Origin of the sequence: Acidiphilium iwatense, assembly GCF_021556475.1 — a bacterium.
Classification (GTDB): domain Bacteria; phylum Pseudomonadota; class Alphaproteobacteria; order Acetobacterales; family Acetobacteraceae; genus Acidiphilium; species Acidiphilium iwatense.
This window is the reverse complement of sequence record NZ_JAKGBZ010000023.1, coordinates 1-53,002: the sequence shown is the minus strand read 5'-3', so window position 1 is coordinate 53,002 and position 53,002 is coordinate 1. Positions and strand designations below refer to the sequence as shown.

Genomic DNA, 53,002 nt, shown 5'->3' with positions numbered 1-53,002 from the left:
CGACAGGCGTTCGACCATCGCCCGCCGGGTCGGGTCGGCGAGCGCCTGAAACGCGACATCAAGCGGCGATAATTGGTTAAGCATATGCTTTAGTATCATGGCCCAAATAGATAAGCAATAGCTTAAGTGATATCGCCCGTCCCCGCCGGCGTGCCGATTGAGAGCTCCTTGCCCGCGCCGCTTGCCTCCGCCGCCATTGCCGGGCAAGAGGCGGCGGAATCGGAGCATCGTCATGCGCGCTGGCATCATCCTGTTTCCCGGCATCAACCGCGAACGCGACATCGCAATCGCGCTTGAGCAAAGCCTCGGCCACAAACCGCGCCTGATCTGGCATCGCGAGACCGAGCTTGCCGGCATCGACCTCGCGGTGATTCCCGGCGGCTTTTCCTATGGCGATTATTTGCGGGCAGGCGCGATGGCCGCGCAATCGCCGGTGATGCGCGCGGTCGCCGACCACGCCGCGCGCGGCGGCTACGTGCTCGGCGTGTGCAACGGATTCCAGATTCTCACCGAAACCGGCCTGCTGCCCGGCGCGCTGCTGCGCAATGCCGGGCTGCGCTTCCTGTCGATGGATTGCCACCTGCGCGTCGAACGCAGCGACACGGTGTTCACCGGCCACTATCAGCGCGGCCAGGTTTTCCGCGCGCCGATGGCCCATGGCGACGGCAACTACTTCGCCGACGCCGCCACGCTGGACCGGCTAGAGGGCGAAAACCTGGTCGCCTTGCGCTACGCCGAGCCGGACGGCGCGATCACCGCCCGCGCCAATCTCAATGGCTCGGCGCGCAACATCGCCGGCATTCTCAGCCCCAATCTGCGCGTGCTCGGACTGATGCCGCACCCGGAAAACCTGGTGGACAAGCTGATGGGCGGCGCCGACGGCAAGCCTTTGTTCGACAGCCTCGCGGATATCGGGAAGGCCGCCTGACATGGATCAAGCCATCGACGCCACCCTTGCACGCAGCTTCGGCCTGTCCCACGAAGAATATGGCCGCGTACTGTCGATCATGGGCCGCACGCCGAGCCTCACCGAACTCGGTATTTTCTCGGTCATGTGGTCCGAGCATTGCTCCTACAAATCCTCTCGTGTCTGGCTGAAAACCCTGCCGACCAAGGCGCCCTGGGTGATCCATGGCCCCGGCGAGAACGCCGGCGTGGTCGATATCGGCGACGGTCTCGCCGCCATTTTCAAAATGGAAAGCCACAACCACCCGAGCTTTATCGAGCCCTACCAGGGGGCGGCGACCGGCGTGGGCGGCATATTGCGCGACGTGTTCACCATGGGCGCGCGGCCGATCGCCAATCTCAACGCGCTGCGCTTCGGCGATCCATCCCTCCCCGTCACCAAACGCGTGGTGGACGGCGTGGTGCGCGGCATTGGCGGCTACGGCAATTGCGTCGGCGTGCCCACGGTGGGCGGCGAAACCAATTTCCACTCTTCTTATAGTGGCAATCCGCTGGTGAATGCCATGACGGTTGGCATTGCAAGACAAGACAAGATTTTCCTCTCCGCGGCCGCCGGTATCGGCAATCCGGTGGTCTATGTCGGCTCGAAAACCGGGCGCGACGGCATCCACGGCGCCACCATGGCCTCCACCGAATTCGCCGCGGATTCCGAGGAAAAACGCCCCACCGTTCAGGTCGGCGATCCGTTCATCGAAAAACTGCTGATCGAAGCCTGCCTCGAACTGATGACAACCGACGCGATCGTCGCGATCCAGGACATGGGCGCCGCCGGCCTCACCTCATCCTCGGTCGAAATGGCCGGCAAGGGCGGCGTCGGCATCGAGCTCGACCTCGATTCGGTGCCCCAGCGCGAGGCGGGCATGTCCGCCTACGAGATGATGCTCTCGGAGTCCCAGGAGCGGATGCTCATGGTGCTCGACCCGGCGCGCGAAGCCATGGCCCGCGCGATTTTCGAGAAATGGGAGCTGGATTTCGCGGTCATCGGCCGCATCACAGATACCGGGCGCATCGTCGTCCGTCATCGGGGCCGCATCGAGGCGGATATCCCGCTCCACCCGCTGGCCGAACAGGCGCCCTTATACGAGCGGCCTTATAGCGAGCCGCTGAAGCCTGCTTCGCTCGGCCCGGTCGAGGACCCTTCCGGCCTCGAAGCCGCCCTCCTCGCTTTGCTCGCCTGCCCCGATCTCGCCTCGAAGCGCTGGATCTGGGACCAGTATGACGCAACGGTCGGCGGCCAGACGGTCAAGCGTCCCGGTCAGGCCGATGCGGCGATCGTCAAAATCGATGGGAGCAGAACCGCCCTCGCCCTGACCACCGACTGCACGCCGCGCTACTGCGCCGCCGACCCCGAGACCGGCGGTGCCCAGGCGGTGGCCGAGGCATGGCGCAACATCACCGCGACCGGCGCCACCCCGCTCGCCGTCACCGACAATCTGAATTTCGGCAATCCGGAAAAACCCGCGATCATGGGACAGATTGTCGCGGCGATTCGCGGCATGGGCAACGCCTGCTCGGCACTCGACTTCCCCGTCGTCTCCGGCAACGTCTCGCTCTACAACGAGACCGAAGGACGCCCGATCCTGCCCACCCCGGCGATCGGCGGGCTCGGCGTCATCGAAGATGCCGCGAAGGCCGTGGGCATCGCCCTCAAACCTGGCCTCGACCTCGTGCTGATCGGCGAAACGCGCGGCGAACTCGGCCAATCGCTCTGGCTGCGCGAGATCCTGCACCGCGAGGACGGCGCGCCGCCGGCAATCGACCTCGACGCCGAGCGCCGCAACGGCGATTTCGTGCGCCGCCTGATCCTGGACGGCAGAATCGCCGCCTGCCACGACATCGCCGATGGCGGGCTGCTCGTCGCCGTCGCGGAAATGGCGCTGGCCGGCAATACCGGCGCGACGCTCCATCCCATCCAATCCGCTCTCGCGCCGCACGCCTTCTGGTTCGGCGAGGATCAGGCCCGCTACGTGCTCGCCGCCGCCGATTCCGCCGCCATTCTGCGCGACGCTCAGGCCCGCTCCATACCGGCGAGGCTGCTCGGCTCTGCGGCCGGCGCCGAATTGACACTGCCCGACGGCACCGCCATATCCTTGACCGACATACGGGCGGCGAACGAGCGGTTCTTCGCCGCCTGGTTTGCCTGACACCGAGGATCAAGCCATGGCCATGTCGGCCGCCGATATCGAAGCCCTGATCAAGACCGCCCTGCCGGACGCCAAGATCACCGTCGAAGACCTCGCCGGCGACGGCGACCACTATGCCGCGACGGTGGTGAGCGAGCGGTTTCGCGGCCTGCCCCGCGTGCGCCAGCACCAGTTGGTCTACAGCGCCCTGCAGGGCCGCATGGGCGGCGCGCTGCACGCGCTCGCCCTGCAAACCTCCGCACCCGAATAGGCCTGACGGCTTTCCCCAGGAGACCTCATGATATGACCACCCAGACCACCGACAATCCCGCGATCGACACCATCAAGGCCAGCGTGGCGGAAAATCCCGTCATGCTGTTCATGAAGGGCACCGCGATGTTTCCGCAATGCGGCTTCTCCGCCCGCGTGGTGCAGATCCTCACCCATATGGGCGTGCCCTTCAAGACCGCGAACGTGCTGGAAGATGCCGAATTGCGCGAAGGGATCAAGCAGTTCTCCAACTGGCCGACCATCCCGCAGCTCTATGTGAAGGGCGAATTCGTCGGCGGCTGCGACATCGTGACCGAAATGTTCCAGTCCGGCGAATTGCAGACGCTGTTCGAAAAGAACGGCATCGCCAAAACCCCTGCGGCCTAGGCCCAGAGCAAGATAGGTTTTGATTGAGCCGTTTCGTTCAATCAAAACCGGCCAGCTTGCTCGCCAAACAATGAGTAGAGTGTGATGAGCTTGAAATCATCACACTCTAAACGTCTCAGTTTCGTCACCGACGAATTGCCGAGACCCGGCGCCGCCGGGCATCTTGCCTACAACCACGCGCTGATCGCCCATCTGGCGGCGCGCGGCCATGCGGTCACCCTGTATCTGACCCGCCCGCGCCTGCCGTGCCCGATCCTGCGCAAGCCCGATTTCGCGCCCGGCGGCACGGTCGCCGGCCCCCGGCTGATCCAGGCGGGCGGCTGGCTGATCGCCGCCGAACCCCGCGCCGCCGCCGCCTCGATGGCGCGGATGGTGCTGCCCGGCAGTACCCTGCACCTGCTGCGCAGCCGGGCCCGGCGCAAAACCCGCGCCGCCGATGTGGTCCTCGGCAACCTCATCGACACGGCGGATGCCGCCTGGATCGCGGCGCACATCGCCTCCGCCTTGCCCGATACGAAGCCGCCGGATGCGATCCTGATCGACACGATTTTCCGTGCGCCCCTGCTGGATCAGCCGCTTCTAGCGGGCATCCCGTCGGTGCTCGTCACCCATGACGTGTTCCATCGCCGTCACGCCGCCCTCAGCCTCGCCGGCTACCGGATCGCACCGCCGGCGCTGAGCCGCGAGGATGAAGCGGCCCTGCTGCGCCGGGCGGCAACGATCGTCGCGATCCAGCCCGACGAAGCCAGGCTGCTGCGGGAACTCTGCCCCGACCGAACCGTGATCGCGGTGCCGATGCCCGCGCCGGCGGCGCCGCGCCCGGCCGCGGTCCGGCGCAACCCGGACCGTCTGGTCTTCGTCGGCAGCGACGCTCTGCCCAATCTCGACGGGCTGCGCTGGTTCTTCGGCGCGATCTGGCCGGGGCTGCGCGGAGCACGGCCGGCGATCCGGCTCGATCTGGTCGGCGATTGCGCGGCAGCCCTCGGCCGCCTGCCGGCCGGCGTGCGGCGCCTCGGCCGGCTGGCCGATCTCGCCCCCGCCCTGCACAACGCCGCCCTGGCGATCGCCCCGCTGCGCACCGGCTCGGGACTCAAGGTCAAGCTGCTCGACTATGCGCGCCACGGTCTATGGACGGTGGCGACGCACGCGGCGCGGACGGGATTGGCCGAGGATGTGCGGCCGCCGGTCTTCGTCGCGGATTCGCCCTCGTCCTTCGGCGCCACGATCCTCGCCGCCCTCGCCCAGCAGCCCGACGATTCCGATGCGATCGCCTATATCGGCCGGCACTACGCCGCCGATCACGTCTTCGCGTCGCTGACCGATCTGCTGGAGACGTGAGAGATCGTCATCGCGAGCCGAAGGCGAAGCGATCCATCCATGTATTGCCCCCTACCGATTGAGCGATGCCATCTGCGCGGCGGCATAGCGGGTGCCGGAGGCCGAGCCGGGCGGCATGGCGCGGTTCAGCTTGCCGAGATCGGCGGCCGAGAGCGGCACCGCGAGCGCCGCGAGATTCTCGTCGAGATGCGCGCGCCGGCTGGTGCCGGGAATCGGCACGATATCGCTGCCCTGGGCGAGCACGAAGGCCAGCGCCAACTGGCCGGGCGTGCATTTCAGCCGCCGCGCCATTTCCTCCAGAATGCCCACCAGGGTCAGATTGCGCGCGAAATTCTCGCCCTGAAACCGGGGCTGGCTGCGCCGCGAATCGCCTTCGGGAATGTCGTCGGGCGATTTGAACGCGCCGGTGAGAAACCCCCGTCCGAGCGGCGAATAGGCCACGAACCCGATGCCGAGTTCGCGCAGGGTCGGCAGCACCGCGGCCTCCACGTCGCGGGTCCAGAGCGAATATTCGCTCTGCACCGCCGCGATCGGATGAACCGCATGGGCGCGCCGGATCGTCGCGGGCGCCGCTTCGGACAGGCCCAGATAGCGAATTTTGCCCTGGCGCACCAATTCCGCCATCGCGCCCACCGTCTCCTCGATCGGAACATCGGGGTCGACCCGCTGCTGGTAATACAAATCGATCGTCCCGACCCCGAGCCGCTTCAGGCTCGCCTCGCAACTGCGCCGCACATAGTCGGGACGGCCGCACACGCCGCGAAACGTGCCGTCGGGGTCGCGCACATTGCCGAACTTGGTCGCGATCGCCACCCGGTCGCGAAACGGCGCCAGGGCGCGGCCGACCAGCTCCTCGTTCGCCCCGATGCCGGAGCTGTCGGCGGTATCGAACAGGGTGATGCCGCGCTCGGCCGCGTGGCGGATCGTCGCTGCCGCCTCGCCGGCGTTTCGCGCCGCATAGAAATCCGACATGCCCATGCAGCCAAGCCCAATGGCCGAAACGACGAGCGACCTGCCCAGCCTGCGTTCGTTCATCGACACTCTCCACCGGAATGGATCGGATCGCCGAGGCGACCCGCCCTTCATGTGGCCGATCAGGCGGCCTTGGCAAGCGACATCGAGCAAAGTTTAGGATACGCTCCCCGCAAGAGGCCGGTTTCACCGCCGATTCCTGCCCGGAAAGCGACGGGCCGATGCCGCCGCCCAAGGTCGCTCCCGTGTCCCCGCAAGGGCCGCCGCCGGACACAGCCACCTTGCCGGAAGAGCCGGACCTGCCGATCATCGACGATATTCTTCCCTTACCGTGAGCGCCATGACCGATCTATCGCCTGACCGCCCAGCGAAGCACTATACGGCCAAGCAATTCACCGCGTGGCGCAATCTGTGATCAGGACAAGACGTCGGGGGTGAGCGCCGCCAGGAAGTTCCGGGCGTCGAAAAGCGCGCCCGGAGCGAAGACGCCGCCCTGAACCCTCGCGTCGTTCAGGATTCTCTCGACGGCTTCGACCACCAGAGGCCCGGTGATCGCATATATGTCTCGTCCGCGGGCCGACGCCCGACGCACCATGCTTCCTTGGCGGACCTCGACCTCAACGAGGAATGTTTGCGCCGAGCGTCCGGACGCGTCAGCCGCGACCGGCGGAGGGGTGGTGGTGTCCCGAAGATCGCGCAGCGGCGCAGTGTTCAAGTAGGTGTGGAGTTCGGACACCTGGAGATGGCGCCCGATCAGGATCGCCTCTGTGAAGGGCAGTTCGACCATCTCCTGCGCGCCGAAGGGTTCCGCGAACGGCCAGACGGCGTTCGGTGCCGGATCGGCCAGCGGCCGCAGCTTCCCCTCGGAGAGCATCAGGCGGCGGGCCGTGTTGCGCCGCCCTGTGACGCGCGTCCCCTCGGTCGGCTTCCAACTGTCCAGAGCGATCCCGATGCGGGCCTCGTCGGCGCGGGTCCAGTCGCCTATGGCGGCCGTCGCCAGCAGGTCGCCCAGTCCGCCGTAGAAGCCCATGGCGGGGATGACCGTGACGCCGGCCTCTTCCGCGGCCGCGGAATATCGCTCGAAAATCCCCTGAGCGCTGGCTTGCTCGGCCGTCACGTCGAAATAATGGATGCCCGCCCGCAACGCCGCCGAGACCAGGGGTTCGGCCGTGTCGAGGAATGGCCCCGCGCAGTTTACGACCGCGTCGGCGCCGGTGAGGGCGCGGGCAACCGAGGCGGGATCATCGAGGGCGGCGACCTCCCGTCTGACGCCGGCCGGGAAGTCGGCCGCCGCCAGGTTCGCCGCGTTGCGGCCGATCGCGATGGCCGTGAAGCCGCGCCGCGACAGCTCTCTGATCACGAAGCGGCCGGTATGTCCGGCCGCTCCGTAGACCGCGACCACTTGCCGGCGACCACCGGCCTTTGAAAGACGTTCGTTCATGACTTTCCTATCGCTACAGACCTGTCTGTTCATGTTTGATACAGACTGGTCTGTAGCGCGTCAAGCGAAAATCTGTTATCGTTCCTCCGGTTCGAGGAGCGCAACCTATGAGCATGGAGCAGGCGGGCGGCCGACGTGGTGAAGAATCAGGCCAAGTGGATGTGCGCGAGCGCATCCTCGAGACCGCCTCCGACCTTTTCTACCGCCGGGGCGTGCGCGCTGTCGGCGTCGATGTCGTCGTTGAGGCGGCGGGCGTCGCGAAGACGAGCCTCTACCGGTACTTTCGAACCAAGGACGACCTCATCGCCGCGTTTCTGCAGCGGGAGGACAAGGATTTCTGGGCCTGCTGGGATCGTGTGGCGGCGCGCCACGCGCAGGACGGCGAAGCCGAACTCGAGGCGCATCTGGCCTGGATCGGCGAGCGGGTCGGGCGGCCCAACTATCGCGGCTGCCCACAACTCAACGTCGCCGCCGAGTTTCCAGAGGAGGATCACCCCGCGCGAGTCGTGGCCCGGTCGCACAAGCAGGAACTGCGCCGCCGGCTGCGGGACATCGCCGTGCGGCTGCGGGTCGACCGGCCCGACGATCTTGCGGCCCAGTTGTCGGTTGTCATCAATGGAGCGTTCGTCAGCTCCCAGGTTCTGGCCGACGACGACGCTACGTCGATCCTCCTCCAGATGACGCGCGCCCTGATCGCGGCGGCTCGGAACGATCATCCGAGGTCGGCGCGGCCATAGCGATCATATTTTGGCGAGCAAGTTGGCCGGTTTTGATCGAACCCTATGGTTCAATCAAAACCTACCTTGCTCCAGCGACGAGATGACGCTGAGCAACGTCCGCTTCCACCATAGCCGACAAGGCGACGCGAAAATCACGAAATACGCGCCGCCTTCGTCCTATAGCGCGGTGCGCATTTTTCCGGCGCGGAACTCCGGTACATGGTCCGGGCATGGTCCATGGGGTATATGACCGGCGGCCAGAGCGTCACGTCTGGCCCTCCGGGGCCGAGGGTGCGAGCGGCGCAAGCCGGGTGACGGTGCCGCGCAGAATCCGCACCGTCTCGCCCGGATGCAGCACGGTCGGCGCGGGCTGGATCACCGAAACGATGCGCCCGCCGGCCTCGCGGACGATGAATTCGATCGCCGGAGCCAGGGTTTCGTCCGCATCGCGCGGCGCGCCGAGCGCACCGAGCACGCCGCCTTCGGCACCGGCGACCTGCAGCATGACCGGCCGGGCGGAAACGATCGTTCCGGTCAGCGCCGGCAGCCGGCCATCGGTCACGGCGGCCGGCGGCGGCGTTGCCGCACAGCCGGCGAGACCGGCGATCACCCCCAACACGGCAAGAGCGCGAAACGTCCAGGCTCCGATCATGGTCGCGGTCCTCCGATGCCAGCCATCATACCAGAACCCGTCATCGCGAGCCGAAGGCGAAGCGATCCAGCATGCGGACAGGGGCAACGATTCTGGATAACTTTGCTCGTCATGACGTTCGCCGGGACGGATTTTCATAGGCGGTGATTTGGTCTCAACGCATGACATAACCCGAATCATCCGCCTGTCCATCCATTAGGGTGCGTACCCACATGGCGGTGGTCTGAAGTTCTCACCCCCGCGCGGCTACCACATTAAAATTCCGTCCCTGATAATTCGCACCGCAGGATCACGAATATAGTTGCCTTGGAATCGCCATTAAGTTAGGGGGTTATACGATAAAGTTCATTCGCCGCCCGAGGCTTGCGGCGAAACCCCCTCTGGCACCGTCAACGGCGCCCGGATCGGGAGCACGGGATGCGATTGGGAGACCTGCCAGTGGAAGATGGGCCAGCGATGACACCGGCGCCGCGCGAAACGTCAGCGCGCCGATCCTTGCCCCGAATACCGCACTGGCTCGGAAAAGCATCCGGTATCGCGACACTGGCCCTGCTCTCCGCCTGCGCCTCGCACCAATCGAACCTGCCGCCGAGCCAGCAAGCCGCCTATTACGCGGCCCATTCGCCGGGCAATTATGCTCCGCCCGGCCCGCCGAGCGATCCGTGGGGTCCCTATATCAAGCAGGCCTCGGCCCGGTTCGACGTGCCACAGCGCTGGATTCGCCAGGTCATGCGCGTCGAATCCGGCGGCCAGGAATACATGAACGGGCATCTCACCGTCTCCTATGCCGGGGCGATGGGGCTGATGCAGCTCGAGCCGGAAACCTACCGGGAAATGGCCGCGCGCTACGGGCTCGGGAAGGACCCGTTCAACCCTTATAACAACATCATGGCCGGCACCGCCTATATCCACGAAATGTATGAAATCTACGGCTCGCCCGGTTTTCTCGCCGCCTACAACGCCGGGCCGGGCCGGCTCGACGACTATCTCGACTACAAGGAGCCGCTGCCCAACCAGACCCGCCAGTATGTCGCGATGATCGCGCCCAACATCGCCGGCGTCTATCCGTCCGGCCAATCTGGTGGGGTTCAGTCGGGCGCGGTCCAGGTCGCGATGAACACGCTGCCCGATAATATCGCGCCGGGGCTTCGGCCCGGCTACGACCAGTCCACCACGGAATCGCTGAACAAAGGCCAGCTTGCCGCCGACACGCCGCCCGGATCGCCGGCGCCGCAGCCGGCACCGATTCCCCCTTCCGCGCCGATCCAGATGGCGGCACTCACCCCGCCGCCGGTGGTCGAGCGGCCGCGCTATACCCCGCCGATCACCCGCTCGATGCCGCCGGTCCAACGCAATACCGGCTTCGCCCTGATGCCCACCGCCGAGGCCGCGGCACCGCCGCCCATGCCGCCGGCACCGTCAGCCGAGACGCCGTCCGCCGGGTCGTCAGGCACCGGGTCGCGCTGGGGCATCCAGGTCGGCGCCTATGACAGTCCGGCCCACGCCAAGGCCGCCCTCGGCATCGCCGAGCTTTCGGCGGTCGCGATGCTGATCAAGGGCCAGCCGGTGGTCCAGTCGGTCTCGACCGCGCATGGCCTGTTCTACCGCGCGCGCTTCGTGAACCTGCCGCATGAACAGGCGGTGCAGGCCTGCCAGCGACTCAATCGCGGCCCTACCGGCTGCGCGGTGATTTCCCCCGCGGCCGAATAATCCATTGAGGCTTAACAGCGAAACGCGCTGCACTACGTTTCGCTGTTTTCAGATTCAGCCCCGCCGTGCGGCGGCGGCGATCAGCGTATTCTCCAGCAGGCACGCGATGGTCATCGGCCCCACCCCGCCCGGCACCGGGGTGATCGCGCCGGCCACGCCCAGCGCCGCCTGGTAATCCACATCGCCCACCAGCGCGCCGTCCGCGCCGCGATTGATCCCGACATCGATCACCGTCGCGCCCGGTGCGATCCAGTCGCCCTTCACCATCGCGGGCCGGCCGACGGCGGCGATCAGGATTTCCGCGCGCCGGCATTCGGCGGCAAGATCGCGGGTGCGCGAATGCGCGATCGTCACGGTCGCGTCGCCGGCGAGCAGCAAGGCCGCCATCGGCCGGCCGACGATGTTCGACCGGCCGAGCACCAGCGCCCGCGCGCCGCGCGGCTCGACCCCCGCCGCGCGAAGCAGGAGGAAAATCCCGCGCGGTGTGCAGGGCGCGAGGCGCGGCGCGCCCAGCGCGAGTGCCGCGACGTTTTCGGGGTGAAACCCGTCGACATCCTTCGCCGGATCGATCGCGCGGATGATCGCTCCTGTGCGGATCTGCGCGGGTAATGGCAACTGCACCAGAATCCCGTCCACCGCATCGTCCGCGTTCAGCCCGGCGATGACTGACAGCAGCTCGGCCTCGCCGGTCTCCGCCGGCAGGCGGATGGTGCGCGACTCGAACCCGGCCGCCCGCGCCGCCCGTTCCTTATTGCGGACATAGAGGGTGCTGGCCGCATCCTCGCCGACCAGAACCACCACAAGGCCAGGTCGGTAGGGCAACGCCGCCGCCCGCGCCGCGACCTCGGCGCGCAGTGCGGCGGCGAGGGCTTTGCCGTCGATCGGTCGCGCGGTCATTACAGCCCCGCCATCACCAGATGGGCGAACAGGTCGGGCACCAGGAAATTATGCAAGACCTCCAGAAGCAGAAACGCGATGATGAAACTGATATCGATGCCGCCGAGCATAGGGATGAACCGGCGAAGCGGAGCAAGCACCGGCTCGGTCGCACGGATCAGAAAATCCTCGATCCGGTAGACGATCCGGTTGCGGGTATCCAGCACGCCGAAAGCGAGCAGCCAACTGAACACGGCCGCCGCGATCATGACATAGATATAGAGTTGGATCAGTTCTTCGACGAACCAGAAAATCGCTGCGAGCATCGTCACCTCCAAGGATCGCCTTGGGGTTAGCGAAGCCCGCGCGATCGCGCAATGTCGCCGCCCGGCTTGACTTCTCATCCCGGTTGCGCGATGCGGCGCGTCGGGATGGGGCTGTAGCTCAGTTGGGAGAGCGCCTCGTTCGCAATGAGGAGGTCAGGGGTTCGATTCCCCTCAGCTCCACCATCCCCTTTCGCGGTGATCATGAAACCCCAGACCAGCGACCCGACCCGTGAAGCCGCGTTCGCGCTGCTCAGCGCCGTGTTCGACCGGCACGCCCCGCTCGATACGGCACTCGACAGCCTTCGGGCGATCCCGGCGCGCGACCGCGCCGCCGCCCACCGGATCGCCGCCGCCGTGCTGCGCCGCACCGGCAGTCTCGATGCGGTGCTCGATGCCTATCTGACCAAGGCGCCGCCGATCCCGGTGCGCCACGCGCTGCGGATCGGCACGGCGCAGCTTCTGTTGCTCGGCGCACCCGCCCATGCCGCGGTGAGCACCGCCGTCGGCCTCGCCCATGCGCGCGGCCTCGGCAAATTCGCCGGGCTGGTGAACGCGGTGCTGCGCCGTGTCGCGACCGAAGGGAAGGCGGCGCTCGATGCGCTCGATGCGCCGCGGCTCGACACACCCCAATGGCTCTGGGCCTCGTGGGGTGCCGATGGCCGCGCCATCGCCACCGCGCATCAGAACGAAGCCCCGCTCGATCTGTCGCTCAAACCTGGCGCCAAACCACCTGAAGGCGCCGTTCTGCTGCCGACCGGCTCGGCGCGCCTGCCCGCCGGCACCGATGTCACCACCCTTGCCGGCTTCGCGGATGGCGATTTCTGGGTGCAGGACGCCGCCGCCGCCCTGCCCGCGCGCCTGCTCGGCGACGTTGCCGGCCAGCGCGTGCTCGATCTCTGCGCCGCCCCCGGCGGCAAGACCGCGCAGCTCGCCGCTGCCGGCGCCATCGTCACCGCGCTCGATCGCGACCCGGCGCGGCTGGAGCGGCTGCGCGGCAATCTGGCGCGGCTCGATCTCACCGCCGAAACCATCGCCGCCGACGCGCTGGAGTGGCGGCCCGAGCCAAAATTCGACGCAATCCTGCTCGACGCGCCCTGTTCGGCGACCGGGACGATCCGCCGCCACCCGGAAATTCTTCACCTCCGCCGCAAGCACGACATCGCCGCCTGTGCCGCGATTCAGGACCGCCTGCTCGACGCCGCGGCATCAATGCTCACCCCCGGCGGGCGGCTCGTCTATGCGGTCTGCTCACTGCAAAACGACGAAGGCGCCGAACGCATCGACGCCGCCTGCGCCCGGCTCGGGCTCAGGCGCGACCCGCTCGAACCGGGCGAGGTTCCGGGCCTGACCGAGGCGATCACGGCTTCGGGCGATCTTGCCACCCATCCCGGACTATGGCCCGATCGCGGCGGGATGGACGGATTTTTCGCCGCGCGGCTGATTAGGTCATAGATGCTGTCTTTTGTTTCACGTGAAACAAAGGGCCGTTATTATACCTAACTCATGCTTAAGCAGTCCTGCGGCTCCGCCATAATCTGGCGAAATACCAGGCCAGAAGCAGAAATAGGCCGGCGATAGTGGCAAGGGTGAAATCGTGCATCGTGGCCTGCAGGCGCGGGCTGGTCTGCCAGGCCCGGCCGAGCCGAAACCCGGCATAGGCGAGGGCAAAGCACCAGGGCAGCGAGCCGATGAAGGTGTAGAGCTGGAATTTCCAGAAATTCATCCGCGCGATGCCGGCTGGCAGGGCGATATAGGTGCGGATCACCGGCAGCACCCGGCTGACCAGAACGGTGACGCTGCCGAAGCGCGCGAAGAAGTGATCCACCCGGTCGAGTTCCGCGCGGTCGAGCAGAATGTAGCGGCCCCAGCGCTCGACCAGCGGCCTGCCGCCCGCGTAGCCGACGCCATAGGCGATCGTCGAGCCGATATTGCAGCCGATCGCGCCGACCAGCGCCACCAGCCAGAGGTCGAACCTTCCGGTGGACACCAGATAGCCCGCGAAGGGCAGGATGACTTCGGACGGAATCGGGACGCAGGCGGATTCCAGCGCCATCAGGGCGGCGATTCCGGCGTAGCCGAGAGCCGAAATCGTCGCGATGACGAAATGCGCGAGCGCTGGAATCAATCGGTCAGGCCGGCGAACAGTGGCGTCGAAAGGTAGCGCTCGCCATAGGAGGGGATGATGGCGACGATCATCTTGCCCTCGCTGTCGGGGCGCCTGGCGACCTCGATCGCCGCCCAGAGCGCCGCGCCCGAGGAAATGCCGACCATCAGCCCTTCCTCGCGCGCGGCACGGCGCGCCATCGCGAAGGAATCCTCGTTGGTGACGCGGATCACCTCGTCATAGATCGCGGTGTTCAGAATCTCGGGCACGAAGCCGGCGCCGAGCCCCTGGATCTGGTGCGGGCCTTTGGGGCCGCCCGACAGAACCGGCGAGGAATCGGGTTCGACGGCAATGCAGCGGAACGAGGGCTTGCGCGCCTTGATCACCTCGCCCACCCCGGTGATGGTGCCGCCGGTGCCAACGCCGGAGATCAGGATATCGGCGCGGCCGTCGGTGTCGGCCCAGATTTCCTCGGCGGTGGTGCGCCGGTGCACCGCCGGGTTGGCGACATTCTTGAACTGCTGGGGCATGAAGTAGTTCGGTCCCGAGGCGACGATTTCCTCGGCCTTCTTGATCGAGCCGGCGATGCCCTCCGGCCCCGGCGTGAGCACGAGTTCCGCGCCATAGGCGCGCAGCACGGCGCGGCGCTCGCGGCTCATGGTTTCGGGCATGGTCAGGATGCAGCGATAGCCGCGGGCCGCGCAGACCATGGCGATGGCGATGCCGGTATTGCCCGAAGTGGGTTCGACGATGATGCTGTCCCGATCGATCATCCCCTCGCGCTCGGCGGCCTCGATCATCGCGACACCGATACGGTCCTTCACCGAATTGGCCGGGCTGAAAAACTCCAGTTTCGCGACGATCTCGCCGGGCAGGCCGGCGGCAAGCCGGTTGATCCGCACGAGCGGCGTGTTGCCGACCAGTTCGGTCGCGTCCTTGGCGATTTTCATGGGTTTGCTCCTCCTGGCGTTATGCCCGGACTATCGGTTCAGTTGCGCGCCTTGTCCACCAGGGCGCGTTCCTTGATCCAGGGCATCATGGCGCGGAGCTTTTCGCCGACCTGTTCGATCGGATGAGCCGCATTGGCCCGGCGCATCGCCTTGAAATTGGTCTGGTTGACCCGGTTCTCCAGCATCCAGTCGCGGGTGAAGCGGCCGCGCTGGATATCGTCGAGCACGCGTTTCATTTCCGTTTTGGTTTCGGCGGTCACGATGCGCGGGCCGGTGACGTATTCGCCGTATTCGGCGGTGTTGCTGATCGAGTAGTTCATGTTGGCGATGCCGCCTTCATAGATCAGGTCGACGATCAGCTTCACCTCGTGCAGGCACTCGAAATAGGCCATCTCGGGCGCGTAGCCGGCATCCACCAGGGTCTCGAACCCGGCCTTGATCAGCTCGACCAGGCCGCCGCACAAAACGGTCTGTTCGCCGAACAGATCGGTCTCGCATTCCTCGCGGAAGCTGGTCTCGATGATGCCGGCGCGGCCACCGCCGATCGCCGAGGCGTAGGACAGCGCGATGTCGAGCGCGTTGCCGGACGGGTTCTGCGCCACCGCGACGAGACAGGGCACGCCGCCGCCGCGCTGATATTCGCTGCGCACCGTGTGGCCGGGGCCTTTCGGCGCGATCATGAACACGTCGATATCGGCGCGCGGCTCGATCAGGTTGAAATGGATGTTCAAGCCATGAGCGAAAGCGATCGCCGCGCCCGGCTTGAGATTCGCGGCGAGATGGTCGCGATAGAGATCGCCCTGGCCTTCGTCCGGCGTGAGGATCATCACCACGTCGGCCCAGCGCGCGGCCTCGGACGGGTCCATCACCTTGAGCCCGGCGGCTTCCGCCTTGGCGACGGCCGAGGAACCCTTGCGCAGGGCGACGACCAGTTCCTTGAGGCCGGACTCCTTGAGGTTGAGCGCATGGGCGTGGCCCTGGCTGCCATAGCCGACGACGGCGACCTTCTTGGCCTTGATCAGGTTCACATCGGCATCGCGATCGTAATAGACGCGCATTTCTGGGCTCCCTGGGGTTCGGAACGAATTCTGGGCGGTTCGAATGGGGGAAATTCCGCCGGTTTGCAACCTATGCACGGCAATGACGAGCCATGCGGAGGCCGGGACGCGGAATTTTATGTCGCGATCGGGTCGCGATTATGGTTCCGGCTGATCGCGCTCGCCAGGCTCGATGCCGGGGGCGTCGGAATCGGGGAGGTTGCGCTACCCGATTTCGATTTCGCCATCGATCTCATGCCGAACGTCTATGGCGCTGATCTCAAGCGTCATCTTTGCCCTGAGTTTCTCGTTGCCTTTGAGGCGGCCAGCCTTCACCGCCTCGCGGACGGCGTTGTCGATCTCGCGTTGCGAGGTAACACCGACCACCTTGAGAAATTTGCGGACGTCCATGTTGAACTTGTCTTCGTCCATGTGCGCTCACTCCCATGACCTTGCGGCTGCACGAATTCGCGTGACGCGGGTTCGCAACGACGGATTTGATATCATGTCGCGGCGGGGCTCAGCCAGTCTTCGGAGCGCAAGCCGTCGACGCGGCTGAATTCTCCGAGATTGCCGGTGACGACGATCAGGCCACGGCTGCGGGCATGGCCGGCGATCAGCACATCATAGCCGCCGATCGGAAAACCTCGGCGACCCAGAGTCATCCGAATTTCAGCCGCGTGTGCCGCCGCAGCTTCATCGAAAGCCAGGATTTCGAGGCGTGCGGCGAATCGCTCGACCTCGTGGCGGTTTTCGACAGAGCGAGCGGATTTTTCAGCGCCATAAAGCAATTCGGATAGAATAACCGTCGAGATGCACAATGAAGCGACCTCGGCATTGAACCGCTCGCGCAATCCTTTCGGGCGATCGCGCAGCACCCGGATGCACAGATTGGTATCGAGCATGTAGCGCAGCATGTTAGAACGACTCGCGGGCCTGCGGTTCGGGCTGATCGCGACTGCCGAGATCGATGCCGGGCGCGTCGAAGAAATCGTCCCACACCGAATTCGCCGGCACGATCACCCGGCGCGCGCCGTCCCGCAGGATCACGACTTCGCGGACACCTGGCGGGAAGGCCACATTTTTCGGCAGACGGACGGCTTGCGACCGATTGGTTTGAAACAGGGTGGTTTGGGTCATCGGAGTTCGTACCTTCAGGATATCAGGAATGTATACCCATCGGGGCGGGATATGTCAATCGGATATACGATTAACCCAGGGGCTATGCCCCGCGATGAATTGCTTCACGGGGAGCCGACACGAAAGCATCTTCGCTGTACACCAGACATGAACGCCGCAAGAACGTTTGTCCGTTTTCCCGCCCGAAAACGGCCTTGTCCATGTTCTCATTGGCTGGCGAGGTTCTCGGACATTCTTGAAACCGTCCGATAAATTCTCGATTCCCGGACAAGCGTACGTAAACGATACTTTCGTGTCGGGACCCCGGATAGGAGCGGAGCATGGCAACCCGGTTCACGCAACCGCGCTTCGATCTGAACGGACGCTCGCCATCTGAGCTGATCGAACCGGCGCGTGATCGGGTCGCCACTGCACAAGGCTCCTAAATCACAACCGACCAGCTTTCCACGCCCATCAAGTCGTCACCGCCATGCTGCAGCCCGCTCAACTTGATGGTGCCGTTTCAACAGATTCTGGAACCGACATCGAAATAAAAGATGACAGATAAGCTCCAATGCAGCTAAGATAAGGCCATCAAGCCTTGAAATGGCGACTCTCTTGGCAAAAGAGGATGGCCTTGCGCATTCGAAGTGTTTCGGTCGGCGGGCTGGCAGCATGTCTTATGCTTCCAATTTTGCTCTGCGGTGCTGGACCCGCGAAGTCGCAGCTCCTAACCCACGCTGTGCCGGGAGAGCGGCCCGCAGCCGAAATCATGAAATCGAAGGATTTTGTCGTTTTCGTAAGCGTGCCCAATGTGCCGCCCAGCCAGAAATCCAAAATTGAAGAACATATGCTAGCGATCCAAAAACAAACTAAAAATCAATCCCTAAAATACTACATGATTCAAAATAAACTAATTGCGATAAACGTAAATGAAAACAAAATTTTGAACAAAATCAAAAATATAAGCTCCAGCTTGCTCAGCTCTCTAGATAATATAAACAATGGAGTGAAGGAACCGCACCGTTTTGAATTAAAGCAATTTTCCGTCGAATTGGCAGTCAATGGCTCGGGGAAAGTGGGATTTTTGGGAACTGGCGCCGAGGTGGGCGGTTCGGCCAGCTTCCGGCTGGTTTTTGTAAAGAGAAATACCCGATGAAAAGGCGGTGCGTCGGTCGTCAAATATATGCCTTTGCAGTCTGATTTAATACCAGCCCGATATCGTAAAAAAATCAACTGCAGTCTGGCAAAGCACAACACTTTTCGCAGATCAACAGGAGGATTGGCTATGTTAGAAATACGCGCACATCGTACTCAGGACTATGCTGAACTTCCTCACATCGACAACGCAGGTGTCGGCGATTTTTTGGCAGATGACCAAGGCTGCCTCGATGACATTGGATGTCATCTGTTATCGAAACACGCGCATAACCGATTTGGCGTAATATTGTTGCATAAGCACTTTACCATTGACGCAGATGAGATCTGCGTTGAAACCGCTAATTATTCTACCCGACGCCTCATTTCACGTCCTACCTCTGACGCTCCTGCTGGCCTTGCAGTCACAAGGCTTATGTTCGACTCAGATGGCCCCAGCGCGGTGAACATCGGGGGCATCGGTCTGGAATTTGCAGATAGTGGCTTACTCGCAGGCGTGATTCCAATCGGAGAATCGGACACGGAGACCTTAATGGGCGTCGCCAAAATTCTAGCACACCGAAACAAACTGCGTCGCTTCGGTATCCATCTCCTGCACAACCCGCTTGAGTTGCGAAACGAGATCCTAGTCGAGACATGCGATCCAAGTGCTCGCGTACTGGTAAGCACTCCTTTGCCAGAAGACAATGCTAGCGAAGCGGGTGCGATAGTAACTGCTTTCCGCTGGCTTGGAACAAGCGTAAAAGATGGGCAGGTTGTTAGCCAAGCGTGCGTTCCAACTCAATACTGCAGCGATGATAATGGAACACATCAAATAGTCCGGTGGCATGCACAGCTAGACGATCCACCCCCGGATAACCCAGATCCATAGCATTTACGTACGTTTGTCCAAAAATCGAGGATTATCGGACCGCTTCGAAAGCGTCCGAGAATCATGCGAGCCGACGAGATCGCGGACAAGCCAGTTTCCGCACCGATGCGGACGGTGGGCCAGTTTTCGGACGGGAAAACGGACAAACGTTCTTGCGGCGTTCATGTCTGGCGTACAGCGAAGATACTTTCGTGTCGGCTCCCCTTCACCCGCTTACGCGGGTTCGCAATGACGGTCCTGGACTTAAGACGGCCTTTGGATCAGCCCAGCAGGTGCGACACCCAGTGGATCAGGCCGATATGGCCGAGATCGTGCCAGGTGACGAAGATGATCAGGGTCGCGAGGATGGCGGCGCCGATCTGGATGGCGAGTTCCTGCGCGCGGCGCGGCAAAGCGCGGCCATACAGCGCCTCGGCGGCGTAGAACAGCAGATGCCCGCCATCGAGGATCGGGATCGGGATCAGGTTGATCAGGCCGAGATTGACCGACAGCAGCGCGATGAACGAGACGAAATCGGCGATGCCGAGTGCGGCGGCCTGGCCGGAGATTTGCGCGATGCGCACCGGCCCCCCAAGGTTTTTCACGCCTTTTTGATAGACCACGAGATTCCACAGCCCGCCGAGCGTGGCGGCGGCGGCGGCATAGGTTTCGCGGGCACCCGCGACAATTGTCGCGACAGGACCAAGACGTCGATAGACGACATCCGCGCCGACGATGCCGAGTTCGCCGACCTGCCGGCCATCGACCATGCGGGATCTGGTGGTGAGGTTGGCGCCGTGGGTCGCGCCGTCATGGGTGAAGGTGATCGCGATCCGGTCGTCCGGTCTGGTCAGGATGATGTTCTGGATGTCGCGGAAGGTCTTGATCGTTCGTCCGTCGATGCTGGCGATGCGGTCGCCCTTGACGATGCCCACAGCAGCGGCCGGTGAGTTGGGTAGCACCGAACTCACCACGGGCCGGACCACCGGGGCGCCGGCGGTCGCGAACACCAGGGTGAACAGCACGAAGGCGAGCACCATGTTGGCGGCCGGGCCGGCGGCGACGACCAGCGCACGGGAGCCGAGCGATTTGGTGCGGAAACTGCCGGGATCGGTCTCGCCCCTGGTCGCTCCGCCGAGTTCGGCCCAGCCCTTCATGCGGACATAGCCGCCGAGCGGGATGGCGGAGAGTTTCCAGACCGTGCCGTGGCGGTCGGTACGGCTCAGCAGCGCCGGGCCGAAGCCGATCGAGAAAGCCTCGACCGCGACGCCGCGCCAGCGCGCGACCAGATAATGGCCAAGCTCGTGCACGGTGACGAGAATGCCGAGCACCACGACGAAGGCGGCGAGCGAGCGGATGAAGTCGATCATGCGCCCATCATATAGGAAGTTCAGGCGGCGCGGGAGGCACCTGTACGCTGAAACGAGAGTATCTTATGTTTGGGTTTTTATGGAAACCGTCGACAATCAATTTTTTCCGAGAGGTAAGCGTCCTTGAGCTTCTTTTGGCTTATAAAGAATGCTATGAGTCGTGCGGTTGTCTATCAAATCGCCGAATATCCTTTCGGCCCACTCCCAATCAGGATATTCTGCCGGAGACAGTCGATAAGCCAATAGACGCGCGATTAAAGTCGCAACCCAATCTGCGGCTTGAATCGTTTGGTAAAGATGACTTTCAACATGGAAAGGCGGTTCGATTAAACATCGAGCGGGTTCATTGCCAAACATGGTTTTTGCAGAAACCTCCAATAATTTTATTCTATCACTATGCTGATCTAATATCATCAAAAAAGATGATTTATTCAAAGAACAATATTTATCAAGTTGACGAATGGAATGTCCCAAAACGGTTGTATATAACCCTCCAGGATGAGAGTTTTCTGGTGATTGATATTTTTGTCTGCCGTAATAAAAAAGCTTGCCTTCCAGTTTGTATATTTTATTTATTGTCCGAATAGCCCCTTCTTTAATATGGGGGTATTTTTTAATATTCCGTGTATTAAATAATTCAGTTCCCTTTTTTTCCCACGTCGCAGGATGTTTTTGTGATTGTCTTAATTCAGCTTCCAATAAATGACTTTTAAGTTTAAAAAACCATGTCGCAAACTGACGCGCTTTGTCATGAGGTAAAATATATCCCGCCAAGCCAAATACCGGGCTCGCATTGTGAGCAGAGTGATTACGGCTAATATACGGTCCAATATGACCAAACTCATCCAAGAACGCCAGATGCATTTATCGCCTCCAAATACACGGAAGCCCGCGCAACAAGTTGCACGGGCTTCCGGAACGGGGCGCAACGGGTTTATCCATCGCGACCCGAATGATATATAGCGGTTAAAAGTTTAGAACTCAAGGAGATTATCACAAAATATTCCATTGATATTCAAGTGTTCTCCTGATTTCCGAGCAGACTATCGGACGAAGTGGCCTCGCCGAAGCGATTTCAGTCAGCGTGAACCTGCTCATGCGGCGCGGGAGGCACCTGTACGCTGCAATTCCGATTCCGTGATGACACGGGCCTCGGCGTCGAGCGCGAGCACGGCTTCGAGATCGGGTAGAGGCGGCGCGCCGAGCCGCTGCATGGTGCGTTCGACGACGATGGCGATGTCGAGAAAGCCGATGCGCCTTGCGAGGAAGGCGGCCACCGTGACCTCGTTCGCCGCGTTCAGCACGGTCGAGGCGCCCTGCCCGGCGACGAGCGCTTCGCGGGCGAGGCGCAGCGCCGGGAAACGCACGGGATCGGGTGCGAAAAATTCGAGTTTCGCGGCGGCGGCGAGGTCGAGCCGGGGCGAACGGGTTTCCAGGCGCTCCGGCCAGGCCAGGGTATGGGCGATCGGGATGCGCATGTCCGGCGCGCCCATCTGGGCGAGAACGCTGCCGTCGCGATAGCAGACCATGCCGTGGACGATCGATTGCGGATGGACCAGAACCTCGATTTCGTGCGGGGCCAGCGCGAAGATGCGGGCGGCTTCGATCACCTCCAGCCCCTTGTTGAACAAGGTGGCGGAATCGATCGAGATTTTCGCGCCCATCGACCAGACCGGGTGTTTCAGCGCGCGTTCCGGCGTGGCCTCGCGCATGTCGGCGAGGCTCGCCTCGCGGAACGGCCCGCCCGAGGCGGTAAGGATGATTTTTTCGAGCGATCGGCGATTGCCGTCGGCAAGCGCCTGAAAAATCGCGTTGTGCTCGGAATCGACCGGCAGCAGGGTGGCGCCGGCGGCGTCGATCGCGCGGAGAAACACATCGCCGGCGGAGACCAGTGCCTCCTTGTTGGCGAGCGCGATGGCGCCGCCGTTGCGGATCGCCGCCAGGGTGGGTTCCAGCCCGGCGGTGCCGGTGATCGCCGCCATGGTCCAGTCCGCTTTCATACCGGCGGCGCCGATCGCGGCCTGGCGGCCGGCTTCGGCGCGGATGCCGGTTCCCGCGAGGGCATCGCGCAGGGCGGGATAGGCTGATTCTTCCGCAATGACCGCGATTTCGGGGCGGTGCAGGCGCGCCTGTTCGGCGAGGCGCGCCACATTGTTCCCGGCGATCAAGGCGCGCACCCGGAACCGCTCGGGCGACGCCGCGAGAAGGTCGAGCGTCTGGGTACCGACGCTGCCGGTCGAGCCGAGAACCGTGACTGTCTTCACCGCCATAGCGGAACTCCTCCCTGGGCGAGCAACGCGAGACCGGCGGCAATGGGTGCGGCGGCGAGAACCCCGTCCAGCCGGTCGAACAGCCCGCCATGGCCGGGGATGGTCCGGCCGGAATCTTTGACGCCGAGCCGGCGTTTCAAAGCGCTTTCCGCGAGATCGCCAGCCTGGGACACCGCGCTGAGCAATGCGGCGGGCAGGATGCCGGATGGACCGCGCGCAATGATGACGCCGGCAAGAATGCCGATGGCGAGGCCGCCGATCGCCCCGCTGATGGTTTTGCCCGGCGAGACGGCGGGGGCAAGCTTCGCGCCGCCGATCAGCCTTCCGGCGGCATAGGCGCCGATATCGGTCGCCCAGACCACGACGAGAAGGAACAGGATGTCGGCGGGGCCATGGGGCAGGAAGCGCAGCCAGAGCAGCGCGATCGCCGGAAGCCCGGCATAGGCGAGGCCGGCAACGGCGAACGCTTTGCGGTTCGGGGCCGCGACATGCCGGCTCAGCGCGCGCCATTCCCATAACAGCCCGGCGAGGAATGCCAGGATCAGCAGTCTCCAGGCCCAGCCGCCGAGAATCAGGGCGGCGACGGCAAGCGGGATCAGCACGGCGGCGGAGGCGGTGCGGATGCCGAGATCGTGGAACCGATTGGTCGAGCGGGGGGGTGATTCGGCCAATTGCGCGCTCATCGTGACGCTTCGGGCCGGGCGGCGCCGGTATGCGCGGGACGGGCCCCGAAGCGCCGCTCGCGCCTTGTATATTCGGCGATCGCACCAGCCAGATTGGCTGCGCCGAAATCGGGCCAGAGCACATCGTCGAAAATCAGCTCGGCATAGGCGGCCTGCCAGAGCAGGAAATTCGACAGCCGCTGCTCGCCGCTGGTGCGGATGACCAGATCGGGGTCCGGCATCCCGGCGGTGGCGAGATGGGCGGCGAAGCCGGCCTCGTCGATTGACGCAGGCTCCAGGCGGCCTGCCTTGGCCGCTTCCGCGATGCGCCGTGCGGCGGCGGCGATTTCGGCGCGCGCGCCATAGGACAGGGCGATGACGAGATTGAGCGTCGTATTGGCTTCGGTGCGGACCTCGGCATCCGCCAGTTCCTGCTGCACCGCCGGGCCGAACCGGTCGCGCTCGCCGATCACGCGCAGGCGCACGCCGGCCTCCGCCAGTTCGTTCAGCTCCGAGCGGAGATAGTGCCGCAGCAAGCCGGTGAGGTCGGTCACTTCCTCGGCCGGGCGGCGCCAGTTTTCCGACGAAAAGGCGAACAGGGTCAGCCAGCCGATTCCTTGTTCGATCGCCGCTTCCACCGTGCGGCGCACCGCGCGCGCGCCTTCGCGATGGCCCGCCACGCGCGGCAGGCCCCGGCGGGTCGCCCAGCGGCCATTGCCATCCATGATGATGGCGATATGGCGCGGGGCGCTGGATGGCGCGGCGCGGTGGGCCATTGCGTGGGTCAGACCTGCCTGATGTCCTTTTCCTTCTCGGCGAGAAGCTCGTCGATCCGCTTGATCATCGCGTCGGTCAGTTTCTGCACGTCATCGGACCAGTCACGGCTCTGGTCCTCGCCGATTTCGTGCTTCTTCTCCAGCGCCTTGATGGTTTCCATGCCGTCGCGCCGCACGCCGCGCACCGCGATCCGCGCCCCCTCGGCGTATTTGCCGGCGGCCCTGGCGAGTTCGTTGCGCCGCTCCTCGGTCAGGATCGGCAAGGGCACGCGGATCAACTGGCCGTCCGGCTGCGGGTTGAGGCCGAGGCCGCAATCGCGGATCGCGGCGACGGTGGCGTTGACCATCGAGCGGTCCCAGACCTGGACCGTGAGCATGCGCGATTCCGGCACCGCGACGGTGGCGACCTGGTTGAGCGGCATCATCGTGCCATAGGCCTCGACCTTCACCGGGTCGAGCAAAGCGGGATTGGCGCGGCCGGTGCGCAGCCCGCTGAATTCGCGCTTCAGCGTGTCCATCGCGCCATCCATCCGGCGCGACAAATCTTGTTTGATACTGTCGAGATCGGCTGGCATTGGATGCTCCTAACGCTGTTCCACGATGCGGGTGAATCGCCCCTCGCCGCGCATGACGGCGGCGAAAGCACCCGGCGCGCGAATGTTGAAGACGATGATCGGCAGGTCGTTTTCGCGGGCGAGGCTGATGGCGGCGGCATCCATCACCGAAAGGTCGCGCGCGAGGACATCGAGATAGGTCAGTTCCTGATAACGCTCGGCGCCGGCGAATTTGCGCGGATCGGCGGAATAGACGCCGTCGACCTGGGTGCCCTTGAGCAGGGCGTCGCACTTCATTTCGGTGGCGCGCAGGGCGGCGGCGGTGTCGGTGGTGAAGAACGGATTGCCGGTGCCGGCGGCAAAAATCACCACCCTGCCCTTTTCCATGTGGCGCTCGGCGCGGCGGCGGATATAGGGCTCGCACACCGCCGACATCGGGATCGCCGATTGCACGCGGGTCGGCACGCCGCATTTCTCCAGAGCCGATTGCATGGCGAGCGCGTTCATCACGGTCGCCAGCATGCCGATGTAGTCGGCCTGGGCGCGATCCATCCCCCCTGCCGCACCCGACACGCCGCGAAAGATGTTGCCGCCGCCGATCACCAGACAGACCTGGACGCCGAGGGCGACAACATCCTTGATATCCTGGGCGATGGCGGCGACGGTTTCGGTATCGAGCCCGTAATCGCACCGCCCCATCAGCGCCTCGCCGGAGACCTTCAGCAGAACCCGGCGGTAGTGACCGTTGGAATTGGTTGTCCTGTCGTTCATCGGTGCGGTTTCATCCCATTCGCGGGTGCTGTGCAAGCGGACAGTGAATTATGGGCATCGCCATCGGCGTGGCGGGCGAACAGGGCGAACAGGCGGCGCGCGACCGGGCCGGGTTTGCCGTCGCCCACCGTGGCGCCGTCCAGCGTCACGATGGGCTTGACGAAGGAGGTGGCGCTGGTGAGGAAAACCTCGCGCGCGGCGCGGAATTCGGTTTCGCTGAGGCCGCGTTCCTCGAATGCGACGGCGTTTTCCGCGAGGATCGCGGCGAGGGCGGCGCGGGTGCAGCCGGGGAGAATGTGATCGTCGAGCTGCCGCGTGCGCAGCACGCCGTTCGCATCGACCGCCCAGACCGTGGTGGACGACCCCTCGGTGACATTGCCCGAGGCGTCGATCAGGATCGCCTCGTAAACCCCGGCCTCGCGCGCCTTCTGCTTGGCCAGCACGTTGGGCAGCAGATTGACCGATTTGATGTCGCAGCGGCCCCAGCGGATATCCGTCACGGTGATCGCGCCGGCGGCCCAGGCATCGATATCGCGCGGGAAGGCATTGCCGTGGCGCGCGGTGACCACCAGGGCGGGCGCGGTTCCGGCGCGCGGGAAGGCATGGTCGCGCCGGGCGACGCCGCGGGTGATCTGCATATAGACGATGCCTTCGGTCACCCGGTTGCGGCGCGCCACCTCGCGCAGCACGGCGAGCAAGGCGGCATCGCTCATCGGACGGGCGAGCGCCATTTCGCGCAGGGAGCGGGCGAGGCGGGCGAGATGCAGGTCGGTATCGACGAAATGCCCGTCATGGATATGGAGGACTTCGTAGATGCCGTCGCCGAACTGATAGCCGCGATCCTCGATGTTCACGCAGGCGTCGCGCTGGGGCAGGTAGCGTCCGTTGACATAGGCGATTCGGCTCATGGCGTTTCTCGTCCGGGTTCAGGGTCGGGGGCCGGTGGTGATGGTCCTTGTGGGTTTCGCGTCACGGATACCGAGCAGGGCGACGCCGAACAAGCCGGCGACCACGCCGATGACGATCACCATCAGGCGCAGCCGGTATGCGACGAGGCGGCTGGCCTCGGCGGTTTCGGCCGAGAGCACGGTCGCTGCCTCGCCCAGGCCGGCGCGATCGGGCGCGAGCGATGCGAGGGTTTGCTGGCCGCGCCGGCCGAGCAGGGGTTTGGCTGCCGCGAGCGCCGCGCGGATCGCCGCCAGATCGCCCGAGGCGGCGGCGCGGGCGATCGCGGTCTCGGCGATCACCCCGCGCATCGCCGGGATCGGGGCGGCATAGGTCGCAAAGACGCCGATCAGCGCGAGCATCAGAAACCCGGTCAGCATCATGCCGATCCGCTGGACCGAAACCCGTTCCCGCTCCGCCATCGTCCCCGTTCCTTATGCGATCGGCGTTCCATGCGGCCCGCCGGCCCGCGCGTCAATCGGGCCGTGGCAGGGTTGGCCGAGGTTGACAGGAGGCGGCTTGCTTTCCATAAGCCGCGCAACCCGAACGGCCAACCCGAGATCATGTCATGAAAATCCGCAACTCCCTCCGCTCCGCCAAGACCCGCGACAAGAATTGCCGCGTCGTGCGCCGCCATGGCCGCGTCTATGTGATCAACAAGAAGAACCCAAGGATGAAGGCCCGCCAGGGCTGAATCGAGCGCGCCGCCGCGCGGGCCGGCCACGGCGGACGGCCGAATCTGGATTTTTTATAATTCATTCGACGGCGAATTAGTTTGAGCGGCTCGCGCTTTGCGAGAGCCGCTGGCGGTGTTATATTCCCTCATAACGATTGGGGGAGCCAGTCTTGATCGACCTGCCCGCACCAAAACAGGACGTGCTGGACCGGCGCGATGCCGTGTATGAGGGGCTGCGCGCGATTCTGCCGGCGCGCGGCGTGATCACCGATCCCGCCAGGCTGAAACCCTACGAGACCGATGGGCTGTCCTCCTATCGGCAGATGCCGTTTGCCGTGGTGCTGCCCGAGACGACCGAACAGGTGGCCGCGGTGCTGCGCTTCTGCCACCAGAACGGCGTGCGCGTGGTGCCGCGCGGCGCGGGCACCTCGCTGTCGGGCGGGGCGCTGCCGCTCGCCGATGCCGTGGTGGTCGGCATGATGCGGATGAACCGCATTCTGGAGGCGAATTACGGCGACCGATATGCCGTGGTGCAGGCCGGGGTGACCAATCTCGGCATCACCAAGGCGGTGGAAGCGGACGGATTTTTCTATGCGCCCGATCCGTCGAGCCAGCTCGCCTGCATGATCGGCGGCAATATCGGGATGAATTCGGGCGGCGCGCACTGCCTGAAATACGGCGTGACCGCGAACAACGTGCTCGGCATCACCCTGGTGACCATCGAGGGCGAGATCGTCAAGCTCGGCGGCACCCATCTGGATACCGCCGGCTATGACTGGCTCGGCCTCGCGATCGGCAGCGAAGGCCAGCTCGGCATCGCCACCGAAATCATCGTGCGGATTCTGCGCGCGCCGGAAGGCACGCGCGCGATGCTCGCCGCGTTCCGCGCCAACGAGGTCGCGGGCGCCTGCGTCGATGCGATCATCGGCTCGGGGATCATTCCGGTGGCGCTGGAATTCATGGACCGGCCGGCGATTCATGCCTGCGAGGCCTTCGCCCATGCCGGCTATCCGCTCGATGCCGAGGCGATGCTGATCATCGAGGTGGAGGGGTCGGTTGCCGAGCAGGACGCGCTGCTGGGCCGGATCAAGGAGATTTGCGCGCAATTCGACCCGATCAGCCTGAAAGTGTCGCAATCGGACGAGGAATCGGCGGCGATCTGGAAGGGGCGCAAGGGCGCGTTCGGCGCGATCGGGCGGATCAGCCCGGATTATCTGTGCATGGACGGCACCATCCCCACCAGCACCCTGCCGCGCGTGTTGCACCGGATCGGCGAGATGAGCGCGCAATACGGATTGCAGGTCGCCAATATTTTCCATGCCGGCGACGGCAATCTGCACCCGCTGATCATGTTCGACGCCAATAACGCGGACAGCATGCACAAAGCCGAGGCGTTCGGCGCGGATATCCTGCGTCTCTGCGTCGAGGTGGGCGGGTGCCTGACCGGCGAGCACGGCGTCGGCGTGGAAAAGCGCGACCTGATGGGCGTCCAGTTCACCGACACCGAGCTTGACCAGCAGCGCCGGATCAAGACCGCGTTCGACCCGGACTGGCTGCTCAATACCGCGAAAGTGTTTCCGCTCTCCGATACGATCCCTCGGGCCGCATGATCGCGCCCGACGAGGAGGAGGGATTTGCCGTGGCGATCCGCGCGGCGGCGGCCGCACGCGAACCGCTCGCGATCGAGGGCCTCGGCTCGAAATCCGGTTTTCTGCGCCCGATCCAGGTCGCCGACACGCTGAGTACGCGGAATTTTTCCGGCATTCCGCTCCATGCACCGAAGGAGCTGATCGTGACGGTGCGCGCGGGGACGACGCTCGCGGCGCTCGAAGCGAAACTCGCCGAGGCCGGGCAGCATCTGATCGCCGAGCCGCCGCATTACGGCTTTCTCGATGCCAGGGCGCAGACGGTGGGCGGCATCGTCGCGACCAATCTGTCCGGGCCGCGCCGCGTCGCCTGGGGGGCGATGCGCGACCACGTGCTGGGGATACGCGCGGTGACCGGGCGCGGCGAACTCATCCGTTCGGGTGGCCGGGTGCTGAAGAATGTGACCGGGCTCGATCTGTGCAAGCTGTTCGCCGGTTCCTACGGCACGCTCGGGGTGATGACCGAGGTGACGCTGAAAGTGCTGCCCGCGCCGGAAGCCACCGGCACCGTGCTGCTGCGGGGACTGGACCCGCACGACGCGGTCGAGGCGCTCTCGGCGGCGCTGGGGTCGCCCTATTCGGTTTCGGGCGCGGCCTATCTGCCGCAGGAGGCGGCGATGGCGCTGGGATTCGAGCGCCCGGTGACAATCGCCAGGATCGAGGATTTCGCCGAGTCGGTGACCTATCGGCTCGACCGGCTGTGCGCGTTGCTGCACCGGTTCGGCATTGTCGAGAAACTGGCCACCGAAGCGAGCCGCACGCTGTGGCGCGCGGTGCGCGACGGCGAGGCGCTGCCGGTGCAGCCGGCGGACGCGATCTGGCGGGTTTCGGTACAGCCTTCCTACGGCCCGTCGGTTCTGCGGAAGGCGCAGGACGCGGGGATGTTCGGCTATCTCGACTGGGGCGGCGGGCTGGTGTTTCTGACCGGGCCGGCGACGGTGGAGGCCCACGCGGCCGTGATGGCCGCCGCGCGGCGCGCCAAGGGCACCTGGTGGCTGATGCGCGCGCCGGAGCCGTTGCGCCGCAGTGTGGACGTGGCACCGCCGGAGCCCGAGGCGCTCGCGGCGATCCGAAGGCGCGTGGTCGCTTCGTTCGACCCCGCCGGGATTCTTAACCCCGGCCGGCTGTTCGCCGCCTGAAGAGAAGATTTAGGTTCTCATGCAAACCAGTTTCACCGCCGAACAGCTCGCCGCCCCGGACATCGCCATTGCCGACCGGATTCTGCGCTCCTGCGTGCATTGCGGCTTCTGCACCGCGACCTGCCCGAGTTTCGTGGTCGTCGGCGACGAGGACGACAGCCCGCGCGGGCGGATTTATCTCATCAAGGACATGCTGGAGACCGGAGCGCCGGCGAGCGAGCCGGTGGCGTTCCATCTCGACCGCTGCCTCTCCTGCCTTGCCTGCATGACCACCTGCCCGTCCGGCGTCGATTACATGCATCTGATCGATTATGCGCGGGTCAGGGTGGAGGAAACCTATCAGCGGCCGCGCCACGACCGGGCGCTGCGCGCGCTGCTGGCGGCGATTCTGCCCTATCCCGCGCGGCTGCGGGCGGCGCTGCGCGGCGCACGGCTGGCCCGCTTCGCCGGCGGGTTGATCGGCGGCGAAACGCTGTTCGCGCAACGGCTGCGCGCGATGCTCGATCTGGCTCCCGGCGCGCTGCCGGGGCGGGGCGCGACCGAGCGGCAAGGCGTGTTTCCCCCGCAGGGCACGCGGCGCGCACGGGTGGCGCTGCTCGCCGGCTGCGCGCAACAGGTGCTCGACCCCGGCATTCATGACGCCACGATCCGTCTGCTGACCCGCATGGGGGTCGAGGTGGTGGTCGCCAGGGGCGCGGGATGTTGCGGCGCGCTGACCCACCATCTTGGCAAGCACGCGGCGGCGCTCGATTTCGCGCGGGCGAACGTGGCGGCCTGGAGCCGGGAAATCGACACGGACGGGCTGGACGCGATCGTCACCGACACCTCGGGCTGCGGCACGGTGCTGAAGGATTACGGATTTCTGCTTCGCGACACGCCGGAGGCGGAGCGCGCGGCGCGGATCGCTTCGCTCGCGGTGGATATTTCGGAGCTTCTGCTCCGGCTCGACTATCAGCCGAGCCGGCCGCCGGAACAGCCGATCACCCTCGCCTATCATGCCGCCTGCTCGCTCCAGCACGGCCAGAAAATCACCGATGCGCCGAAAATTCTGCTCAAGCGCGCTGGCTTCACCGTGGCCGAACCGCGCGATGCGCATCTGTGCTGCGGGTCGGCGGGCACCTACAACATCCTGCAGCCGGACATCGCGGGGCAGTTGCGCGCGCGCAAGCTGGAGACGATCAAGCCCTTGAAGCCGCATGCGATCGCCGCCGGCAATATTGGCTGCCTCACGCAGCTTGGCGGAGCTGGTCTTTCGACCATCCATACCGTTGAGTTGCTGGACTGGATGGCCGGCGGGCCAAGACCGGCGCAACTGCCCGCCGAGGCGGCGATCGCCGCGACTCAGCCGCACCCCGAGCTGGAAACGGACGGTGAACCGGGCTGGGTCTGACCGTCATTCGAACCTGAATATTTACTCAACCGAAAGAATTCGGCGGTAAATTCCGTCCATGGTGGCGACGGGTCCGCTGAAGCGTCATCGGCCGAAGGATTCGCTGTGGTCGACGCTGAATGCGCGCCGGACGCCGCCATGGCTGACGCTGATCGGGCGGGAAGTGGCTGAATCATCCGGCGCGGCGATCGGGAAACGGAATCGCGTGGCCGCAAAAGAAGATGAAAAGTGAAACGGGAGTGAAATTGCGCCGCAGCACATTGGAAAAGTTTCAGTCGCGGGCAAGCTTGACATTCCGTTCTCGAGCCAAAGGCGTCGCTTGGCCGGCTGGGCCAGACCGACCCATCATGACCCAAAGCTGTCGGTAACGCGTGCATCTATTCGTCTCTGGTTGCTTTTGAAGTATTGTCGGCAACGGGCAACACAGCGGGCCGATGTATAGAAATTGCTATTATACATTGAATATTAATGACGCTGATGTAATATTCTCATTCTGAGAGCCCATATATTGCTTGACATCTGCGGTTTTTGGAGGACTGTTATTCAAACATTGGAGTTTGACCATGATGCCGCGTTTCATCTCAGCCACGGTGCTGAGTGCTGGACTGCTGATCGCCGGCCTGTCTCCTGCTTTCGCGCAGAGTACGCAGAGTACAGCGCCCGCTGCATCGTCAGCCGCCACAACCAGCCCTGCGTCGGAAATCAAGGCGCATATCAACAAATTGCGGACTGAACTTAAAATTACCTCCGCACAGCGCTCGCAATGGGACGCGCTTGCCTCAGTCATGCGTCAGAATGCGACGCAGATGGAAACGCTTTATAAACAGCGTTCACGGAATGCCGAAACCATGACCGCGGTTGAAATCCTAAAATCTTACCGCGAGTTCACGCGGGCGCATCTGGCTGCCCTCAACAAGTTGATCCCGGCTTTCACGAAACTCTACGGAGTGTTATCCCCCACACAGAAAAAAACCGCCGATGAGTTGTTCGAAAATCGGGTCGCCGTTGCTAGCGGCGCCAGAAAGACTCAGTGATGAAAAACTGGATCACACTCGGCCCGGCAATCGGGATCGTTCTCGTGCTGGCCATGAACCCGGCAGCAGCCGATCAACACGGGCGGCGGCAACCCTGGGGTCAGCCGGGTTATTATCATCCGCCGGAGCGCTTTCGGCATTTTCGGCGACCCCGGCCAATGGCGGGATATTATGGACAATATGGACAAAACGGCTATTACGCGCAGCCGCCAGTCGTGTATGGGCCACCTCAACCGCCGCCTGGGATCAGTTTCTATCTAGGCGTTCCCTGATCAAACCTGCGATGTACGCAACCGACTGATCCATCATGGCCTACGACGAAAAGTCGACGCGGACGATTGATGTTACGCCCAGCGCGTACATTGCCCCAGCACAACGTCCGTACGGACAGCTTTTTGGTCCGGGCGCCGTGTAGCCCGGAGATCGCTCCCATATACATCGAGGCGCATCGTATAATCCACACCGAGAGGCCGGTTAGAGCGTGGCCGCGACGGGCGCGCAAGTCGGACGGCCAGTCCAGCATCCTCGCCGATGCCTTGCTCAAGGCAGGTCGCAACAAGTGGCAGCCTAATCACGCTTGACCACAACGGATACTCTAACCGGCGACCGGACTCGGCTCCAGCACCATCTTGCCGGTCGGCGCATCCAGGATATAGGCGGGCAGGGCGGTTCCCGAAATCGTCCCGCGCAGCGCCGCGAGCAGCGCGCGGCCTTCGGCGATCGGCACATGGAACCGCGCCGTCCCCGGCGCCGGGTCGAGCTGGTGCAGATAATACGGCTTCACCCGCGCCGCCAACATCGCCTCGAACAGGTCCCGCAGCGCCGGAACGGAATCGTTCACCCCGCGCAGCAGCACCGACTGGCCGAGCAGCGGCACCCCGCCGCGCCGCAGCAGGTCGAGTGCCGCTCGCGACGCATCGGTGAATTCGCGCGCATGATTGGCATGGATCACCACGAACAGCGGCGTCGCCACATCCAGCGCGTCGGCCAGCGCCTGGGTGACGAATTCGGGTGCGGCCACCGGCACGCGGGTATGGATGCGCAGCCGCTTCACATGCGGAATCGCCGAAAGCCGGTCCAGGACCGAACGCACCCGCCTTGCGGAGAGAATAAGCGGGTCGCCGCCGGTCAAAATCACCTCGCTGATCCCCGTATGATCCGCGATCCAGCCGATCGCCGCATCCAGTTCCGCCGCGGTCAACACCCCGCCATCCGGCCCGACATGCTCGCGGCGAAAGCAGAATCGGCAATAGACCGGGCAGGCGAGGGTGGGCTTCAGCAACGCCCGGTCGGGATAGCGATGCACCACCCCCTTGATCGGCGACAGCGCATCGTCGCCGATCGGATCGGCGCTCTCATGAGCCGCGACCACCAGTTCCGCCGGATCGGGGATGAATTGCCGTCCGACCGGATCGTCCGGCCGCTCGATCAAGGCGGCGAGGGCAGGGGGGATCGACGTCGCATAGCGCGCCGCGACCCGTTCCAGCCCGGCACGCGCCGCTTCCGGCGCGAAACCGGCCGCGATCAACTCATCCGGGGTGCGAAGGGTGCGCGCTGTCATGGCCTAGTGTTCCGTTTCGGAAATTCGTTTGCATTGCCCATAGCGTTCTACGAATTCCCGAAACGATAGAACACTAGGAAAATCAAAACTTTCCAGTGTGGTCTTTGATTCTGAAATTCCTAAAAATTGCCGCAGCAATCGGGTAGGAATTTCAGAATCGTCCCACTGAGTGCTATCCAAACCGGCATGACCGCACAAGCATGGGCGCCCGACCGCCTCGCCGCCCGCCTGCCGCATCTCCGCCGCCGCGCGCTGCTCAGGGAGGCGACCCGCGCCTTTTTCACCGCGCGCGACTATCTGGAAGTCGAAACCCCCTACGCGGTCCCGGCGCCCGGCGAGGAAGTTCATCTTTCCGCTTTCGAAACCACCCGCATCTTCCCCGACGGCACCGGAGAAAAACTCTGGCTGCACACCTCACCCGAATTCGCGATGAAGAAGCTCCTCGCCGGCGGCACCGGCAACATCTTCCAGCTCGCCCGCGTCTGGCGCAACGGCGAGGGGTCGGACACCCACGCCGCCGAATTTTCGCTCCTCGAATGGTATCGAATTGGCGCCACGCTCCCTGACCTGATCGATGAAACCATCGCTTTCCTCCGCGCCGTACTGCCGCCCGAAGTCACCTGTCGCGGCATCACCACCAGCCTCGCCGACATCGAAATCCTCACCGTCGCCGAAGCCTTCCGTCGCCATCTCGGCATCGACGTGCTCGCCAGCATCGGCGATGCCGAAACCCTCGCCGCCGAGTCCCGTACCCCGCTCCGTGCCGGCGAAACCTGGGAGGATCTGTTCTTCCGCCTCATGCTCGGCCGGATCGAGCCGTATCTCGGGCGAAAAAATCCCACCTTCATCACACATTGGCCGGCGCCTCTGGCGGCGCTCGCGCGCAGGAGTGCCAGCGATCCGCGCGTCGCCGAGCGCTTCGAGCTCTATGTCTGCGGCATCGAACTCGCCAACGCCTTCGCCGAACTCACCGATCCGGCCGAACAGCGCGCCCGGTTCGAGGCTGATCGCGCCCGCCGCCATGCAATGAACACCCGCGAGGACTGGCCGCTCGACGAGGATTTTCTTGCCGCCGTCGCCGATCTCCCGCCCTGCGCCGGCATCGCACTCGGCTTCGACCGCCTCGCCATGATCGCCGGCTCTGCCAACCGGATCACGGATGTGTTATGGCTCTGACACACGGGGGATACAGTCCCATAATACAATACGGTAACGGTCGAAAGACCAGAACTCGGGAGCCGATCATGCGTAAGCTGATCCTGACAGCCCCGCTCGCCGCCGCGGCGCTTGCCGGGTGTGCGACCGGGCCGAGCCTGTCCGAACGGATGTCCGCCTATGTCGGGCGGCCGGAATCCGCCCTGGTCGCCGGGCTCGGCGTGCCGAACCGGCGCATCGACGTCGCCGGCGTCACCTATTTCGCCTATGTTCACCGGCATTTCCACTATTCGTCCGGCTCGTACGGCATGGGCCCGTTCTTCTATCCGGTCGGCGGATTCTACGGCCCGTTCTATGGCGATGGCGGTTTCCCCGCCACGGCCTATACCAGCAGTTGCACCACCACCTTCGCGCTGAAGAACAACATCGTGCAGTCCTTCATGCTGCGCGGCAACGACTGCTGATCCTGCCCCCCAGGCCGTCATTGCGAACCGAAGGCGAAGCAATCCAGTGATCGGAAAGACTGGTTTGCTTCCTCCTCGCATTGGCGGGAGAACCGCCCCTGATTGGGAATCCTAATGCCGGGGGATGGCAGCGGGCTGGCCGTCACAGTTCGGAAGTTCTGAATCGACAAAGCCCCAGGAAGGCGAAGATGCCGTCCAGATAAAATTCTCCGGCCGCCCGATCTCCGGGTCGTCCAACGCACCGACTCGGACCACGATCAGGTTCGGCCGGGATAGCGACTCGCTGAACAATGGCGTCCCGCATCTGGGGCAAAAACGCCGGCGCATGACATTGCCGCTATCTGCCCTGCTGACGTATTCGCTGACCTCGCCGGTGATTTCGAAGGCCTCGGTTTTGAATATCGCGTTGATCGACGCATTGCCCGAGGACAGGTATTGGCAATCCCTGCACCAACAGGCGCGCACGGCGACTGGCCTTTTTTCGGATTGGAACCGGACCACTCCGCAGAAGCATCGCCCGGTAACGAATGTCGCCATTTTGCCCCGCCTTCATGTATTTCCGCGCAAATTAAAGAGGATATCGGCCGGCGCAGCAACCTTATCGCGCATAGGGTCACTGTCGGTTTGAAAGCAGCGACCGGAACCTGCGTGGTCCTGGATCGGCAGAAGCCGTGTTGTTCGAAGGCGCTGGCATAGCGGTCGAACTTCGCATCGCTTTCGGTGCGGTTCAAAGGGCCGCCAAAATCCTCCATTACGTCGGGATCGGCGTTCATCGCCGCGAACGCTTCCCGATCCGAGTCCCGCCAGTCGCGCTAGATCAGACGGCCGGTGTGGAGAACGTGGCCGCTTTTGCTCATCCCGTCCCCCAATCACGGAAAACCCGGCATAGCCGCGACATCAGATCGTTTCCTTCGCGACCGCGGTTGCCGCATCGCCGGTGTTCGGCGTCCCGGCCGGCTCGATCAGCAACAGATGAACCTCATCCCTGGCGACCGGACAATGCTCGACCCCTTTCGGCACGACATAAAGATCGCCAGGCCCAAGATGCACATCGTCATCCCGGAGCCTGATGGTCAGATTTCCCTTCAGGACCAGGAAGAAATCATCGGTATCCGGGTGGGAATGCCAGACGAACTCGCCCTTGAGCTTGACCACCATGACGTCATGGCCGTTGAACGAGTTGACGATCTTCGGCGACCAAAGCTCGGAAAACAGAGCCAGTTTTGCTTCCAGGTTGATGGCTGCCATTGCTCCGGTTCCCCGCACCCGCATTCGGCGGCATTCGGAAAATCATACGAACAAGGCTGCCGATCCGCAACATGTCCGAACGTCACCGCCCGAAACCGGCATAACTCCCGGCCCGATGCTTGACGCAAACGGCAATCGGTCCGAGCATCGGATAAAATAGGAGGACCGGACCATGAACGTCACCACCAAAATCGCCCCGCCGCCGGGCATCGATGCCGCCGAATGGCAGATCCGCTGCGACCTCGCCGCCCTCTACCGGCTGGTCGCGCATTTCCGCATGACCGATTTCATCTACACCCATATCAGCGCGCGCCTGCCCGGCCCGGACCACCATTTCCTGATCAACGATTACGGCGTGATGTTCCACGAAATGCGCGCCTCCGACCTGGTGAAAATCGACCTCGCCGGCAATCGCGTCGAAACCCCAGCGCAGACCGGCAAAACCGTCAATCAGGCCGGCTTCACCATCCATTCGGCGATCCACATGGCCCGCCCCGACCTGATGTGCGTCGTCCACACCCACACCTCGGCCGGCATCGCCGTCGCGGCGCAGGAACAGGGGCTGCTGCCGATCAGCCAGCACGCGATGAAATTCTACGGCTGCCTGTCCTATCACGGCTATGAGGGCATCGCGCTCGATCTCGACGAACGCGAACGCATCGTGTCCGATCTCGGCCAGAACAAGGCGATGATCCTGCGCAACCATGGGCTGCTGGTCGGCGGGCGGACAATCCAGGAAGCGTTCCACGAGATTTATTTCCTCGAACGCGCCTGCCAGGCCCAGGTCGCGGCGCTGTCGGGCGGCGCCAAATTGGTCATCCCGCCGCGCGAGGTCTGCGAACACACCGCCGCCCAGTTCCGCATGGACGAGGCGATGCGCATGGCGCATTACGAAATGGCGTGGCAATCCGCGCTTCGCCTGGTCGAGGACGGCCCCACCGACTACCGAAGCTGACCGATCCTCAACCGTTCGCCGATCCGCGCCGCGAGTTCGGCGGGGTCGGCGGCGGTAATCTGACCATCGACGATCAGGCAGGCCAGCCCATGAACGATCGACCATGCCGCCAGCGTCACCGTCTCCGCATCCGCCTCACCGGCCAGCGCCGCAACCCGTGACGCCAGAATGCCGAACGCCGCCCTGGCCGCCTCGCTCAGCGTGTCGTCCCCGCATGGCTTCGCCGCGCCGAACATCAGCCGGAACAAGGCCGGCTCGGCGACCGCGAATTCCACATAAGCCACACCCTGCGCCCGCAGCGCCGCAACCCCCTCACCGGCTTGGTCCGCCGCCGCGAGGGCGGCGCCAAACCGGCTGAAACCCTCCGCCGCGATCGCGGCCAGCAGCGCCTCCTTATCGGCGAAATGCCGATAGGTCGCCGTCGCCGACACCCCCGCCGCGCGCGCGGCCCCCCGCAAGGTCAGCGCCGCGACCCCGCCGCCGCGCAGCAGCGACATCCCTGCCTCGATCAGGGAATTGCGCAAATCACCATGATGATACGGCATGAGCGCTTTTGATGTTGACATTGTTAACTTTGGCCCTATGTTTACGTCGTCAACATGGAGATGCCACCATGCCGCCCAGCATGCAACCCGTCGCCGTCGATCTCACCGCCTATCCCGATCTCACCGTGGTCTATCTCGGCATGAAGATCACCCGGCTCGCCGGCATCCGCACCCTGCTCGGCTTCGGCCGGCCGCTCGCTGCCCTCGCCCGCGACAAGCCGGACGGCCTGCTTCACCACGAAAATTTCCTCTGGCAGATCGACCATGTCGGCATCCGCCAGTACTGGCGCGATTTCGAATCGCTGGAGCGCTTCACCCGTGCCGATCCGCATAAAACCTGGTGGTCGGATTTCCTCGGCAATCCGCGCGGCACCGCCTTCTGGCACGAAACCTACCGCAAATCCGGCGGCATGGAGGCGATCTATCTCGGCGTGCCGAAGCCGATCGGCTTCGCCACCTTCGCCCCGCATCGCGACCGCGCGGGCGGCTTCGCCACCGCGCGCAAACGGCTCGACGCCGATATCACACCCGCATCGCCTCGTGCGGCCGATTGAACCGCGCGGCGGTCTCGTCCGAGGTGGTCAGCGCCAGATAGACCACGCCGGCCACCACCGCCGAGATGAGGAACGAAATATCGCCGAAGCCGGGATGGGTCGCGGCGAAGGCGCCGACGAACAGCGGATACTGGTTGAAGAACGGCACGCTCGCCGCGATCCCGACGATCCAGGCGACGAACCCGGCACTCACCGCGCCGAGCCGCGAATGGCGCCGCGTGGCATGGCCGAGCAGCATCACCACCACCCAGGGCGCGGTCCAGTAGCCGAGGAAAAACAAAAAATCCTCGTAATTCTTGATGAAATTGGTGGCCGCCAGCACCGAGATCACCGTGCCGATCCCGCCGCAGATCAGCGCTGCCTGCGACTGTTTCAGCCTGATCCCCAGTGCCAGCGACGACAAGGTCGCCGAATAGATGTTCAGGATATTCGCGCTCACCGTGCCGATCACGATGGCGATGATCAGCGGCGCATGAAACCAGTGCGGCATCCATGCGGTGAACAGGTCGGACGGCTTGCTCAACGTCACGGTCGCGCCGATGACAGCACCCAGCACCTCCATCCAGATGCAGGAAATCAGCGTGCCCCAGAACGCGTTGGCGAACACCGCGCGCTTGGTCGCCGCCGCCTCGCCCTGATGGTTGAGATAGCGCGTGTAATCCGACGAATAGGGAATCCAGCCCAGCACATAGGCCACCACGATCGAGGTGGTCAGGATGAACGCACCCGACCTGCCGCCGACATTTTTCAAAAGCTTGGGGTTCGCCGCCGGCAGATGGCCGATATGGCCGGCGGCGATCACGCTGAGCACCAGGAAAATCGCGACCAGGAGATAGAAGAAATATCGCTCCGCCGCATGGATCAGGTCGTGCCCGACCGTGGCGATCGCGACCTGAACCACGCACAGCACCACGATATTGCCGATCAGGCTGGTGCCGAGCATGTATTGCAGGGCATAGCCACCGATGATGGTGTTCACCCCGAACCAGGAAAACCCGCCGAAAAAATTCAGGAACGACGGCAGCTTGTTGCCGCGCCGGCCGAACCAGGCCGCACCCTGGATCATCTGCGGCAAGCCGTATTCCACCCCAAGCGTCGAGAACACCGCGAGCAGCACGGCACCGATCACGTTGCCCAGAATGATCGCCGCGATCGCATCGCTCGCCGAAAGGCCGAACGCGCCGGTCGCCAGCGCGCCGGTGGTGATCGTCGCGAATTCGACATTCGCCGCCATCCACAACCCGAACAGGGCGCGTGGCCTGCCATGCGACTCCGCCACCGTCACCGGGGCGATCCCCTTGGTCTCGATTGTCAGAGGCGCGGCTTCGGCCATTGTTTTGCTCCAGGGTTCACGACACGGACACCGATTCGGCTCAGCAAGACTCATGCCGGAATCAGGCCCGCGACTCAAACGAAATCGCTTCCGAAACCATCATCCTCCGCCCGCGAAAGCGGCAGGCATGACGCTCTCGCCCGCTCTACCCGTTTGCCAATTTGCGCGGCCGGCCACCCTTGCGGCCGTTTTCCCGCGCAGCCGCACCCTTGGCATGCGACCGTGACCTTCCGCCCGTACCGCCAAGCTGGCGCGCCATCCAACTCCTGGACCCAAACATGCCCTGTAGCAGGGCCGGCACATACAAGTCGGCGTCGATAGCCGGCCAGTGCAGACCATCCCCGGCGGGGCTGATCTCGATATTGCCCAGCTCCTCCGGCGTCGCCTGCTCCAGCCCCTGTGCGAGACGCGGCGGAAACGTCAGCTCCAAACCATTATCCAACCCGATCACTACCCGCGACACACGCCGGTCAAACCGCGCCCGCACCGCGCGAGGCTGGTCTTTCATCTCTGCTTCAGCCACAACCCGGTCACGATCAGTAATCGTCATGAATCCGCTCCCATCCACCACAAAGCGCTGCCAGACTGGCAGCAAGCGCCGAAGCGATGCGGTTCAGTTCGGCCGTGGAAAACCCGAAACTCCCGCGCAGGCTCGGCGGTCCATTCGGACAGTTCAAAATAAACACCGCCTCGGTTTCCGTACCGAGTAACATGAACATGCGGCGGCCGATGGTCGTTTGGATACACAACGACCCGCAGCCCACCGATCCGCAGGACCGTTGGCATCTATATCAAAAACCCAAGCACTTGGGAAGGCGCTTAATCAGTCGCCCAGGACCCGCCCCGCCACGGCATCGAGCCGCGCCACCAGATCGGGGTCGCGCGCACCCTCGGCAGTGATGATCGCGTGATCCAGCGCATGGTCGCATCCCGCCGGGCAATCATGCCGCTCGCCGCCATGCGCCTGACCGCCAAGCCTGGGCACCACCGCGCGCACCAGCGCCCGCACGCGATCGGCATTGCCGTGCAGAACTTTCACCACCTGCTCCACCGTCACCGCGTCGTGGTCGTCGTGCCAGCAATCGTAGTCGGTCACCATGGCGACGGTCGCGTAGCAAAGCTCCGCCTCGCGCGCGAGTTTCGCTTCCGGCATGTTGGTCATGCCGATCACCGAACAGCCCCAGCTCCGGTACAGGTTGCTCTCCGCGCGCGTCGAGAATTGCGGCCCCTCCATCGCGAGATAGGTCCCGCCGCGCGTCACCGGCACATCGAGCCCGCGCGCCGCCGCTTCCAGCGCGTCGCCCAGCCGCGAACACACCGGATCGGCCATCGACACATGAGCGACACAACCCGCGCCGAAGAAGCTCTTCGGCCGCGCGAAGGTTCGGTCGATGAACTGATCGACGATCACGAAATGCCCCGGCGGCAAATCCGCCCGCAGACTGCCCACCGCCGAGAGCGCGAGCACATCGGTCACCCCGACGCGCTTCAGCGCGTCGATATTCGCCCGGTAATTCAAATCGGTCGGCGATATTCTGTGCTCTCGTCCATGACGCGGCAGAAACACCACCGAAACCCCGTCCAGCGTACCGAACAGCAACTCGTCGGACGTCTCGCCCCAGGGCGTCGAAACCCGTTCCCAGCGTTTGTCCTCAAGCCCCGCGATATCGTAGAGGCCCGATCCGCCGATGATGCCGATCAGCGGCTTGCGCCCCGCGTCGCTCATGTCCGCCGTCCCGCCCTGATCGCGAACCCGCCGAGCGCGCCCAGGATCAGCAGAAAAATAATGATCCGCAGCCCCACCGCCTTGCGCTGGTCGAGCGTCGGGTCGGCCGTCCAGGCGAGAAACTCCGCCACGTCATGCGCCATTGCCTGAACGTCCGGCTTCTTGCCGTCGGCCAGGGTGACCGAGCCGGGCTTGAGCGGCGGCGCCATCGCGATCAGCCCGCCCGGATAGGCGATGTTGTAGAAATGATGCGGCGGCATCGTCACGTTCGGCGGTGCGGCCCGGTACCCCATCAGGAGAGAAAAAACGAAATCCGCGCCGTCCCGATGGCCCCGCTCGATCAGCGACAGATCGGGCGGGATCGCGCCGTGAAACTTTTTCTCCGCCGCCGCTTCGTCCGGGAACGGCGATTTGAACGCATCGCGCGCCATCGCCGGCGCCAGCACGGGCTTGCCCGCCGGATCGACGCCCTTTTGCACCTTGATGTGCGACACGATGGCCGCGATATCCTGCGGGCTCAGGCCGAGATGCGCGAGATCGCGGTAATGCACCAGGCTCAGCCCGTGGCAGCTCGCGCAATCGGCCTGATAGACGGCAAAACCAACCTGCAGGCTCGCCTTGTTGTAGGTGCCGAACAGCGACTGAAACCGGAAGCTCTGCGGCGTCCGCGTCTCGGCGCGGGCGGATTGCCCAAGGCCGAGCGCGGTCAGCGCAACGGCGGCGGCGAACAACAGGCGGCGCATCAGGCGGTCCTCCTGGCGATGCGCGCCGGCACCGGATGCGCGCGCTCCAGCATGGTCACCAGCGGCGTGATGACGATGAAATGGACGAAAACATAGATCGTGGCGATATCGATCACCGCCGGCCAGATCCCGGTCGCCGGCTGCGCCGCCGCCACCGACAGCACCACCCAGTCGATCGCCAGGACGATCACGAATCCGGCATAGAGCGGCCGGTAGCGCCCGCTCGCCACGATCCCTTGATCCAGCCAGGGCAGCGCGCCCAGCAGCACGAGTGCCGCGACCGTCAGCAGCGTCCCGCCGCCCGCGCTCTGCCCGGCCCGCGCCAAACCGTGAAACCCGAGCAGATACCAGGGCGGCACCGGCTGCACCGGCATCGCCATCGGCGAGGTCAGGCTCATTCCCGCCGGCTGGCCCAGCCCCGGTGCGAAGGCGACGATCACCGCGAAAATCAGCGCGAAAATCATGAAGGCGGTGAACAATTTTCCGGCATAGGCCGATTGCGGCACCATGTCGCGCGGGTCGGGCACGGCGATTCCGTCGGGATTGGCCGGCGGTGCCGCGCGCGATGCCATAAAGCCGAGCAGCGCGATCAGCAGCACCAGAAACCCGATCGTCTCATGTGCCATCGCGAGGCGCGGCGCGGTCGCCGACCCGACCATGAAACCGCCGAGAAACCAGTGCGCCAGCGCCGAACCGAACAGCGGAATCGCGGCGATATGCGCCGCCATGATCGTCACCGCCGCATCGGCCACCGCCCCGCCGGTCATCGCGAACCCGAAAAACCCGACCGCCAGAAACGCGAAGAACCGCACCACCTCGATGATCCAGGCAAGTTCCCGCCTATTGCGGTAGCTGCCGTAATAAATCCCCCGAAACAGCTCGATGAACACCACGCCGAACAGCATGGTCGCCCCGTCGCGGTGCAGATCGCGGATCAGCCAGCCGAAATTCACCGCGCGCGTATAGCGCTCGATCGACAAGGCCGCCCCCTGCGTGGTCGGCACATAGGCAAACCCGAGCCAGATCCCGCTCAGCGTCAGCACCCCCAGCGCCACCGCGACCAGCACGCCGAACGACCAAACCAGGGTCAGGTTGGCAGGCACCAGATGATCGCGCCACTGCGTGCGCCAGACGGCGCAAAGCGGCAGGCGGGTCTCCAGCCAGCCTGGCGCCGCTTCGGATTCGGATTTGTCCATGATCACCTCAACCGAGCCGGATCAGCGTATCGGACACGAACCGATACGGCGGGATCGCCAGATTTTGCCGCGCCGGGCCGCGCCGCACCCGGCCCACCGCGTCGAACGCGGCGCCATGGCACGGGCAGAGCCAGCCATCATACGGCCCGCGCGGGTCGGACGCCTTGTTGCCGACCGGAATACAGCCGCGATGCGGGCAGATGCCGATCACCACCGCATATTGATGGTGCCCCGGCCTGACCCGCTGCTTGACCGGCACCGGATCGAGCAGATCCTTCATCGGCGTCGCCTCGACCGCGCTCACCTGTTCGGCGGTCAGATGCCGGATGAACACCGGCTTGCCGCGCCAGCGGAGCGAAATTCCCGAATTCGGCTCGATCGGCGCCAGATCGACATCGAACACCGACTGGTCGCGCGCCGCTTCGCCGGGCTCCAGCGCCGCGCCGAACGACCACACGATCGCCCCGGCGCCCACGGCGGCGGTCGCACCGAACAGGATTTTCAGGAAATCGCGCCGCTCTTCGCCCTCATGCGCGCCTGAGGTCGCACCGTTCTCAGCCATCCCGCCTCCGGTCTCTCGAAGCCCTGGTTTCGCATGACCGGAAAATGAGGAAATTTCAACCCCGCCGCTCATCCCTCTCCGCCGTCATCGCGAACCGCAAAGCGGTGAAACGATCCATCTCGATGCATCCGCGAACGAATCGGCTATAGAACCGCCCATGACCGAACCGACCGCCATCCCCCACGACGCCCTCAAGCCCCGCGCCACGGCGTGGTTCGCCGAATTGCGCGACCGCATCTGCTTGGAATTCGAGAAAATCGAGGACGAGTATCGGGAGACCGACCATCCTCCTTGCCGGTTCGTCCGCACCGAATGGACCCGCGCCGACGATGGCAAGAACCATCTGGAAGGCGGCGGGGCGATGAGCGTGATGCGCGGCCGGGTATTCGAGAAGGTCGGGGTCAACATCTCGGTGGTGAGCGGCACGTTCAGCCCCGAATTCAGCCAAAATATCCACGGCGCGGCGGACGATCCGCGCTTCTGGGCGGCGGGGATCAGCCTGGTCGCGCATCTCCGCAGCCCGCGCGTGCCGGCGGCGCACATGAACACCCGCATGATCGTCACCACCAAGGGCTGGTTCGGCGGCGGCGGCGATCTCACCCCACTGCAACCCGGCACCGAGGCGGCGGCGGAAGACGCGGCCAGTTTCCACGCCGCGTTCAAGCATGCTTGCGACTCGTACGATCCAGATTATTATCTCCGTTTCAAAAAATGGTGCGACGAGTATTTTTATTTACCCCACCGCGACGAAACCCGTGGCGCGGGCGGGATTTTCTACGATCATCTCGACAGCGGCGACCAGGAGGCGGATTTTGCCTTCACCCGCGATGTCGGCCTCGCCTTCCTGGATTGCTACCCCGCGATCGTCCGCCGCCGGATGACCGAGCCCTGGACCGAGGCGGAACGCGAAGCCCAGTTGATCCGCCGCGGCCGCTACGTCGAATTCAACCTGCTGTACGATCGCGGCACCACCTTCGGCCTGAAAACCGGCGGCAATACCGAGGCGATCCTGATGAGTCTGCCCCCCGAAGTGAAATGGCCGTAAAATAGGACAGGATCGGTATGCTTTGTTTCACGTGAAACAAATGGCAGTTGTTCTGACGTAAGGTTATTTATACTCGCGTTTCCGCCTCGCGCAGCATCCCGAGCAGGGCGGCGACCGCGCGCGAGCGATAGCGATCGACATGCTGCACCGCGTAATAGGGCCGGCTCTGCACCGGCAGCTCGACCCTGGCCAGCCGCCCCGAGGCGATGCTATCGGCGCACACGCTCTCCGACAGCACGGTCGCTCCCGCCCCGCCGATCACCGCCGCGAGCACCGCCTCGTTCGATGGCAGTTCGATCGCGATATCGAGCTGCGCATAGGGCACGCCGAGCGCCGCGATCGCGTCGATGAACACCGCGCGGGTGCCTGAGCCGTCCTCGCGCAGCACCCAGCGCCCGGCGGCGAGATCGCGCGCGCCCAGACCGTTCCGCCCGGCCCATGGATGCCCGGAAGCGACCACCAGAACCAACCGGTCCTGTGCGATCAGCTCGGCGGCGATCAGCGGGTTGTTCAGGCTCTCACCCGGCCCTTCGACGAAGCCGAGCTCGACCGATCCCTCGATGATCGCCTGCGCCACCTGCGCCGAATTGCCGACCGACACCGCGAGATTGACCCCCGGATAGGCGCGATGAAACGCGACCAGATGCAGCGGCAGGAAATGATTGGCGATGGTCTGGCTCGCCTTGATCGCGAGCCGCCCGCGCGCGAGGCCGGACAATTCGCGCATCGCCGCCGAAGCCGCCTCGGCGCGCTTGAGGATCGCCCGCGCCTCGCCGAGAAACACCCGCCCGGCCTCGGTCAGGGCGATGCCGCGCCCGACCCGGTGGAACAATTTGGTGCCGAATTCGCGCTCCAGCGCCGCGATCGCGCCGGACGCGGCAGACTGGGTCAGATCAAGCGCCTCGGCCGCGCGGGTCACGTGCTCGCGCTCGGCCACCGCGACGAAAATCCGCAACTGCTCCAGCGTCATGATGTTCCGGTAGAGCCTGTCTTGCGTCCCGGCAAGCATGGAAGCGGGTCGCGTCCGTCACTATTCGTTTTTGCGAATAAATACTGGTCCCGGATGGCGGAACTGGCTAAATGGATGATGCTCGTAACGGGCCGATAATAATAGGAGAACGTCTTGAGAAATTTGCCCCTGCTCCGCCGGATCGCCGGGCGACCCTGACCCATGGCCAAGCCGAACACCCTGCTCAAACGCACGAGCAATGCCCTGCTCGACCATATCGCCACGATGAACGGCACGATACTCGCGTCGGACAGCGCGCTGGCCCGGCAATTCAATGTCAGCCGCACCACCATCCGCAACGCGATCGAGCGTTTCGTCGGCACCGGCATCCTGGCGCGCGGCGAGACCGGCTTCGCCGTGCGGCGAAAACCTCAACAAGGCGACTACTTCGCCGAAACCGAAACCGACGGGCCGCAGGAACTGATCGAGCGGGAATTCATGCAGCGCGTGCTGCTGGGCGACTGGCGCCCCGGCCACGTGTTCTCCGAAGCCGAGCTCGCGCGCGAGAGCAATGCCAGCACCGTCTCGGTGCGGGAATTCCTGATCGGCTTCTCCCGCTTCGGGCTCATCGCGAAACAGCCGCGCGGCGGCTGGACCCTGCGCGAATTCCATGCCGGTTTCGCCGCCGAGGTGGCCGACATGCGCGAACTGATCGAAATGGCGGCGATCGCGCGCATTCCGCGCGCGCCGGACCCGGCCTTCCGCGCGGCGACCGAGGCGCTGATCGAGCGCCATCGCGCGATCGAGGCTGCCCTGACCAGCCGTTATTCCGAATTCCCCGCGCTCGACCGGGATTTTCACCTGTGGATCATCGGCAGGCTGAAGAACCGCTTCGCCCATGATTTCTTCGACATCGTCTCCTTCCTGTTCCACTACCATTACCAGTGGGACAAGCATCAGGAGATCGAGCGCAGCAAGGTCGCGATCGCCGAACATCTCGCGGTGCTGAACGCGCTGCTCGCCGGCCGCGCGGACGCGGCGAAACGCGCTCTCGCCGCCCATCTCGCCACCTCCCGCCGCTCGCTCCAGGCGGGACTGCGCCGCCACGAGGCCGCGTGATTTTTTGCCCCAGCCGCCGGAGAACGCCCTCCCCGCCGATCTCAATCACTCGAACTGTCGAGGAGAATGATCAGCAATACAAAAGCGAGGCAAATCGTCGTGAGAACGACGAACCCTTGATAACATCGCAGATCAACCCACGGCAGGTCGCGCGCTAACGTTCCCGTGCAGAATGACGAGCCGGAAATCGGCTGCGGCATCATGCGTCAGCTTGACGGTTCGCGGTTTCCTGCTTCGATGCGCAGCAAGAATCGTTCGACGTCTTCGGTAAAGCGCTGGACTCTACCGCCACTCGAATGGATTCGGGATCAGGATCATTCCCATAGGTCGTGCTGTCGCCATAGGTGCGAAAGGTCTCCCACCGAAGACCCTGCGGATCGGAAATCCAAGCCTTTTCCGACCGGGCGTAGCAGCAAATCGTCTGCCCTTCTTCGAACACGGGTCTCTCGGCGTGCTGAAGCCGGGCATAGACCTCCTGTAATTCCTCTGGCGTCTCCACCTGGATGCCCAGATGATTGAGGCCGGTTCGGCTGCCGCGTGTTGAAATCGCGAAGTTGGCGCGCGGGTCATCGAGCATCCACTTCGCATAATCGGATTTCACAACCACCGGCTCAGTCGCAAAAACCGCACTGTAGAACCGGATGGATGCGGCAAGATTATCAACGGACACATGAACGTGCAAGCGCTTCATGGCTTTACCTCTTTTCCGATGTTGGCCGAAGATTCGATGGTCCCGCTCCCTGGCCCGCCCAACGCGCCGTGGCAGCACGCTTCCCGTCCATCCCCCAAACGGCAGCAGTTCTCGGCCAGGTAATCCATCAGGCCGGTCATCGCGGGATAATTGACTGCATAAATCAGCGAGCGGCTTTTTCGATGAAAGCTGATCAGCCCCGCTTGCTTCAGTTGGGCAAGATGGAAAGACAGAGTAGCCGACGGCAACCCGAGCCGTTCTCCGATCTGCCCGACGGGAAGTCCTCCATGTCCCGCCTGCACCAGAAGGCGGAAGATATCGAGCCGGGTTTCCTGCGCGAGTGCCGCGAGGGTTGCCAAAGCGTGCGTTTTTTCCATATTTCCAATATATTGGAGATATGGAATTTTGTCAAGCGATCTTTGTGCGGCGGTTTTCTTTTTCACCCCACCAAATAACGCGCCGCCAGATGCGCCTCGAAATCGGCGGGGTCGAGCATCTTGCCGGTCGCTTGCCGGAGCAGCTCGTTGAAGCCGAACCGCGCACCATGGGCGTGGACATTCGCGCGCAGCCAACCCAGCAGCGGCGAGAAATCGCCCCGCGCCAGTGCCAAGTCCAAATCCGGCACCGCACGCCGCGCCGCCGCCATCAGTTGCGCCGCCGCCATCGCGCCAAGCGTATAGCTCGGGAAATAGCCGAATGTCCCGCAATACCAGTGGATGTCCTGCAGGCAGCCGCGCGCATCGTCCGGCGGGGTGATGCCGAGCAGGTCGCGCATCCCTTGGTTCCACGCCTCGGGCAGATCGGCCACCGCGAGATCGCCGGCGATCATCGCCGCCTCCAGCCGGAACCGCAGAATGACATGGGCCGGATAGGTCAGTTCGTCGGCCTCGACGCGGATGCAACTGCGCGTCACATGGCGCAGCCGCGCACTCAACCGGGGCAGCGAAAAATCCGCCGCATCCTGGCCGAACGCCTCGGCGAGCATCGGGCCGAGAAAACCGAGATACGCATCCGACCGCGCCGCCTGCATCTCGACGATCAGCGACTGGCTTTCATGCGCCGCCATACCGGCGGCGAACCCCACCGGCTGGCGCGCGAACCCGCGCGGCAGGCCCGCTTCATACAAGGCGTGACCGGTTTCGTGCAGAACACCCATCAGGGCGGAGCAAAAATCGGCTTCGTCATAGCGGGTGGTGATGCGGATATCGCTCGGCGTGCCGCCGCAGAACGGATGGGTCGAGCGGTCGAGTCTTGCCTGCGCGAAATCGAGCCCGGCCTCGGCCGCGAGCCGGCGGCACAGCGCCTCCTGCACCGATTCGGCAAAGGGCGCCGCACCCGGCAGCGCGGCGTCGCGCTTTGCCTGCAACGCCTCGGCGCGTGGCAGCGCCTCGCGCAGAAACGCCTCGTAGCGCGCGAAAACCGGCGCGATCTCGCCGGCGAGCACGCCTTGCTGATGCTGGTCGATCAGCGCGTCATACGGCGCCAGCCCGAACGCCGCGCCGAGCGCCGAAGCCTGCACGCGCACCAGCGCGAGCAGCTCGCCGAGCGGCCCTGCCACCATCGCGAAATCGCCCGCCTTGCGCGCCGCGCGCCAGATTTTCTCGCAAGTCGAGGATTGCCGCGCCAGCGCCTCGACCAGCTCGCCCGGTACCGCCGTCGCCTGGCGATGCGCGCGGCGCATCAGCGCGAGGTTGCGCCGCGCCGCATCATCCGCGGGAGGCGCGGCTTCGGCGACGGCGAGATCGGCGGCGACCTCCGGTTCCACCAGCATTCCGTGCGCGATGCCGGACAATGTGGCGAGCTGATCCGCCCGCGCCTCGGCGCCGCCATCCGGCATCACCGCCGCCTCGTCCCAGCCGAGCATCGCAACGGCCTCCTCGACCGTCGCCATCCGGGCGAAGCGCCGGGTCAGGCGGTCATAGGCGTCGGTCATGAACTCTCTCCAAGCTGTTTGCGGGCGTAGAAGAAAAACTCGAACACCACGACCATGGCAAGCCCGAACCAGGTCAGTGCGTATTGCTCGGAATTGTTGGGCGGGTGCGGCAGGCGCGGCGCCGGCACCGGTCCGCCGGCAAGCGGCTTGGGCCCCACCACGATCAGGGTGAAATCGGCCACGCGATTCAAACCGAGCCCGGCGCCGATCCGCCTCGGGTCGAGCGTGTAGAAAATGCGTCCCGCCACGTTATCCTGTGCGCTGAACAGGCCGGGCTTCTGTGCCGCCTGCACGTAGCCCGAAACCTGGGTCGGTCCGGCCGGCACCGGCACCGGCTTGGGCGCCGTGCCCGGAACCCAGCCGAGATCGACCATCACCACATCGCCATTGTCGCGCCGGAACGGCATGACGAGCTGCGCGCCCCGCACCGGCCCGGCCACCGAGTTGCGCACCTGATCGCCGAAGAACGCCGCGCGACCGGCGATCCAGTGCCCGGCGATCGCGACCTTCTGATAGGGCGTGGGATGCGATGGCAGCGGCACCGGCGGGGCCAGTTGCGCCGCGTCGATCCGCCGCTGCACCCGGTCCTTGTGGTGCCAGCGATGCACCTGCCAGACCCCGAGCGCGATCAGCAGCCAGAACGAGACGAAACTGAACATCCCCATCCCGATCAGGCGCCGCCGGGGCGCGCGCGGCAGCCCCCGACCGATCACGGGACTAGTGTCCCGATTCGGAAGTTCGCTATCGTCAAACCCGCACCATACGAACTTCCGAATCGAAAGGACACTAGCAAGTATATGATTCTAGTGTGGTTTTTGGTTCTGAAGTTCCTAAAAAGCGCCGCCGCATATGCGCAAGAACTTCAGAACCACCACACTAGGCGGCGGTGATCGCGCTGCGGCCGAAATAATAGATGCAGACGAACAGGAACAGCCACACCACGTCGACGAAGTGCCAGTACCAGGCCGCCGCCTCGAAGCCGAAATGCCGCTTGACGCTGAACTGCCCCTTCACCGCACGGAAGAAATTCACGATCAGGAACGAGGTGCCGACGATCACGTGAAACCCGTGAAACCCGGTCGCGATGAAAAACACCGAGGGGAAAATCCCGCCATGATAGAAGTTGAACGGCGAGTGGGTGTATTCGTAGGTCTGTCCGGCGAGGAAGGTCAGCCCGAGCAGCACGGTGCAGGCGAGCCCCATGATGAGCCCGCGCCGGTCGTCCTCGATCAGTGCGTGATGCGCCCAGGTGATCGTGGTGCCCGACAGCAGCAGCACCATGGTGTTGAACAGCGGCACCGCGAACGGATCGATGGTGGTGATGTGCTGCGGCGGCCAGACCGCGACATGCATGTAGCCCATATGGGCCGGGAAGAAGAAGAAGTTGAAATAGGCCCAGAAAAACGAGACGAAGAACATCACCTCCGAGGTGATGAACAGCGCCATGCCGTAGCGCAGCCCGATCTGGGTGATCAGCTTGTGCAGGCCGGGGGTGCGGGTTTCCGCGATCACGTCGCGCCACCAGACATACATGGTGGTAAAGGCGCCGATCATACCCGCGATCAGGAACCAGTAATCGTTGTAGTGGGCGACGAAAATGATCCCGGTGGCGATCAGGATCGCGGAGACGGCGCCGCATACCGGCCAGATGCTGGGCTCGACCAGATGATACGGGTGCGGCACGCGCCCCGCGATCTGCCCTTCCGCCGTATGAAGTTCACCGCTCATTCCTCGATCCTCCCAGAACCGCCCAGATTTCGTTTCACCACATATGCCCGCTATGCAACAGCTTCACCACCGCGATCGCATAGATCAGCAGGCACAGCGCCACCAGCGCGCCGAGCAGCGCCCAGTTGCGTCCGCGCCGCCGGCGCACGAATTCGGCCTTCTGCTCCGGTGTCCAATGCATGTCGACGATCGGGTCGGTCATACCAGCCGGTCCAGCACCAGGGCGCCGAAAATCAGGAACAGGTACAGGATCGAGTATTTGAACGCCGCCCTGGCCGGCGCGTCGCGCGTCAGGCTGACGCCGGTGGCATCCTGTGCGTCGCGCATCACCCGCCACGCATACCAGACGAAGGCGAGGCCGAGCATCATGGCGCTCGCGCCATAGACCGGCCCGGCCAGATGCAGCACGAAAGGCAGCAGCGAAATGGGTACCAGCCACAGCGTATAGCGCATCACCGCGAGCCGGGTTTTTCGCGCCCCGGCCACCACCGGCAGCATCGGCACCCCGGCGCGCTCGTAATCGGCCGAGGCGAACAGCGAAAGCGACCAGAAATGCGGCGGCGTCCAGAAGAAAATGATCGCGAACAGCAGAACCGGCAGCAGGCCGACATGCCCGGTCACCGCCGCCCAGCCGATCACCGGCGGAAACGCGCCCGCCGCCCCGCCGATCACGATATTCTGTGGCGTCCGGCGCTTCAGCCCCATGGTGTAGACGAACACGTAAAACCCGATCGACCCCGCCAGCAGCGCCGCCGCCAGAAGGTTGGTCGCGAGCCACATCACCAGCACCGAGAAGAACGACAGCGCCACCCCGAAGCTCAGCGCGCCGCCCGGCGCGATCCGCCCGGCCGGAATCGGCCGTTTGGCGGTGCGCCGCATGATCGCGTCGATATCGCGGTCGTACCACATATTGATCGCCCCCGCCGCACCCGCCGCCACCGCGATGCACAGAATCGCGGCGAAGCCGAGCACCGGATTGATCCCGCCCGGCGCCAGCAGCAGCCCGACGATCCCGGTGAACACCACCAGAACCATCACGCGCGGCTTGAGCAGCGCGATCCAATCCGCCGTCGTCGCGCCCAGCAGCACCGAATCCGCGAGAACGGACTCGCCCGCGACAGCGCCCTGACGGAAGATGGCTGCTGGCGACGACCTCATCGGATCACCGGAACATCCTCGAAGGTGTGGTGCGGCGCGGGGGACGGCACGGTCCATTCCAGGGTCGTCGCCCCATCGCCCCAGTAATTGTCGGCCAGAGCCTGCT

At 64.5% G+C, this 53,002-nt stretch carries 63 protein-coding genes and 1 tRNA gene (1 of these 64 cut by a window edge); 24 read left to right on the top strand and 40 right to left on the bottom strand.

Annotation, left to right across the window (positions count from 1 at the left end; translation table 11 throughout):
- Window positions 1–84: the start of an ArsR/SmtB family transcription factor gene (locus L2A60_RS12465; protein WP_235704724.1), read on the bottom strand. 273 nt of this gene lie to the left of the window's left edge; only the first 84 of its 357 coding nucleotides appear in the window; it begins with the start codon at window positions 82–84; the stop codon falls past the left edge of the window.
- A 148-nt stretch (window positions 85–232) separates the two neighbouring features.
- On the opposite strand from L2A60_RS12465, the gene purQ reads away from it, so the two are divergent.
- From purQ to L2A60_RS12440, 5 genes are all read left to right on the top strand, one after another.
- Entirely contained in the window at window positions 233–928 is a 696-nt protein-coding gene (gene purQ, locus L2A60_RS12460; protein WP_235704722.1) for a phosphoribosylformylglycinamidine synthase subunit PurQ, read from the top strand.
- 1 nt (window position 929) lies between these two features.
- A complete protein-coding gene (gene purL, locus L2A60_RS12455) occupies window positions 930–3,110 on the top strand; it encodes a phosphoribosylformylglycinamidine synthase subunit PurL (protein ID WP_235704720.1) in 2,181 nt (726 codons plus the stop codon).
- A gap of 16 nt (window positions 3,111–3,126) precedes the next feature.
- Complete coding sequence (locus L2A60_RS12450; RefSeq protein WP_235704719.1) at window positions 3,127–3,360, top strand: BolA family protein; 234 nt, start codon at window positions 3,127–3,129, stop codon at window positions 3,358–3,360.
- Window positions 3,361–3,392: 32 nt separating this feature from the next.
- A complete protein-coding gene (gene grxD / locus L2A60_RS12445; RefSeq protein ID WP_235704718.1) occupies window positions 3,393–3,746 on the top strand; it encodes a Grx4 family monothiol glutaredoxin in 354 nt (117 codons plus the stop codon).
- A gap of 84 nt (window positions 3,747–3,830) precedes the next feature.
- A complete protein-coding gene (locus tag L2A60_RS12440) occupies window positions 3,831–5,084 on the top strand; it encodes a glycosyltransferase (RefSeq protein WP_235704717.1) in 1,254 nt (417 codons plus the stop codon).
- 51 nt (window positions 5,085–5,135) lie between these two features.
- On the opposite strand, the gene L2A60_RS12435 is transcribed toward L2A60_RS12440, so the two are convergent.
- The gene (locus L2A60_RS12435) at window positions 5,136–6,119 is read right to left on the bottom strand and encodes an aldo/keto reductase (protein ID WP_235704716.1); all 984 of its coding nucleotides are present in this window, start codon (window positions 6,117–6,119) and stop codon (window positions 5,136–5,138) included.
- A 17-nt stretch (window positions 6,120–6,136) separates the two neighbouring features.
- Between L2A60_RS12435 and L2A60_RS12430 the strand changes: the two genes are divergently transcribed.
- Window positions 6,137–6,391 carry a hypothetical protein gene (locus tag L2A60_RS12430; RefSeq protein ID WP_235704715.1) on the top strand — a complete coding sequence of 85 codons (255 nt, stop codon included), beginning with the start codon at window positions 6,137–6,139 and terminating at the stop codon, window positions 6,389–6,391.
- An 80-nt stretch (window positions 6,392–6,471) separates the two neighbouring features.
- On the opposite strand, the gene L2A60_RS12425 is transcribed toward L2A60_RS12430, so the two are convergent.
- Window positions 6,472–7,497 carry a saccharopine dehydrogenase family protein gene (locus L2A60_RS12425; protein WP_235704714.1) on the bottom strand — a complete coding sequence of 342 codons (1,026 nt, stop codon included), beginning with the start codon at window positions 7,495–7,497 and terminating at the stop codon, window positions 6,472–6,474.
- A gap of 107 nt (window positions 7,498–7,604) precedes the next feature.
- Between L2A60_RS12425 and L2A60_RS12420 the strand changes: the two genes are divergently transcribed.
- Window positions 7,605–8,234 carry a TetR/AcrR family transcriptional regulator gene (locus L2A60_RS12420; protein ID WP_235704713.1) on the top strand — a complete coding sequence of 210 codons (630 nt, stop codon included), beginning with the start codon at window positions 7,605–7,607 and terminating at the stop codon, window positions 8,232–8,234.
- A gap of 247 nt (window positions 8,235–8,481) precedes the next feature.
- On the opposite strand, the gene L2A60_RS12415 is transcribed toward L2A60_RS12420, so the two are convergent.
- On the bottom strand, window positions 8,482–8,868 hold the full coding sequence (locus L2A60_RS12415) for a hypothetical protein (protein ID WP_235704712.1): 387 nt from the start codon (window positions 8,866–8,868) through the stop codon (window positions 8,482–8,484).
- A 456-nt stretch (window positions 8,869–9,324) separates the two neighbouring features.
- Between L2A60_RS12415 and L2A60_RS12410 the strand changes: the two genes are divergently transcribed.
- The gene (locus tag L2A60_RS12410; protein ID WP_235704711.1) at window positions 9,325–10,578 is read left to right on the top strand and encodes a lytic transglycosylase domain-containing protein; all 1,254 of its coding nucleotides are present in this window, start codon (window positions 9,325–9,327) and stop codon (window positions 10,576–10,578) included.
- A gap of 54 nt (window positions 10,579–10,632) precedes the next feature.
- Here L2A60_RS12410 and folD read toward each other — a convergent pair whose 3' ends face one another.
- The gene (folD, locus tag L2A60_RS12405; RefSeq protein ID WP_235704710.1) at window positions 10,633–11,475 is read right to left on the bottom strand and encodes a bifunctional methylenetetrahydrofolate dehydrogenase/methenyltetrahydrofolate cyclohydrolase FolD; all 843 of its coding nucleotides are present in this window, start codon (window positions 11,473–11,475) and stop codon (window positions 10,633–10,635) included.
- Window positions 11,475–11,780, bottom strand: a complete 306-nt coding sequence (locus tag L2A60_RS12400) for a YggT family protein (RefSeq protein WP_235704709.1) — start codon at window positions 11,778–11,780, stop codon at window positions 11,475–11,477. Before L2A60_RS12400 ends, folD begins: the two co-directional genes overlap by 1 nt.
- Before the next feature lie 107 nt (window positions 11,781–11,887).
- Here L2A60_RS12400 and L2A60_RS12395 point away from each other — a divergent pair.
- Window positions 11,888–11,963, top strand: a tRNA-Ala gene (locus L2A60_RS12395).
- A gap of 18 nt (window positions 11,964–11,981) precedes the next feature.
- Window positions 11,982–13,232, top strand: a complete 1,251-nt coding sequence (locus L2A60_RS12390) for a transcription antitermination factor NusB (RefSeq protein ID WP_235704708.1) — start codon at window positions 11,982–11,984, stop codon at window positions 13,230–13,232.
- A 55-nt stretch (window positions 13,233–13,287) separates the two neighbouring features.
- On the opposite strand, the gene L2A60_RS12385 is transcribed toward L2A60_RS12390, so the two are convergent.
- The 6 genes from L2A60_RS12385 to vapB all read right to left on the bottom strand — a co-directional run bounded on the left by L2A60_RS12385 (window position 13,288) and on the right by vapB (window position 17,011).
- The gene (locus L2A60_RS12385) at window positions 13,288–13,905 is read right to left on the bottom strand and encodes a DedA family protein (RefSeq protein WP_235704707.1); all 618 of its coding nucleotides are present in this window, start codon (window positions 13,903–13,905) and stop codon (window positions 13,288–13,290) included.
- A complete protein-coding gene (gene cysK, locus L2A60_RS12380) occupies window positions 13,902–14,834 on the bottom strand; it encodes a cysteine synthase A (RefSeq protein WP_235704706.1) in 933 nt (310 codons plus the stop codon). The genes L2A60_RS12385 and cysK overlap by 4 nt, the downstream gene beginning before the upstream one ends.
- Before the next feature lie 38 nt (window positions 14,835–14,872).
- Window positions 14,873–15,892 carry a ketol-acid reductoisomerase gene (gene ilvC, locus L2A60_RS12375; protein ID WP_235704704.1) on the bottom strand — a complete coding sequence of 340 codons (1,020 nt, stop codon included), beginning with the start codon at window positions 15,890–15,892 and terminating at the stop codon, window positions 14,873–14,875.
- Window positions 15,893–16,096: 204 nt separating this feature from the next.
- On the bottom strand, window positions 16,097–16,303 hold the full coding sequence (locus tag L2A60_RS12370) for a DUF6494 family protein (protein WP_235704702.1): 207 nt from the start codon (window positions 16,301–16,303) through the stop codon (window positions 16,097–16,099).
- 71 nt (window positions 16,304–16,374) lie between these two features.
- A complete protein-coding gene (vapC, locus tag L2A60_RS12365; RefSeq protein ID WP_235704700.1) occupies window positions 16,375–16,788 on the bottom strand; it encodes a tRNA(fMet)-specific endonuclease VapC in 414 nt (137 codons plus the stop codon).
- Window position 16,789: 1 nt separating this feature from the next.
- The gene (gene vapB, locus L2A60_RS12360; protein WP_235704699.1) at window positions 16,790–17,011 is read right to left on the bottom strand and encodes a type II toxin-antitoxin system VapB family antitoxin; all 222 of its coding nucleotides are present in this window, start codon (window positions 17,009–17,011) and stop codon (window positions 16,790–16,792) included.
- A gap of 610 nt (window positions 17,012–17,621) precedes the next feature.
- On the opposite strand from vapB, the gene L2A60_RS12355 reads away from it, so the two are divergent.
- The gene (locus L2A60_RS12355; RefSeq protein ID WP_235704698.1) at window positions 17,622–18,149 is read left to right on the top strand and encodes a Pepco domain-containing protein; all 528 of its coding nucleotides are present in this window, start codon (window positions 17,622–17,624) and stop codon (window positions 18,147–18,149) included.
- A gap of 129 nt (window positions 18,150–18,278) precedes the next feature.
- On the top strand, window positions 18,279–19,019 hold the full coding sequence (locus tag L2A60_RS12350) for a hypothetical protein (RefSeq protein ID WP_235704697.1): 741 nt from the start codon (window positions 18,279–18,281) through the stop codon (window positions 19,017–19,019).
- A gap of 260 nt (window positions 19,020–19,279) precedes the next feature.
- Here L2A60_RS12350 and rseP read toward each other — a convergent pair whose 3' ends face one another.
- From rseP to L2A60_RS12305, 9 genes are all read right to left on the bottom strand, one after another.
- Window positions 19,280–20,368, bottom strand: coding sequence for an RIP metalloprotease RseP (gene rseP / locus L2A60_RS12345; RefSeq protein WP_235704696.1), 1,089 nt, complete (start codon window positions 20,366–20,368; stop codon window positions 19,280–19,282).
- A gap of 96 nt (window positions 20,369–20,464) precedes the next feature.
- Window positions 20,465–21,232, bottom strand: a complete 768-nt coding sequence (locus tag L2A60_RS12340; RefSeq protein ID WP_235704695.1) for a DUF3800 domain-containing protein — start codon at window positions 21,230–21,232, stop codon at window positions 20,465–20,467.
- 230 nt (window positions 21,233–21,462) lie between these two features.
- Window positions 21,463–22,638, bottom strand: coding sequence for a 1-deoxy-D-xylulose-5-phosphate reductoisomerase (gene dxr, locus L2A60_RS12335; RefSeq protein ID WP_235704693.1), 1,176 nt, complete (start codon window positions 22,636–22,638; stop codon window positions 21,463–21,465).
- Window positions 22,629–23,321, bottom strand: a complete 693-nt coding sequence (locus L2A60_RS12330; RefSeq protein ID WP_235704692.1) for a phosphatidate cytidylyltransferase — start codon at window positions 23,319–23,321, stop codon at window positions 22,629–22,631. Before L2A60_RS12330 ends, dxr begins: the two co-directional genes overlap by 10 nt.
- Window positions 23,318–24,025 carry a polyprenyl diphosphate synthase gene (gene uppS, locus L2A60_RS12325; protein WP_235704691.1) on the bottom strand — a complete coding sequence of 236 codons (708 nt, stop codon included), beginning with the start codon at window positions 24,023–24,025 and terminating at the stop codon, window positions 23,318–23,320. The genes L2A60_RS12330 and uppS overlap by 4 nt, the downstream gene beginning before the upstream one ends.
- Before the next feature lie 59 nt (window positions 24,026–24,084).
- On the bottom strand, window positions 24,085–24,651 hold the full coding sequence (gene frr / locus L2A60_RS12320; RefSeq protein ID WP_235704690.1) for a ribosome recycling factor: 567 nt from the start codon (window positions 24,649–24,651) through the stop codon (window positions 24,085–24,087).
- A 9-nt stretch (window positions 24,652–24,660) separates the two neighbouring features.
- A complete protein-coding gene (pyrH, locus tag L2A60_RS12315) occupies window positions 24,661–25,401 on the bottom strand; it encodes a UMP kinase (protein WP_235704689.1) in 741 nt (246 codons plus the stop codon).
- Entirely contained in the window at window positions 25,398–26,309 is a 912-nt protein-coding gene (locus L2A60_RS12310; protein WP_235704688.1) for a D-amino-acid transaminase, read from the bottom strand. Before L2A60_RS12310 ends, pyrH begins: the two co-directional genes overlap by 4 nt.
- Before the next feature lie 18 nt (window positions 26,310–26,327).
- Complete coding sequence (locus L2A60_RS12305) at window positions 26,328–26,768, bottom strand: hypothetical protein (RefSeq protein WP_235704687.1); 441 nt, start codon at window positions 26,766–26,768, stop codon at window positions 26,328–26,330.
- A 146-nt stretch (window positions 26,769–26,914) separates the two neighbouring features.
- Between L2A60_RS12305 and ykgO the strand changes: the two genes are divergently transcribed.
- The 6 genes from ykgO to L2A60_RS12275 all read left to right on the top strand — a co-directional run bounded on the left by ykgO (window position 26,915) and on the right by L2A60_RS12275 (window position 32,231).
- Window positions 26,915–27,040 carry a type B 50S ribosomal protein L36 gene (gene ykgO / locus L2A60_RS12300; RefSeq protein WP_235704685.1) on the top strand — a complete coding sequence of 42 codons (126 nt, stop codon included), beginning with the start codon at window positions 26,915–26,917 and terminating at the stop codon, window positions 27,038–27,040.
- 152 nt (window positions 27,041–27,192) lie between these two features.
- Window positions 27,193–28,632 carry an FAD-linked oxidase C-terminal domain-containing protein gene (locus L2A60_RS12295; RefSeq protein WP_235704683.1) on the top strand — a complete coding sequence of 480 codons (1,440 nt, stop codon included), beginning with the start codon at window positions 27,193–27,195 and terminating at the stop codon, window positions 28,630–28,632.
- Window positions 28,629–29,807 carry an FAD-binding protein gene (locus L2A60_RS12290; protein WP_235704682.1) on the top strand — a complete coding sequence of 393 codons (1,179 nt, stop codon included), beginning with the start codon at window positions 28,629–28,631 and terminating at the stop codon, window positions 29,805–29,807. The genes L2A60_RS12295 and L2A60_RS12290 overlap by 4 nt, the downstream gene beginning before the upstream one ends.
- 19 nt (window positions 29,808–29,826) lie before the next feature.
- Window positions 29,827–31,197, top strand: a complete 1,371-nt coding sequence (glcF, locus tag L2A60_RS12285) for a glycolate oxidase subunit GlcF (RefSeq protein WP_235704681.1) — start codon at window positions 29,827–29,829, stop codon at window positions 31,195–31,197.
- A 58-nt stretch (window positions 31,198–31,255) separates the two neighbouring features.
- Window positions 31,256–31,429, top strand: a complete 174-nt coding sequence (locus L2A60_RS12280) for a hypothetical protein (protein ID WP_235704679.1) — start codon at window positions 31,256–31,258, stop codon at window positions 31,427–31,429.
- A 331-nt stretch (window positions 31,430–31,760) separates the two neighbouring features.
- On the top strand, window positions 31,761–32,231 hold the full coding sequence (locus tag L2A60_RS12275) for a Spy/CpxP family protein refolding chaperone (RefSeq protein ID WP_235704677.1): 471 nt from the start codon (window positions 31,761–31,763) through the stop codon (window positions 32,229–32,231).
- A gap of 595 nt (window positions 32,232–32,826) precedes the next feature.
- Here L2A60_RS12275 and L2A60_RS12270 read toward each other — a convergent pair.
- Window positions 32,827–33,792 (bottom strand): lysine-2,3-aminomutase-like protein, encoded by a 966-nt coding sequence (locus L2A60_RS12270; RefSeq protein WP_235704676.1) that lies wholly within the window; start codon window positions 33,790–33,792, stop codon window positions 32,827–32,829.
- A 186-nt stretch (window positions 33,793–33,978) separates the two neighbouring features.
- Between L2A60_RS12270 and epmA the strand changes: the two genes are divergently transcribed.
- The gene (epmA, locus tag L2A60_RS12265; protein WP_235704675.1) at window positions 33,979–34,968 is read left to right on the top strand and encodes an EF-P lysine aminoacylase EpmA; all 990 of its coding nucleotides are present in this window, start codon (window positions 33,979–33,981) and stop codon (window positions 34,966–34,968) included.
- A 68-nt stretch (window positions 34,969–35,036) separates the two neighbouring features.
- The gene (locus L2A60_RS12260) at window positions 35,037–35,411 is read left to right on the top strand and encodes a hypothetical protein (RefSeq protein ID WP_235704674.1); all 375 of its coding nucleotides are present in this window, start codon (window positions 35,037–35,039) and stop codon (window positions 35,409–35,411) included.
- Window positions 35,412–35,522: 111 nt separating this feature from the next.
- Here L2A60_RS12260 and L2A60_RS20895 read toward each other — a convergent pair whose 3' ends face one another.
- Both L2A60_RS20895 and L2A60_RS12250 read right to left on the bottom strand, forming a co-directional pair.
- Window positions 35,523–35,948 (bottom strand): GFA family protein, encoded by a 426-nt coding sequence (locus L2A60_RS20895; protein ID WP_407932548.1) that lies wholly within the window; start codon window positions 35,946–35,948, stop codon window positions 35,523–35,525.
- Window positions 35,949–36,308: 360 nt separating this feature from the next.
- Window positions 36,309–36,659 (bottom strand): cupin domain-containing protein, encoded by a 351-nt coding sequence (locus L2A60_RS12250; protein WP_235704672.1) that lies wholly within the window; start codon window positions 36,657–36,659, stop codon window positions 36,309–36,311.
- A 172-nt stretch (window positions 36,660–36,831) separates the two neighbouring features.
- Here L2A60_RS12250 and L2A60_RS12245 point away from each other — a divergent pair, with 172 nt between their 5' ends.
- Complete coding sequence (locus L2A60_RS12245; RefSeq protein ID WP_235704671.1) at window positions 36,832–37,614, top strand: class II aldolase/adducin family protein; 783 nt, start codon at window positions 36,832–36,834, stop codon at window positions 37,612–37,614.
- Here L2A60_RS12245 and L2A60_RS12240 read toward each other — a convergent pair.
- The gene (locus tag L2A60_RS12240; RefSeq protein WP_235704669.1) at window positions 37,602–38,180 is read right to left on the bottom strand and encodes a TetR/AcrR family transcriptional regulator; all 579 of its coding nucleotides are present in this window, start codon (window positions 38,178–38,180) and stop codon (window positions 37,602–37,604) included. The two genes, L2A60_RS12245 and L2A60_RS12240, sit on opposite strands and share 13 nt — an antisense overlap.
- A 47-nt stretch (window positions 38,181–38,227) precedes the next feature.
- Between L2A60_RS12240 and L2A60_RS12235 the strand changes: the two genes are divergently transcribed.
- Window positions 38,228–38,713 carry a DUF4188 domain-containing protein gene (locus tag L2A60_RS12235; protein ID WP_235704668.1) on the top strand — a complete coding sequence of 162 codons (486 nt, stop codon included), beginning with the start codon at window positions 38,228–38,230 and terminating at the stop codon, window positions 38,711–38,713.
- Here L2A60_RS12235 and L2A60_RS12230 read toward each other — a convergent pair.
- From L2A60_RS12230 to petA, 7 genes are all read right to left on the bottom strand, one after another.
- Window positions 38,682–40,046: a purine-cytosine permease family protein gene (locus tag L2A60_RS12230; protein WP_235704667.1), complete on the bottom strand. Its 1,365-nt coding sequence runs from the start codon at window positions 40,044–40,046 to the stop codon at window positions 38,682–38,684. The genes L2A60_RS12235 and L2A60_RS12230 overlap by 32 nt on opposite strands.
- 145 nt (window positions 40,047–40,191) lie before the next feature.
- Entirely contained in the window at window positions 40,192–40,596 is a 405-nt protein-coding gene (locus L2A60_RS12225; RefSeq protein ID WP_235704666.1) for a DUF2442 domain-containing protein, read from the bottom strand.
- Window positions 40,593–40,832 carry a DUF4160 domain-containing protein gene (locus tag L2A60_RS12220; RefSeq protein WP_407932547.1) on the bottom strand — a complete coding sequence of 80 codons (240 nt, stop codon included), beginning with the start codon at window positions 40,830–40,832 and terminating at the stop codon, window positions 40,593–40,595. Before L2A60_RS12220 ends, L2A60_RS12225 begins: the two co-directional genes overlap by 4 nt.
- A 37-nt stretch (window positions 40,833–40,869) precedes the next feature.
- Window positions 40,870–41,772, bottom strand: a complete 903-nt coding sequence (locus tag L2A60_RS12210; protein ID WP_235704665.1) for an S-methyl-5'-thioadenosine phosphorylase — start codon at window positions 41,770–41,772, stop codon at window positions 40,870–40,872.
- The gene (locus tag L2A60_RS12205; RefSeq protein WP_235704664.1) at window positions 41,769–42,515 is read right to left on the bottom strand and encodes a cytochrome c1; all 747 of its coding nucleotides are present in this window, start codon (window positions 42,513–42,515) and stop codon (window positions 41,769–41,771) included. Before L2A60_RS12205 ends, L2A60_RS12210 begins: the two co-directional genes overlap by 4 nt.
- Window positions 42,515–43,711, bottom strand: coding sequence for a cytochrome b (locus L2A60_RS12200; RefSeq protein ID WP_235704663.1), 1,197 nt, complete (start codon window positions 43,709–43,711; stop codon window positions 42,515–42,517). Before L2A60_RS12200 ends, L2A60_RS12205 begins: the two co-directional genes overlap by 1 nt.
- A gap of 7 nt (window positions 43,712–43,718) precedes the next feature.
- Window positions 43,719–44,273 (bottom strand): ubiquinol-cytochrome c reductase iron-sulfur subunit, encoded by a 555-nt coding sequence (gene petA, locus L2A60_RS12195; protein WP_235704662.1) that lies wholly within the window; start codon window positions 44,271–44,273, stop codon window positions 43,719–43,721.
- Window positions 44,274–44,430: 157 nt separating this feature from the next.
- Between petA and hemF the strand changes: the two genes are divergently transcribed.
- Window positions 44,431–45,318 (top strand): oxygen-dependent coproporphyrinogen oxidase, encoded by an 888-nt coding sequence (gene hemF / locus L2A60_RS12190; protein ID WP_235704660.1) that lies wholly within the window; start codon window positions 44,431–44,433, stop codon window positions 45,316–45,318.
- Between the two features lie 67 nt (window positions 45,319–45,385).
- Here the strand turns inward: hemF and L2A60_RS12185 are convergent, their stop codons facing one another.
- Window positions 45,386–46,327: a LysR family transcriptional regulator gene (locus L2A60_RS12185; protein WP_329603571.1), complete on the bottom strand. Its 942-nt coding sequence runs from the start codon at window positions 46,325–46,327 to the stop codon at window positions 45,386–45,388.
- A 162-nt stretch (window positions 46,328–46,489) separates the two neighbouring features.
- Here L2A60_RS12185 and L2A60_RS12180 point away from each other — a divergent pair, with 162 nt between their 5' ends.
- Window positions 46,490–47,386, top strand: coding sequence for a GntR family transcriptional regulator (locus tag L2A60_RS12180; protein ID WP_235704659.1), 897 nt, complete (start codon window positions 46,490–46,492; stop codon window positions 47,384–47,386).
- 199 nt (window positions 47,387–47,585) lie between these two features.
- Here the strand turns inward: L2A60_RS12180 and L2A60_RS12175 are convergent, their stop codons facing one another.
- The 7 genes from L2A60_RS12175 to L2A60_RS12145 form a co-directional block, all read right to left on the bottom strand.
- Entirely contained in the window at window positions 47,586–48,077 is a 492-nt protein-coding gene (locus L2A60_RS12175; protein ID WP_235704658.1) for an ArsI/CadI family heavy metal resistance metalloenzyme, read from the bottom strand.
- On the bottom strand, window positions 48,074–48,454 hold the full coding sequence (locus L2A60_RS12170) for an ArsR/SmtB family transcription factor (protein ID WP_235704657.1): 381 nt from the start codon (window positions 48,452–48,454) through the stop codon (window positions 48,074–48,076). The genes L2A60_RS12175 and L2A60_RS12170 overlap by 4 nt, the downstream gene beginning before the upstream one ends.
- Window positions 48,455–48,516: 62 nt before the next feature.
- Complete coding sequence (locus L2A60_RS12165) at window positions 48,517–50,010, bottom strand: carboxypeptidase M32 (protein WP_235704656.1); 1,494 nt, start codon at window positions 50,008–50,010, stop codon at window positions 48,517–48,519.
- Window positions 50,007–50,723 (bottom strand): SURF1 family protein, encoded by a 717-nt coding sequence (locus L2A60_RS12160; protein ID WP_235704655.1) that lies wholly within the window; start codon window positions 50,721–50,723, stop codon window positions 50,007–50,009. The genes L2A60_RS12165 and L2A60_RS12160 overlap by 4 nt, the downstream gene beginning before the upstream one ends.
- 163 nt (window positions 50,724–50,886) lie before the next feature.
- Window positions 50,887–51,738: a cytochrome c oxidase subunit 3 gene (locus tag L2A60_RS12155; protein WP_235704653.1), complete on the bottom strand. Its 852-nt coding sequence runs from the start codon at window positions 51,736–51,738 to the stop codon at window positions 50,887–50,889.
- 34 nt (window positions 51,739–51,772) lie between these two features.
- Window positions 51,773–51,940, bottom strand: a complete 168-nt coding sequence (locus L2A60_RS12150; protein WP_235704651.1) for a hypothetical protein — start codon at window positions 51,938–51,940, stop codon at window positions 51,773–51,775.
- Window positions 51,937–52,896, bottom strand: coding sequence for a heme o synthase (locus tag L2A60_RS12145; protein WP_235704650.1), 960 nt, complete (start codon window positions 52,894–52,896; stop codon window positions 51,937–51,939). Before L2A60_RS12145 ends, L2A60_RS12150 begins: the two co-directional genes overlap by 4 nt.
- Between the last annotated feature and the right edge of the window lie 106 nt (window positions 52,897–53,002).

Bases quoted from the DNA above. Each gene is read 5' to 3' on its own strand.
- uppS (WP_235704691.1), bottom strand. From the start codon at position 24,025: ATGGATGGCAATGGCCGCTGGGCGACCCGCCGGGGCCTGCCGCGCGTG.
- purQ (WP_235704722.1), top strand. From the start codon at position 233: ATGCGCGCTGGCATCATCCTGTTTCCCGGCATCAACCGCGAACGCGAC.
- L2A60_RS12355 (WP_235704698.1), top strand. From the start codon at position 17,622: ATGGCCTTGCGCATTCGAAGTGTTTCGGTCGGCGGGCTGGCAGCATGT.
- dxr (WP_235704693.1), bottom strand. From the start codon at position 22,638: ATGGCGGTGAAGACAGTCACGGTTCTCGGCTCGACCGGCAGCGTCGGT.
- L2A60_RS12415 (WP_235704712.1), bottom strand. From the start codon at position 8,868: ATGATCGGAGCCTGGACGTTTCGCGCTCTTGCCGTGTTGGGGGTGATC.
- L2A60_RS12400 (WP_235704709.1), bottom strand. From the start codon at position 11,780: ATGCTCGCAGCGATTTTCTGGTTCGTCGAAGAACTGATCCAACTCTAT.
- L2A60_RS12305 (WP_235704687.1), bottom strand. From the start codon at position 26,768: ATGGCGGAGCGGGAACGGGTTTCGGTCCAGCGGATCGGCATGATGCTG.
- L2A60_RS12230 (WP_235704667.1), bottom strand. From the start codon at position 40,046: ATGGCCGAAGCCGCGCCTCTGACAATCGAGACCAAGGGGATCGCCCCG.
- ykgO (WP_235704685.1), top strand. From the start codon at position 26,915: ATGAAAATCCGCAACTCCCTCCGCTCCGCCAAGACCCGCGACAAGAAT.
- L2A60_RS12240 (WP_235704669.1), bottom strand. From the start codon at position 38,180: ATGTCAACATCAAAAGCGCTCATGCCGTATCATCATGGTGATTTGCGC.
- cysK (WP_235704706.1), bottom strand. From the start codon at position 14,834: ATGAAAATCGCCAAGGACGCGACCGAACTGGTCGGCAACACGCCGCTC.
- ilvC (WP_235704704.1), bottom strand. From the start codon at position 15,892: ATGCGCGTCTATTACGATCGCGATGCCGATGTGAACCTGATCAAGGCC.
- L2A60_RS12155 (WP_235704653.1), bottom strand. From the start codon at position 51,738: ATGAGCGGTGAACTTCATACGGCGGAAGGGCAGATCGCGGGGCGCGTG.
- L2A60_RS12205 (WP_235704664.1), bottom strand. From the start codon at position 42,515: ATGCGCCGCCTGTTGTTCGCCGCCGCCGTTGCGCTGACCGCGCTCGGC.
- L2A60_RS12145 (WP_235704650.1), bottom strand. From the start codon at position 52,896: ATGAGGTCGTCGCCAGCAGCCATCTTCCGTCAGGGCGCTGTCGCGGGC.
- folD (WP_235704710.1), bottom strand. From the start codon at position 11,475: ATGACCGCGCGACCGATCGACGGCAAAGCCCTCGCCGCCGCACTGCGC.
- L2A60_RS20895 (WP_407932548.1), bottom strand. From the start codon at position 35,948: ATGGCGACATTCGTTACCGGGCGATGCTTCTGCGGAGTGGTCCGGTTC.
- L2A60_RS12200 (WP_235704663.1), bottom strand. From the start codon at position 43,711: ATGGACAAATCCGAATCCGAAGCGGCGCCAGGCTGGCTGGAGACCCGC.
- L2A60_RS12170 (WP_235704657.1), bottom strand. From the start codon at position 48,454: ATGGAAAAAACGCACGCTTTGGCAACCCTCGCGGCACTCGCGCAGGAA.
- frr (WP_235704690.1), bottom strand. From the start codon at position 24,651: ATGCCAGCCGATCTCGACAGTATCAAACAAGATTTGTCGCGCCGGATG.
- L2A60_RS12270 (WP_235704676.1), bottom strand. From the start codon at position 33,792: ATGACAGCGCGCACCCTTCGCACCCCGGATGAGTTGATCGCGGCCGGT.
- grxD (WP_235704718.1), top strand. From the start codon at position 3,393: ATGACCACCCAGACCACCGACAATCCCGCGATCGACACCATCAAGGCC.
- L2A60_RS12180 (WP_235704659.1), top strand. From the start codon at position 46,490: ATGGCCAAGCCGAACACCCTGCTCAAACGCACGAGCAATGCCCTGCTC.
- L2A60_RS12260 (WP_235704674.1), top strand. From the start codon at position 35,037: ATGCGTAAGCTGATCCTGACAGCCCCGCTCGCCGCCGCGGCGCTTGCC.
- L2A60_RS12450 (WP_235704719.1), top strand. From the start codon at position 3,127: ATGGCCATGTCGGCCGCCGATATCGAAGCCCTGATCAAGACCGCCCTG.
- purL (WP_235704720.1), top strand. From the start codon at position 930: ATGGATCAAGCCATCGACGCCACCCTTGCACGCAGCTTCGGCCTGTCC.
- L2A60_RS12330 (WP_235704692.1), bottom strand. From the start codon at position 23,321: ATGAGCGCGCAATTGGCCGAATCACCCCCCCGCTCGACCAATCGGTTC.
- L2A60_RS12350 (WP_235704697.1), top strand. From the start codon at position 18,279: ATGTTAGAAATACGCGCACATCGTACTCAGGACTATGCTGAACTTCCT.
- L2A60_RS12425 (WP_235704714.1), bottom strand. From the start codon at position 7,497: ATGAACGAACGTCTTTCAAAGGCCGGTGGTCGCCGGCAAGTGGTCGCG.
- L2A60_RS12410 (WP_235704711.1), top strand. From the start codon at position 9,325: ATGACACCGGCGCCGCGCGAAACGTCAGCGCGCCGATCCTTGCCCCGA.
- rseP (WP_235704696.1), bottom strand. From the start codon at position 20,368: ATGATCGACTTCATCCGCTCGCTCGCCGCCTTCGTCGTGGTGCTCGGC.
- L2A60_RS12310 (WP_235704688.1), bottom strand. From the start codon at position 26,309: ATGAGCCGAATCGCCTATGTCAACGGACGCTACCTGCCCCAGCGCGAC.
- L2A60_RS12245 (WP_235704671.1), top strand. From the start codon at position 36,832: ATGAACGTCACCACCAAAATCGCCCCGCCGCCGGGCATCGATGCCGCC.
- L2A60_RS12210 (WP_235704665.1), bottom strand. From the start codon at position 41,772: ATGAGCGACGCGGGGCGCAAGCCGCTGATCGGCATCATCGGCGGATCG.
- L2A60_RS12340 (WP_235704695.1), bottom strand. From the start codon at position 21,232: ATGCATCTGGCGTTCTTGGATGAGTTTGGTCATATTGGACCGTATATT.
- petA (WP_235704662.1), bottom strand. From the start codon at position 44,273: ATGGCTGAGAACGGTGCGACCTCAGGCGCGCATGAGGGCGAAGAGCGG.
- L2A60_RS12165 (WP_235704656.1), bottom strand. From the start codon at position 50,010: ATGACCGACGCCTATGACCGCCTGACCCGGCGCTTCGCCCGGATGGCG.
- L2A60_RS12250 (WP_235704672.1), bottom strand. From the start codon at position 36,659: ATGGCAGCCATCAACCTGGAAGCAAAACTGGCTCTGTTTTCCGAGCTT.
- L2A60_RS12175 (WP_235704658.1), bottom strand. From the start codon at position 48,077: ATGAAGCGCTTGCACGTTCATGTGTCCGTTGATAATCTTGCCGCATCC.
- L2A60_RS12390 (WP_235704708.1), top strand. From the start codon at position 11,982: ATGAAACCCCAGACCAGCGACCCGACCCGTGAAGCCGCGTTCGCGCTG.
- L2A60_RS12440 (WP_235704717.1), top strand. From the start codon at position 3,831: ATGAGCTTGAAATCATCACACTCTAAACGTCTCAGTTTCGTCACCGAC.
- vapB (WP_235704699.1), bottom strand. From the start codon at position 17,011: ATGACCCAAACCACCCTGTTTCAAACCAATCGGTCGCAAGCCGTCCGT.
- L2A60_RS12275 (WP_235704677.1), top strand. From the start codon at position 31,761: ATGATGCCGCGTTTCATCTCAGCCACGGTGCTGAGTGCTGGACTGCTG.
- L2A60_RS12430 (WP_235704715.1), top strand. From the start codon at position 6,137: ATGGATCGGATCGCCGAGGCGACCCGCCCTTCATGTGGCCGATCAGGC.
- hemF (WP_235704660.1), top strand. From the start codon at position 44,431: ATGACCGAACCGACCGCCATCCCCCACGACGCCCTCAAGCCCCGCGCC.
- epmA (WP_235704675.1), top strand. From the start codon at position 33,979: ATGACCGCACAAGCATGGGCGCCCGACCGCCTCGCCGCCCGCCTGCCG.
- vapC (WP_235704700.1), bottom strand. From the start codon at position 16,788: ATGCTGCGCTACATGCTCGATACCAATCTGTGCATCCGGGTGCTGCGC.
- L2A60_RS12290 (WP_235704682.1), top strand. From the start codon at position 28,629: ATGATCGCGCCCGACGAGGAGGAGGGATTTGCCGTGGCGATCCGCGCG.
- L2A60_RS12370 (WP_235704702.1), bottom strand. From the start codon at position 16,303: ATGGACGAAGACAAGTTCAACATGGACGTCCGCAAATTTCTCAAGGTG.
- L2A60_RS12280 (WP_235704679.1), top strand. From the start codon at position 31,256: ATGGTGGCGACGGGTCCGCTGAAGCGTCATCGGCCGAAGGATTCGCTG.
- pyrH (WP_235704689.1), bottom strand. From the start codon at position 25,401: ATGAACGACAGGACAACCAATTCCAACGGTCACTACCGCCGGGTTCTG.
- L2A60_RS12220 (WP_407932547.1), bottom strand. From the start codon at position 40,832: ATGCCAACGGTCCTGCGGATCGGTGGGCTGCGGGTCGTTGTGTATCCA.
- L2A60_RS12185 (WP_329603571.1), bottom strand. From the start codon at position 46,327: ATGCTTGCCGGGACGCAAGACAGGCTCTACCGGAACATCATGACGCTG.
- L2A60_RS12420 (WP_235704713.1), top strand. From the start codon at position 7,605: ATGAGCATGGAGCAGGCGGGCGGCCGACGTGGTGAAGAATCAGGCCAA.
- glcF (WP_235704681.1), top strand. From the start codon at position 29,827: ATGCAAACCAGTTTCACCGCCGAACAGCTCGCCGCCCCGGACATCGCC.
- L2A60_RS12435 (WP_235704716.1), bottom strand. From the start codon at position 6,119: ATGAACGAACGCAGGCTGGGCAGGTCGCTCGTCGTTTCGGCCATTGGG.
- L2A60_RS12235 (WP_235704668.1), top strand. From the start codon at position 38,228: ATGCCGCCCAGCATGCAACCCGTCGCCGTCGATCTCACCGCCTATCCC.
- L2A60_RS12150 (WP_235704651.1), bottom strand. From the start codon at position 51,940: ATGACCGACCCGATCGTCGACATGCATTGGACACCGGAGCAGAAGGCC.
- L2A60_RS12225 (WP_235704666.1), bottom strand. From the start codon at position 40,596: ATGACGATTACTGATCGTGACCGGGTTGTGGCTGAAGCAGAGATGAAA.